Source organism: Enterococcus sp. DJ147D b (assembly GCF_058216655.1).
The window spans coordinates 2,306,858-2,364,528 of the sequence record NZ_CM177104.1; the positions used below are offsets into that span (position 1 = coordinate 2,306,858).

General features: G+C 36.6%; 56 protein-coding genes, 1 other RNA gene, 2 pseudogenes and 1 other annotated feature (2 of these 60 running past the window's edge). Of the genes and pseudogenes, 15 read left to right on the plus strand and 44 right to left on the minus strand.

The annotated features are described in order from the left end of the window. The 4 genes from recD2 to AC4BD1_RS10895 form a co-directional block, all read right to left on the minus strand. Nucleotides 1-442: the beginning of an SF1B family DNA helicase RecD2 gene (gene recD2, locus AC4BD1_RS10880; RefSeq protein ID WP_490485604.1), read on the minus strand. It extends 2,129 nt beyond the left edge of the window; only the first 442 of its 2,571 coding nucleotides appear in the window; its start codon is at nt 440-442; its stop codon lies off the left edge, out of view. Between the two features lie 18 nt (nt 443-460). Further along, nucleotides 461-1,117 (minus strand): histidine phosphatase family protein, encoded by a 657-nt coding sequence (locus tag AC4BD1_RS10885; RefSeq protein ID WP_490466510.1) that lies wholly within the window; start codon nt 1,115-1,117, stop codon nt 461-463. 57 nt (nt 1,118-1,174) lie between these two features. Beyond that, entirely contained in the window at nt 1,175-1,678 is a 504-nt protein-coding gene (locus AC4BD1_RS10890; RefSeq protein WP_206910259.1) for a tRNA (cytidine(34)-2'-O)-methyltransferase, read from the minus strand. Nucleotides 1,679-1,910: 232 nt separating this feature from the next. After that, nucleotides 1,911-2,768, minus strand: a complete 858-nt coding sequence (locus AC4BD1_RS10895; protein WP_490466511.1) for a methyltransferase domain-containing protein — start codon at nt 2,766-2,768, stop codon at nt 1,911-1,913. 103 nt (nt 2,769-2,871) lie between these two features. Between AC4BD1_RS10895 and AC4BD1_RS10900 the strand changes: the two genes are divergently transcribed. Next, nucleotides 2,872-3,510 (plus strand): copper homeostasis protein CutC, encoded by a 639-nt coding sequence (locus tag AC4BD1_RS10900; RefSeq protein WP_490485605.1) that lies wholly within the window; start codon nt 2,872-2,874, stop codon nt 3,508-3,510. A 99-nt stretch (nt 3,511-3,609) separates the two neighbouring features. On the opposite strand, the gene mgtE is transcribed toward AC4BD1_RS10900, so the two are convergent. From mgtE to yjbM, 4 genes are read right to left on the minus strand one after another with little or no spacing between them, the layout of a single operon-like run. Next, entirely contained in the window at nt 3,610-4,971 is a 1,362-nt protein-coding gene (gene mgtE / locus AC4BD1_RS10905; RefSeq protein WP_206910266.1) for a magnesium transporter, read from the minus strand. Between the two features lie 17 nt (nt 4,972-4,988). Beyond that, nucleotides 4,989-5,888, minus strand: a complete 900-nt coding sequence (locus AC4BD1_RS10910; RefSeq protein ID WP_490485606.1) for an RluA family pseudouridine synthase — start codon at nt 5,886-5,888, stop codon at nt 4,989-4,991. Between the two features lies 1 nt (nt 5,889). Next, nucleotides 5,890-6,687 carry an NAD kinase gene (locus AC4BD1_RS10915; protein WP_206910270.1) on the minus strand — a complete coding sequence of 266 codons (798 nt, stop codon included), beginning with the start codon at nt 6,685-6,687 and terminating at the stop codon, nt 5,890-5,892. Continuing rightward, nucleotides 6,684-7,370: a GTP diphosphokinase gene (gene yjbM / locus AC4BD1_RS10920; protein WP_206897666.1), complete on the minus strand. Its 687-nt coding sequence runs from the start codon at nt 7,368-7,370 to the stop codon at nt 6,684-6,686. The genes AC4BD1_RS10915 and yjbM overlap by 4 nt, the downstream gene beginning before the upstream one ends. A 133-nt stretch (nt 7,371-7,503) precedes the next feature. Between yjbM and AC4BD1_RS10925 the strand changes: the two genes are divergently transcribed. Together AC4BD1_RS10925 and AC4BD1_RS10930 are read left to right on the plus strand one after the other, a co-directional pair. After that, nucleotides 7,504-8,079 carry a CYTH domain-containing protein gene (locus AC4BD1_RS10925; RefSeq protein ID WP_206910272.1) on the plus strand — a complete coding sequence of 192 codons (576 nt, stop codon included), beginning with the start codon at nt 7,504-7,506 and terminating at the stop codon, nt 8,077-8,079. Nucleotides 8,080-8,197: 118 nt separating this feature from the next. After that, complete coding sequence (locus tag AC4BD1_RS10930) at nt 8,198-8,875, plus strand: ClpXP adapter SpxH family protein (RefSeq protein ID WP_206910274.1); 678 nt, start codon at nt 8,198-8,200, stop codon at nt 8,873-8,875. A 204-nt stretch (nt 8,876-9,079) separates the two neighbouring features. Here the strand turns inward: AC4BD1_RS10930 and pepF are convergent, their stop codons facing one another. The 4 genes from pepF to spxA all read right to left on the minus strand — a co-directional run bounded on the left by pepF (nt 9,080) and on the right by spxA (nt 13,477). Continuing rightward, nucleotides 9,080-10,891 carry an oligoendopeptidase F gene (gene pepF, locus AC4BD1_RS10935; RefSeq protein ID WP_206910276.1) on the minus strand — a complete coding sequence of 604 codons (1,812 nt, stop codon included), beginning with the start codon at nt 10,889-10,891 and terminating at the stop codon, nt 9,080-9,082. 109 nt (nt 10,892-11,000) lie between these two features. Beyond that, the gene (locus tag AC4BD1_RS10940) at nt 11,001-12,017 is read right to left on the minus strand and encodes a competence protein CoiA (protein ID WP_490485607.1); all 1,017 of its coding nucleotides are present in this window, start codon (nt 12,015-12,017) and stop codon (nt 11,001-11,003) included. Between the two features lie 113 nt (nt 12,018-12,130). Then, nucleotides 12,131-12,787 carry an adaptor protein MecA gene (locus AC4BD1_RS10945; protein ID WP_490466515.1) on the minus strand — a complete coding sequence of 219 codons (657 nt, stop codon included), beginning with the start codon at nt 12,785-12,787 and terminating at the stop codon, nt 12,131-12,133. Nucleotides 12,788-13,078: 291 nt separating this feature from the next. After that, a complete protein-coding gene (gene spxA / locus AC4BD1_RS10950) occupies nt 13,079-13,477 on the minus strand; it encodes a transcriptional regulator SpxA (RefSeq protein ID WP_067483021.1) in 399 nt (132 codons plus the stop codon). Between the two features lie 766 nt (nt 13,478-14,243). Here spxA and AC4BD1_RS10955 point away from each other — a divergent pair. After that, nucleotides 14,244-14,951 carry an HAD family hydrolase gene (locus AC4BD1_RS10955; protein WP_490485608.1) on the plus strand — a complete coding sequence of 236 codons (708 nt, stop codon included), beginning with the start codon at nt 14,244-14,246 and terminating at the stop codon, nt 14,949-14,951. Nucleotides 14,952-15,054: 103 nt separating this feature from the next. On the opposite strand, the gene AC4BD1_RS10960 is transcribed toward AC4BD1_RS10955, so the two are convergent. The 5 genes and pseudogenes from AC4BD1_RS10960 to AC4BD1_RS10980 form a co-directional block, all read right to left on the minus strand. Continuing rightward, the gene (locus tag AC4BD1_RS10960; protein WP_490485609.1) at nt 15,055-18,249 is read right to left on the minus strand and encodes a DEAD/DEAH box helicase; all 3,195 of its coding nucleotides are present in this window, start codon (nt 18,247-18,249) and stop codon (nt 15,055-15,057) included. A gap of 16 nt (nt 18,250-18,265) precedes the next feature. After that, a pseudogene (locus AC4BD1_RS10965) lies at nt 18,266-18,703 on the minus strand (SbcC/MukB-like Walker B domain-containing protein); the annotation flags it as partial. A 2,000-nt stretch (nt 18,704-20,703) separates the two neighbouring features. Continuing rightward, nucleotides 20,704-21,418 (minus strand): annotated as a pseudogene (locus AC4BD1_RS10970) (AAA family ATPase); the annotation flags it as partial. 6 nt (nt 21,419-21,424) lie between these two features. After that, nucleotides 21,425-22,543, minus strand: a complete 1,119-nt coding sequence (locus tag AC4BD1_RS10975) for an exonuclease SbcCD subunit D (protein WP_490485610.1) — start codon at nt 22,541-22,543, stop codon at nt 21,425-21,427. A 152-nt stretch (nt 22,544-22,695) separates the two neighbouring features. Next, nucleotides 22,696-23,313, minus strand: coding sequence for a lysophospholipid acyltransferase family protein (locus AC4BD1_RS10980; RefSeq protein WP_067483031.1), 618 nt, complete (start codon nt 23,311-23,313; stop codon nt 22,696-22,698). Nucleotides 23,314-23,445: 132 nt separating this feature from the next. On the opposite strand from AC4BD1_RS10980, the gene AC4BD1_RS10985 reads away from it, so the two are divergent. Together AC4BD1_RS10985 and AC4BD1_RS10990 are read left to right on the plus strand one after the other, a co-directional pair. Then, nucleotides 23,446-24,180: a tRNA1(Val) (adenine(37)-N6)-methyltransferase gene (locus AC4BD1_RS10985; protein WP_206910285.1), complete on the plus strand. Its 735-nt coding sequence runs from the start codon at nt 23,446-23,448 to the stop codon at nt 24,178-24,180. Continuing rightward, nucleotides 24,170-24,466, plus strand: coding sequence for a GIY-YIG nuclease family protein (locus AC4BD1_RS10990; RefSeq protein WP_206910286.1), 297 nt, complete (start codon nt 24,170-24,172; stop codon nt 24,464-24,466). The genes AC4BD1_RS10985 and AC4BD1_RS10990 overlap by 11 nt, the downstream gene beginning before the upstream one ends. Before the next feature lie 58 nt (nt 24,467-24,524). Here the strand turns inward: AC4BD1_RS10990 and AC4BD1_RS10995 are convergent, their stop codons facing one another. The 4 genes from AC4BD1_RS10995 to hisS all read right to left on the minus strand — a co-directional run bounded on the left by AC4BD1_RS10995 (nt 24,525) and on the right by hisS (nt 30,887). Then, entirely contained in the window at nt 24,525-26,504 is a 1,980-nt protein-coding gene (locus AC4BD1_RS10995; RefSeq protein WP_490485611.1) for an acyltransferase family protein, read from the minus strand. Between the two features lie 298 nt (nt 26,505-26,802). After that, nucleotides 26,803-27,678 (minus strand): YitT family protein, encoded by an 876-nt coding sequence (locus tag AC4BD1_RS11000; protein ID WP_206897679.1) that lies wholly within the window; start codon nt 27,676-27,678, stop codon nt 26,803-26,805. A gap of 125 nt (nt 27,679-27,803) precedes the next feature. Next, entirely contained in the window at nt 27,804-29,573 is a 1,770-nt protein-coding gene (gene aspS / locus AC4BD1_RS11005; RefSeq protein ID WP_490485612.1) for an aspartate--tRNA ligase, read from the minus strand. 15 nt (nt 29,574-29,588) lie between these two features. Next, nucleotides 29,589-30,887, minus strand: a complete 1,299-nt coding sequence (hisS, locus tag AC4BD1_RS11010) for a histidine--tRNA ligase (protein ID WP_206910291.1) — start codon at nt 30,885-30,887, stop codon at nt 29,589-29,591. A 61-nt stretch (nt 30,888-30,948) separates the two neighbouring features. After that, nucleotides 30,949-31,159 (minus strand) — a binding site (T-box leader). Between the two features lie 146 nt (nt 31,160-31,305). Here hisS and AC4BD1_RS11015 point away from each other — a divergent pair. Continuing rightward, the gene (locus tag AC4BD1_RS11015; protein ID WP_490485613.1) at nt 31,306-32,253 is read left to right on the plus strand and encodes an aldo/keto reductase; all 948 of its coding nucleotides are present in this window, start codon (nt 31,306-31,308) and stop codon (nt 32,251-32,253) included. Between the two features lie 181 nt (nt 32,254-32,434). Here the strand turns inward: AC4BD1_RS11015 and AC4BD1_RS11020 are convergent, their stop codons facing one another. The 7 genes from AC4BD1_RS11020 to AC4BD1_RS11050 form a co-directional block, all read right to left on the minus strand. Next, entirely contained in the window at nt 32,435-32,605 is a 171-nt protein-coding gene (locus tag AC4BD1_RS11020) for a hypothetical protein (RefSeq protein ID WP_206910295.1), read from the minus strand. A gap of 398 nt (nt 32,606-33,003) precedes the next feature. After that, entirely contained in the window at nt 33,004-33,450 is a 447-nt protein-coding gene (dtd, locus tag AC4BD1_RS11025) for a D-aminoacyl-tRNA deacylase (protein ID WP_490485614.1), read from the minus strand. A gap of 22 nt (nt 33,451-33,472) precedes the next feature. Continuing rightward, nucleotides 33,473-35,686 carry a RelA/SpoT family protein gene (locus AC4BD1_RS11030; protein ID WP_206910299.1) on the minus strand — a complete coding sequence of 738 codons (2,214 nt, stop codon included), beginning with the start codon at nt 35,684-35,686 and terminating at the stop codon, nt 33,473-33,475. A gap of 429 nt (nt 35,687-36,115) precedes the next feature. After that, nucleotides 36,116-36,877 (minus strand): 16S rRNA (uracil(1498)-N(3))-methyltransferase, encoded by a 762-nt coding sequence (locus tag AC4BD1_RS11035; protein ID WP_490466523.1) that lies wholly within the window; start codon nt 36,875-36,877, stop codon nt 36,116-36,118. Beyond that, nucleotides 36,878-37,825, minus strand: coding sequence for a 50S ribosomal protein L11 methyltransferase (prmA, locus tag AC4BD1_RS11040; protein ID WP_490466524.1), 948 nt, complete (start codon nt 37,823-37,825; stop codon nt 36,878-36,880). 13 nt (nt 37,826-37,838) lie between these two features. Next, nucleotides 37,839-38,330: a DUF3013 family protein gene (locus AC4BD1_RS11045; RefSeq protein ID WP_490485615.1), complete on the minus strand. Its 492-nt coding sequence runs from the start codon at nt 38,328-38,330 to the stop codon at nt 37,839-37,841. Further along, nucleotides 38,317-38,976, minus strand: coding sequence for a DNA-3-methyladenine glycosylase (locus tag AC4BD1_RS11050; protein WP_490466525.1), 660 nt, complete (start codon nt 38,974-38,976; stop codon nt 38,317-38,319). Before AC4BD1_RS11050 ends, AC4BD1_RS11045 begins: the two co-directional genes overlap by 14 nt. 138 nt (nt 38,977-39,114) lie before the next feature. On the opposite strand from AC4BD1_RS11050, the gene AC4BD1_RS11055 reads away from it, so the two are divergent. The 4 genes from AC4BD1_RS11055 to AC4BD1_RS11070 all read left to right on the plus strand — a co-directional run bounded on the left by AC4BD1_RS11055 (nt 39,115) and on the right by AC4BD1_RS11070 (nt 41,579). Beyond that, a complete protein-coding gene (locus AC4BD1_RS11055) occupies nt 39,115-40,401 on the plus strand; it encodes a replication-associated recombination protein A (RefSeq protein ID WP_490485616.1) in 1,287 nt (428 codons plus the stop codon). A 64-nt stretch (nt 40,402-40,465) separates the two neighbouring features. Beyond that, nucleotides 40,466-40,660: non-coding RNA, 6S RNA (gene ssrS / locus AC4BD1_RS11060), on the plus strand. A gap of 81 nt (nt 40,661-40,741) precedes the next feature. Next, the gene (locus AC4BD1_RS11065) at nt 40,742-41,026 is read left to right on the plus strand and encodes a hypothetical protein (RefSeq protein ID WP_206910309.1); all 285 of its coding nucleotides are present in this window, start codon (nt 40,742-40,744) and stop codon (nt 41,024-41,026) included. Between the two features lie 76 nt (nt 41,027-41,102). Continuing rightward, a complete protein-coding gene (locus AC4BD1_RS11070; RefSeq protein ID WP_206910310.1) occupies nt 41,103-41,579 on the plus strand; it encodes a universal stress protein in 477 nt (158 codons plus the stop codon). 134 nt (nt 41,580-41,713) lie between these two features. On the opposite strand, the gene AC4BD1_RS11075 is transcribed toward AC4BD1_RS11070, so the two are convergent. The 10 genes from AC4BD1_RS11075 to comGA all read right to left on the minus strand — a co-directional run bounded on the left by AC4BD1_RS11075 (nt 41,714) and on the right by comGA (nt 48,714). Beyond that, on the minus strand, nt 41,714-42,355 hold the full coding sequence (locus AC4BD1_RS11075) for a uridine kinase family protein (RefSeq protein WP_206910311.1): 642 nt from the start codon (nt 42,353-42,355) through the stop codon (nt 41,714-41,716). Nucleotides 42,356-42,532: 177 nt separating this feature from the next. After that, a complete protein-coding gene (locus tag AC4BD1_RS11080; RefSeq protein ID WP_206910312.1) occupies nt 42,533-43,717 on the minus strand; it encodes an acetate/propionate family kinase in 1,185 nt (394 codons plus the stop codon). 25 nt (nt 43,718-43,742) lie between these two features. Continuing rightward, nucleotides 43,743-44,750 (minus strand): class I SAM-dependent methyltransferase, encoded by a 1,008-nt coding sequence (locus tag AC4BD1_RS11085; RefSeq protein WP_206910313.1) that lies wholly within the window; start codon nt 44,748-44,750, stop codon nt 43,743-43,745. A gap of 171 nt (nt 44,751-44,921) precedes the next feature. Next, nucleotides 44,922-45,290: a competence type IV pilus minor pilin ComGG gene (gene comGG / locus AC4BD1_RS11090; RefSeq protein WP_206910314.1), complete on the minus strand. Its 369-nt coding sequence runs from the start codon at nt 45,288-45,290 to the stop codon at nt 44,922-44,924. Beyond that, on the minus strand, nt 45,268-45,618 hold the full coding sequence (gene comGF, locus AC4BD1_RS11095; protein WP_490466527.1) for a competence type IV pilus minor pilin ComGF: 351 nt from the start codon (nt 45,616-45,618) through the stop codon (nt 45,268-45,270). Before comGF ends, comGG begins: the two co-directional genes overlap by 23 nt. A 31-nt stretch (nt 45,619-45,649) precedes the next feature. Next, nucleotides 45,650-45,952 (minus strand): hypothetical protein, encoded by a 303-nt coding sequence (locus tag AC4BD1_RS11100; protein WP_490466528.1) that lies wholly within the window; start codon nt 45,950-45,952, stop codon nt 45,650-45,652. A gap of 25 nt (nt 45,953-45,977) precedes the next feature. Further along, nucleotides 45,978-46,430 (minus strand): competence type IV pilus minor pilin ComGD, encoded by a 453-nt coding sequence (gene comGD / locus AC4BD1_RS11105; protein WP_490485617.1) that lies wholly within the window; start codon nt 46,428-46,430, stop codon nt 45,978-45,980. Beyond that, nucleotides 46,411-46,719 carry a competence type IV pilus major pilin ComGC gene (gene comGC, locus AC4BD1_RS11110; protein WP_206910343.1) on the minus strand — a complete coding sequence of 103 codons (309 nt, stop codon included), beginning with the start codon at nt 46,717-46,719 and terminating at the stop codon, nt 46,411-46,413. The genes comGD and comGC overlap by 20 nt, the downstream gene beginning before the upstream one ends. Next, entirely contained in the window at nt 46,719-47,768 is a 1,050-nt protein-coding gene (comGB, locus tag AC4BD1_RS11115; RefSeq protein WP_490467316.1) for a competence type IV pilus assembly protein ComGB, read from the minus strand. The genes comGC and comGB overlap by 1 nt, the downstream gene beginning before the upstream one ends. Further along, nucleotides 47,713-48,714 carry a competence type IV pilus ATPase ComGA gene (gene comGA / locus AC4BD1_RS11120; protein ID WP_490466530.1) on the minus strand — a complete coding sequence of 334 codons (1,002 nt, stop codon included), beginning with the start codon at nt 48,712-48,714 and terminating at the stop codon, nt 47,713-47,715. The genes comGB and comGA overlap by 56 nt, the downstream gene beginning before the upstream one ends. Nucleotides 48,715-48,845: 131 nt before the next feature. Here comGA and ade point away from each other — a divergent pair, with 131 nt between their 5' ends. Then, nucleotides 48,846-50,573 (plus strand): adenine deaminase, encoded by a 1,728-nt coding sequence (ade, locus tag AC4BD1_RS11125; RefSeq protein WP_206910322.1) that lies wholly within the window; start codon nt 48,846-48,848, stop codon nt 50,571-50,573. A gap of 124 nt (nt 50,574-50,697) precedes the next feature. Here ade and trmB read toward each other — a convergent pair whose 3' ends face one another. From trmB to AC4BD1_RS11145, 4 genes are all read right to left on the minus strand, one after another. Beyond that, nucleotides 50,698-51,348 carry a tRNA (guanosine(46)-N7)-methyltransferase TrmB gene (gene trmB / locus AC4BD1_RS11130; protein WP_490466531.1) on the minus strand — a complete coding sequence of 217 codons (651 nt, stop codon included), beginning with the start codon at nt 51,346-51,348 and terminating at the stop codon, nt 50,698-50,700. Nucleotides 51,349-51,412: 64 nt separating this feature from the next. Continuing rightward, nucleotides 51,413-52,195, minus strand: a complete 783-nt coding sequence (locus AC4BD1_RS11135; RefSeq protein WP_490486033.1) for a phosphotransferase family protein — start codon at nt 52,193-52,195, stop codon at nt 51,413-51,415. 185 nt (nt 52,196-52,380) lie between these two features. Next, a complete protein-coding gene (locus tag AC4BD1_RS11140) occupies nt 52,381-53,592 on the minus strand; it encodes an ABC transporter permease (RefSeq protein ID WP_206910325.1) in 1,212 nt (403 codons plus the stop codon). Further along, a complete protein-coding gene (locus tag AC4BD1_RS11145) occupies nt 53,585-54,322 on the minus strand; it encodes an ABC transporter ATP-binding protein (RefSeq protein ID WP_206910327.1) in 738 nt (245 codons plus the stop codon). Before AC4BD1_RS11145 ends, AC4BD1_RS11140 begins: the two co-directional genes overlap by 8 nt. Nucleotides 54,323-54,467: 145 nt before the next feature. Between AC4BD1_RS11145 and AC4BD1_RS11150 the strand changes: the two genes are divergently transcribed. From AC4BD1_RS11150 to AC4BD1_RS11160, 3 genes are all read left to right on the plus strand, one after another. Continuing rightward, nucleotides 54,468-54,902: an HIT family protein gene (locus AC4BD1_RS11150; RefSeq protein WP_206910329.1), complete on the plus strand. Its 435-nt coding sequence runs from the start codon at nt 54,468-54,470 to the stop codon at nt 54,900-54,902. After that, the gene (locus AC4BD1_RS11155) at nt 54,895-55,245 is read left to right on the plus strand and encodes a YtxH domain-containing protein (RefSeq protein WP_206910331.1); all 351 of its coding nucleotides are present in this window, start codon (nt 54,895-54,897) and stop codon (nt 55,243-55,245) included. The genes AC4BD1_RS11150 and AC4BD1_RS11155 overlap by 8 nt, the downstream gene beginning before the upstream one ends. A gap of 184 nt (nt 55,246-55,429) precedes the next feature. Continuing rightward, nucleotides 55,430-56,440, plus strand: coding sequence for a peptidylprolyl isomerase (locus AC4BD1_RS11160; RefSeq protein ID WP_206910333.1), 1,011 nt, complete (start codon nt 55,430-55,432; stop codon nt 56,438-56,440). Between the two features lie 81 nt (nt 56,441-56,521). Here AC4BD1_RS11160 and AC4BD1_RS11165 read toward each other — a convergent pair whose 3' ends face one another. Beyond that, the gene (locus tag AC4BD1_RS11165; protein WP_206910336.1) at nt 56,522-57,466 is read right to left on the minus strand and encodes a 3'-5' exoribonuclease YhaM family protein; all 945 of its coding nucleotides are present in this window, start codon (nt 57,464-57,466) and stop codon (nt 56,522-56,524) included. A gap of 1 nt (nt 57,467) precedes the next feature. Continuing rightward, nucleotides 57,468-57,671, minus strand: the 3' portion of a protein-coding gene (locus tag AC4BD1_RS11170; RefSeq protein WP_490485618.1) for an ATP-binding protein. The gene runs 2,490 nt beyond the window's last position; 204 of the gene's 2,694 nt are visible here — the last part of the coding sequence; its start codon lies beyond the right edge, outside the window; the stop codon is at nt 57,468-57,470.

Below are 57,671 nucleotides of genomic sequence, written 5' to 3' on the forward strand. Positions count from 1 at the left end.
TCGTTTCAGCAATCATGTCACGCTTTGGTTTCGTTAAACCAGAGATTTGTCGTAAAAGCGAAGGATCTTCGATGATTTTTTCAATCGCATCTTCTCCCAGCGTCTCAACGATTTTTTCAGCTGTTTTTTTACCAATCCCCGGAAATTTTTCGCTTGAAAGATACGAAACGATTCCATTAGCTGTTGTTGGTTTTTCTTGCTCATAACGTTCAACCTTCAACTGGCGGCCATATTTAGGATGATCCACTAGTTCGCCGTAGAAACGATACGTTTCATTTTCTTGGATTTCACCGAAACTCCCCGTAACAACGATTTCTTTTTCTCGATAGTCTGCACTCGTTTCATTCACATGGACTAAGAGAACTTTATAAAAATTACTTGGGTTTTGAAAAAAAATCGCGGCAACTGTCCCAACGAAATATGGCATTTCTTCTGGCTGCATCGAAGCCGCCTCCTTCTTCTATAGTAACGGTTCTGGTTTATTATCCAATCCTAAAAAATCTACTTCATTCCAAACTTTTAGTCGATAAGGTAATAAGTTATTTGGCTCTTCGGTTTCTAGTATAGTCAAACTACTATTAAATAAGCCACCCATTTCACGTAATTGGCTCAACTCTTTTCCCGTCATCCACTGAATTGCGGCCGTCAACGACGCTCCGTGTCCCACGAATAAAATGGGGCCATCATGTTGTGCCACTGCATCTGCTACAATAGTTTCGATTCGCGTAATCGCGGCTGCAATCGATTCACCATGAAACGGTGTTGGATCATATTTATCTAAATGATTACGTAAATTAGGTAGATTTTTGGGGAATTTTTCATACATCTCTTCGATTTTTTGACCTTCCAGCAGGCCTAGCCCCAACTCGCGAAGCTTATCCGTAAAAATAATTTCAACTGGGTGTGTCAACATGCGGTTGATTCCTTCAGCTGTATCACGTGCTCTCTTCGCCGTACTTGCATAGATAACTTCAAAAGGAACGTTCTTCACTTTTTCCCCTAGTGCTTTGATTTCTTCATAACTTTGTGGGAGTAAAGGTGAATCTCCATTACTTCCTTGGAAGCGACGTTCTTGATTCCATTCTGTTTTGCCATGTCGGGTAAAATATAAATCCATTCTTCCTCACACCTCACTCATTTGTCTAGCATTCTTTTTACACTTCTTTATCAAAGATTAATCAAGTTTATCATGTTCATAGTGGTGTGTTAACTCTAACGCAGGAAACCCCTGTTGGCGCAACGCTTCATAAACGATCATAGCTGCCGTGTTTGACAAATTCAGTGAACGCACATGTTCATCGTTCATTGGAATACGTAAGCATTTCTCTTCATTACTACGCATGAATTCTTCAGGTAATCCGGTAGTTTCTTTACCAAATAAAAAGAAATGATCTTCGCCATCTGCAAAATTTTCATCACTATAGATTTTATTGGCAAATTTTGAAATCAAATGTAGTTTTCGATTTCCCAAAAAGTCTAAAAAGGCTTCGAGATTTGGATAATACTTGATATTTACATCGTTCCAGTAGTCCAACCCAGCACGTTTTAAGTGTTTATCATCGGTGGAAAAGCCTAAAGGTTCGATCAAATGTAAGGGTGTATTCGTTGCGGCACATGTTCGTGCAATATTTCCAGTATTTGCTGGAATCAAAGGTTCAAATAAAACGATATGATTCATCTGTTGCTCATCCTCTCATGGTAATGTTTCATTTTTATTAATAAATACAATTGAATTTTGGCATAAAAAAAAACGTATCAACTCGGTGTTAGTCACTGCGAGTCGTTACGTTAGTGAAGCTCTTCTCACTATCTTTTATCAGAACAGGAACCTGATAAAAACCAATGAAAAAACAACTTGTTGCTACTATATCACCATTAAATTATTTTTGCAACCACTTGTTAATAAAAACTCAATGTAAACGGTTTTTCTTAGTTCCTTTTAATAATTCAACATCGATTGTAATTTTTTCTAGCGGATGCTTATACAAATTCTCTTTTATTTCAGACGCAACTTGCCATTCCAAAGGTGACATCGCCAAGAGATCTCGTTGATTTTTTTCTGGGATTTCAAATTCATATGTGACACGCTGACGTTCAATCAAGTCTAGTGATTCAGCAAACTTTGTGACAACTCGCTCATTTGAATAATTTTGTTTTTCTGGTTGATCTGGATAAAAAGCTTGTCGTAATTCTTTCAAATAGTTTTCTTGAGGTACAATTTTTAAAACCTCGCCATCGTCTGTTAACACCCGTTGAAATTCTTGATAGTGTGAAGGTGAAAAAATATTTAAAATCGATGAAAACTGTTGTGATGCAAAGGGTAAGTTTGTTAAATCTGCTACACACCAAAAGGCTTGAACTTCTTGTTCCGTTGCAGCATATACACCTTCTTTAGAAATATCAAAACCAACTGCTGTTTTTATTTTTTGCAACTCATTGATTTCATTTAAGAAGCTACCTTCCCCACAACCAACATCTAAAACAGTCGCCTCTGTTGGTAGATGTTTGGCAATCAATTCGATTACCGGTTGGTACATTCCTGAACGTATCATTCGTCGCCTAGGCGCAAACATTTCTTGATCATAGTCCGTTTTGACTGCATGCGATAAAAAATAAAGTGTTCCCTTTTTAGATAAATCAAAACGATGACTGTTTTCACAAACTAAACCTTGTTCTGTTGCAACAATCGCTCCATGGCAAACTGGACAACAAAACAACTGCTGATGTTTCAATAAAAACTGGCGTCCACGGTCAATTTTTTTTAGCATATACTTCCCTCATTTCATTTTTATCTTACCTGTTGCCGAAAACTTTAGCAACCGGAAAAAATGTGTTACAATGCCCAAGAAGAAACGCAAAGGAGTGCAGTTTATGATTAGAGAATTTTGTGCCGAAAATTACACCTCGATCCCTTTAGCGATTTCCCGCGGCGCGAACCGGATCGAGTTATGCGACAATCTTGCTGTGGGGGGAACCACACCAAGCACTGGCGTAATTGAAGAAGCTTTAAGCTACGCTGGCGAAAAAGAAATCCCCGTGATGACGATCATTCGTCCACGTGGAGGCGACTTTGTTTACAACGATATTGAATTAAAAATCATGCATACTGATTTGATTGAAGCAAAAAAACTAGGAACAGATGGTGTTGTTATTGGCTGTCTCACTCCTTCTGGTTGGTTAGATGAAGAAGCCTTAGAGTTGTTGATTGAAACAGCAGAAGGATTACAGATCACTTTCCATATGGCATTTGATAGCATCCCTAAAGAACGTCAATTTGAAGCAATCGATTGGCTAGTTGAACATGGCGTTGAACGAATTTTAACCCATGGCGGTATAGCCGGTACACCAATTGAGAATAACTTTGTGCATTTGAAAGAATTAATAGCGTATGCAGATAATCGTTTGATTATTTTACCCGGCGGTGGTGTATCTGATAAAAACGCAGAACAAGTTGCAAAAGAATTGGGTGTTGCTGAGGTACATGGGACAAAAATTGTTTCACTGGATTAATCCCAAAAAAAGAGTGTGGCCTGATGAGGTCACACTCTTTTTTATAGTATAAATGATTGCTCGCTAATTTATTGGAGCTGAACGCTTTGAGCCACAACCTTACATAAAATACCCCATAAATAAAGAAGCAATATTAAAATAAATCAATACACTTGTCAGATCACTTAAAGTGGTAATAAATGGCCCACTCGCAACTGCCGGATCAAACCCCAAACGATCCATCAACATTGGAATCAAACTTCCTGCTAGATTAGCAACTGTAATTGCAAACAACATTGCCATTCCAATAACAAATCCTAGAATAAAATTATTCTTCCAAAAACCAACGATCAAGAAAATAGTCAGACCTGTCACTGCTCCAGTAACTAAACCTGTGAAAACTTCTGCTAGAATCAATCGTGTAAAACTATTTTCCTTTTCATCGGAGATAGCTAGTCGTCGCACAGCAACCGCCAATGACTGCGTCCCCGCATTCCCAGCTGTCCCTGTAATTAGTGAAATAAACACCGCCAAAATACTTGCTTCACTCACGAGGTCTTCATAATGACTAATCAATGACGCTGTTGACATACCTAAAAATAATAGCGTAATCAACCACGGTAGTCGCCTGGATGCGGCCTTGATCGGATTTTCATTGACTTCTTCTACATTGACCCCGGCCAAACCAGAGTAATCACTTGCTGCTTCATCATCAATAACATCAATAATGTCATCAACCGTTACGATCCCTAACAAGTGATCATCGTAATCAGTAACTGGCAATGCTAGAAAGTCATAGTCTCGGAATGTTTGCGCCACATCTTCTTGGTCATCACCCACATGCACTGAGATGATTCGCTCACTCATCAAGTCAGCGATCATCGTATCGTCATCATTGACAATCAAATCACGCAAAGAAATAACACCAACTAGTTTTCCTTCTTGATTGACCACATAAATGTAATAAATCGTTTCAGCTACATCCGCCTCATTTTTCAACACATACATCGCTGAACGAACAGTTTGATTGGCAACGATCGAAACAAACTCCGTTGTCATGATGGCACCGGCTGTCTCATCTTCATAGTGTAACAATTCTTTGATTTCACTAGCATCTTCAGTGGACATCAAGCTTAAATATTTAGCTGTTTGTCTTTTATCTAATGTGTTTAACAAATCGACTGCGTTATCGGTATACATTTCTGCTAACATATCCGCAGCATAGCTTGGTCGCATTTCCGCCAAATATTCCTTCATATGTTCATTATCTTCTTCAATCACATCGAACATATCAGCTAATTCTTTCGGCGAAAGATACGTATAGATCAATTGACGATCATCTTCAGGGAGTGACTGGTAGAACTGCCCCTGCTCATAAATGTGCATCTCCAAGAAATCATTTCTAAATTCTTGAATATTATTTTTCTTCAAATCCTGAGCCAACTGGGCAAATCTTTCCTCTAATTCTTGATTTTCGTCCAAACCAATCTCACCTCACCTTAATCTTTAAAACATTTGATCACTGCAGCCATATCTTCTGCTAATGGCTGCTTAAATTCCAATAATTCTTGAGTAAACGGATGATAAAATCGTAAATCATAACAATGGAGCGCCTGCCTTTGGATGCCCAAATCCATACGTCCTTCATACATATCATCACCTAACAAAGGACAACCTATTGCAGCAAAATGGACTCTAATTTGATGCGTACGTCCTGTATGAAGCTGGATATCAACCAATGCTGCATCTAAAAAAGCTTGGTCCAGCCAATACTCTGTTTCCGCTGCTCGACCTTCTGGAGAAATCGTTCGTTTCAGTAACGAAGTATAATCCCTCGCAATCGGCAATTCAATACTTCCATGTTTTTGCAGTTCATCGATTTTCCCGCTAACTAACGCTTGATATTTTTTCGTAAATTTCTTTTTTCGAAGTTGTGTATCCAACTTTGCGTGAGCAAAACCGTGTTTGGCAAATAGCATCAGTCCAGATGTATCTCGATCCAATCTGGTTACTACATGTATCACTTGATTTTCATACCCTTGTTTTTTGTAATACGCTTTGACTCGATTCGCCATCGTACCATTGGGATGGTATTGTGCCGGAATCGAAGAAACACCTGCTGGTTTATTGACGACTAAAACATGTTCATCTTCAAAAACAATATCGATTGGCGTCTCATCTAAAAGAACTGTTTCATGCTCTCCCTCAGCAGGAATCACAATGGTTACCTTATCATTGTCCGTCAGAGAAAACAAGACATTTTCGACTTGGTCGTTGACTTTGATCTCGCCACCTTGAAATTTTATTTTTGCTAATAAACCTTTAGAAATTCCCTGTTCTTTCAAGAAATATTTTACTTGTTGCGGATGTTCCTTTTGGTATATCCATGTAAACTGCATACTATCCCTCACCAATAAAGGCATCCTTCACACGATGCCAAAAATGCATATGTCGATAAGAAGCAAAATGGATGCGTTCTTTCGCAATTCGGTAATAAATTGAATGAATGTGTCCTTTTGCCACGTCTAATTGATCGACTGTCACCAAATAATCTTCTGTATTTTCTAATTTGATTTCAACCCACTCATCTTGCCCAATAACGATGGGCGAACCTAACGTCCGAAAGACACGATTATTTAAAGAGGCTATTTCTGCTAATTGAAAAGCATTGATACTTGGATGAATCACTGCCCCTCCAATACTTTTATTGTACGCAGTGGAACCGGTCGGCGTTGAAATAGCCAAGCCATCACCTCGAAAACTTTCAAACAATTCATCTTTGATATACACGTCCGCAACCATTGTCCGGTTCGCTCGTTTGATTGTCGATTCATTCAATGCAAAAAAATGTTTGTCCGGTTGATTATTGGTGTAACTGATCCGCACATCTAGTAAAGGGTAACTAACACTTTGTTCACGCGTTGTCAGCAAGCTATCCACTAACTCTTCTAGTTCGTAATCGCGCCAGTCTGTATAAAAACCAAGATGTCCAGTATGCACACCTAAAAAGCGAACTTCATTTAACCGATGATTAAACCGATGAAAAGCCGAAAGTAACGTTCCGTCCCCTCCAACTGAAATTACCAGTTCCGGATTTTTTTCATTGATTTTGATACCAGCTTTCGTTAAAAGAGCAACCAACCGTTCGGTAACTTCTAATGTTTTTGCTTCATTATTATGAACAATGGCTACTTTCATTCGTTGCCTCCTTGCTTCTCATCTTCTTTATCTAGCAACGTTCGATAATAAACATCATCTGATTTTCCTCGACCATGAGAAAATAGGCGCTGTGCTTCTTGGATTTCTTCACGAATATTAGACATTTCTTCATCTAATTGATACGCGGCTTCTGCGGCGCGTTGTAATCGCTCGCTCATTTCTTCTGGAAAAACACCTTGATATTTATAATTTAGCGAATGTTCGATTGTCGCCCAAAAATTCATCGCTAATGTTCGAATTTGGATTTCAGCCAAGATTTTTTTTTCACCGTTAATCAGTTGAACAGGATACTCGATTACTAAATGATAGGAACGATACCCGCTCGCTTTTTTGTTCGTAATGTAGTCTCTTTCTTGAATTACCTTCATGTCTTTACGGTTACGAATCACCTCTACAACTTGGTGAATATCTTCGACAAACTGGCACATAATACGTAATCCCGCAATATCAGACATTTCTTCTTCTAGCCGTCCCATTGGAATATGTCGTAACTGAGATTTTGTTACAATGCTATCGACTGGTTTCACACGACCAGTTACAAATTCAATCGGCACATGTTGATTTTGTTCACGAAATTGTTTACGAATCCCGCGTAACTTAACTTTCAATTCTGATACAGTTTGTTCATATGGTGCTAAAAATGTTTCCCAATCTCGTTCCATAACTCATACCTCTACTTTGCACTGACATTCATTGCCTATTTTACCATATAACCAATAGTTTCCGTAATCGTTCACCCTTTCATTGACCAGAAAAGAAAATTTAGGCAAAATAAAGAAAAAAGGAGCGAATAACATGGCAGAAAATTTAGAAATCGAATTTAAAACAATGCTTTCTCAAACAGAATATCAACAATTGATTGCTCATTATCAATTGACAGCGAACGATTTTAAAACTCAAATAAATAGCTATTTTGATACACCTGATTTTCAATTAAAAGCAAAAAATTGTGGATTACGCATTAGAAGATATGAAGAACTGGCAGAATATACACTAAAAACTCCGGTTGCATCGGGTCTATTAGAAACAACTGATACACTAACTCGAGCGTGTGCTGATGACATTCTCCAATCAAATGTGCTACCAGTCACAGGTCACGTCTTTGAAAAATTAATTGAGCTTGGAATTCACTCCTCTCAACTAATCAAAACTGGAGAGCTAACGACTGAACGTGCAGAATTTCACATAAAGGAAGGTCTCTTAGCCATTGACCAAAGTTGGGCAGAGAATTTACATGACTATGAATTAGAGCTCGAAGTGCAAGATACAAACACAACCAGTGCTGATTTTTTGCAGTTTCTAGATTCGTTCCATCTTCCTTATCGTCCAGCAAAAAATAAAATCTATCGAATGATCGAAGCAAAAAATTAGATTTCTTTCATTTTCACAAGGCGCATGAGTTCATTTTTTGTGCTTTTTCTGTTAAGTTATAGTCTGTGGATGAAAGAATTCACTAATTATATAGAATCTATTTTTGGGGGAGATTCGTATGATCGAAATTTATCTTTTCGTGAACCCTTTGGGGAAATACTGTTTTAATATGGAACGGCAGCTGTTACAGTTCATCGAAGAAGAATATGGGACGACAAATCTAAAAAACAAAAAAGTTCAATTTCGTTTTTTACCTTTAGTTAACTTGCAGACAATTGGGGATGTCATGCAAACACGAGGTATTGATCGTCAAAATTTAGAAGAACGTAACAATTTATTTTCAACAATCTACTCTGCATCACTTGATTGTAAAGCTGCACAGTTTCAAGGAAAGAAAAAAGGACGTCAGTTTTTGATTAAATTGCAAGAAGCTGTAGGCTGTAATGATATTCCTTATTCACAAGCTTTATCTGAGGAACTTTTTGCGTCTATTGGTGGAGATCTAGCAATGTTCAAAGAAGACCGTCAATCTGAATTTGTAAAGGAAGCTTTTTTCTCTGACCAGAAAATCGCTCGAGAGATGGGAATTACTAAGCATCCTTCCGCTGTTGTTTATAATTACGCATATGATTGTGATTTCGGCGTTTTAGTCGAAGGCACAAATACTGTTCACCGTATTCAAGAACTTTGTAAAGTAACTGATGAATCCTACCAAATTTTTACTGGTCAGCAATTACATACAACTGGTTCAAAGTTTACAACTGGCGCAAGCCACTTATCCTTACTTTCAAATTAATTTTATTCAAAATAAATATGATCTATTTGACCTCCAAGACTGCTTGAACACTCTGTCTTGGAGGCTTTTCTTTCATTAAAAAAAGAGCCTCGACAAAAGTCGAGACTCTTTTTTTAGGTGGACAACAAGAAGACAACTCGTCTCCTGTATCCCCACATGAAAGATTCGTTTTCTCAGCAGAAACCTTCTTTTCTTTCTTGCTTTTTATAACTCACCGATCAACGCTTCTAATTCGTCCAAACGTTTTTCAAACATGGCCATTGCATCTTCAATATAAGCTGCTTGCGTCATATCAACACCCGCTTTTTTCATTACTTCCACTGGATAATCACTGTTACCTGCTTTTAAATAAGCTAGGTAATTATCCAATGCATTTGGTTCTTTCGTCCAAATCTTCTTCGCTAATGCAGAGGCTGCAGAAAATCCTGTTGCATATTGGAAAACATAATAATTGTAGTAGAAATGCGGAATACGTGACCATTCATATTTGATTTCTGGATCTTCTTCCACTGCTGGTCCGTAATATTTTGTATTTAATTTGCCATAGCTTTCACTTAAATATTCACTCGTTAACGGCACACCTTTTGCATCTTCAACATACATAAAATGTTCAAATTCAGCAAATTGTGTTTGACGGAAAATTGTTCCCTTAAAACCGTCTAAATAATGATTTAATACGTATGCACGCACACGAGGATCTGTTTCTGTTTCCAATAAATACTCAGTCAAAATATTCTCATTCGTCGTCGAAGCAATCTCCGCCAAGAAAATTGAATAATCCCCATAAACATACGGTTGGTTTGAACGAGTAAAGAAACTATGCACGCTATGACCCATTTCGTGAACTAAGGTAAATAATTGATCTAATGTATCATGCCAATTCAACAAAATATATGGCTTTGTATCATAGCTTCCTGAAGAATACGCCCCACTACGTTTCCCTTTGTTTTCAACAACATCGATCCAACGATCAGCAAATGCTTCTTCAACAACTGCCATGTACTCTTCACCCATTGGCTGTAAAGCTTCCAAGGCTTTTGCTCTTGCATCTTCATAAGAGAACTTGATTGGCGCTTCACCCAATACTGGCGTATACAAATCATACATGTGTAGTTCTTCCACATTTAATAAACGTTTACGTAACTCCATATAACGATGTAACAATGGCAAGTGCTTATTCACTACTTCAACCAATGTATCATACACACTTTCGGGAACGTGATTATTGCTTAAAGAAGCTTCACGAGCAGAACCATAATGACGTGCTTTCGCTTTAAAATTGTATCCCTTGATATGCGCACTTAAAGTCGAAGCAAAAGTATTTTTAAATTGTTCATACACTTCATATAATCCCTTAAATGCCGCTTCGCGTACAGAACGGTCTGTACTTTCTAACAATTGACCATAGACCCCATGAGAAAGTTGGATTTTTTCACCATTTTCCCCTGTGATTGTTGGAAAAACTAAATCAGCATTGTTCAACACTGAAAACGTACTACTTGATGCGCCAAAAATCTCGCCAGCCCCAGCTAAAAGTGCTTCCTGATCAGCGGATAAGACATGTGCGCGATTATCAACCATTTGTTGAACGAAATGGCGATAAATTTCTAATTTTGGTTCTTCTTCAAAGTAACTCCAAATCGTTTCATCGGACAATTGTAGAACTTCTGGTTCTAACCATGAAACAGATTCCCCTACTTTTGCCATTAAGCTGCCAGCACGAGAATGCAAAGCTTGATATGTCGTATTTGCAGTGTCTTGGTCATTCTTCAAATGAGCGTAAACATACAATACTTCAATTTTACGATAAACATCTAAAACAAACTCAAGCGCATTCAAAAATGCGGTGGCGCCGTTAGCCAATGTTCCTTTATATGTTTCTGCTTGCGTCAGTTCTTCAGATAGTTCTTGATATTTTTCGTCAAATTCTTGATCATTTGCAAAAATTTTCGTCAAATCCCAAGTTAATTTTTCGGATAATTCTTCACGATTCGGTAATTGGGTTGTTTCACTCATGAAATCGACTCCTTTTTCTTAATCTTTCTTCATCTTATCACAAATTTTCTCAGACAAAAGCTTCTTGCTTAAATTAGTCTAAATATTCTAACAAAAGTTTTTCAACTTTTTAGTTATCTTCTTCCTTTTTCCATAAATCACAACACTCTTTAAAAAATCGCCAATACGTTTGTTCTTTCGATATCAGTGGAAATAACCACTCTGACACAATTTTTTCAAGTTTTTCCCGCCAGAAAAGATAATGAAGCAATCGATTTTCTTGCACTGTTTCCTCAAAAAGGACTCGATACACAACTACACTTGTACCAAAGAAAAAGAAAAATTCACTTTGCTGGTAAATCCATGATGAAAGATAAAGAAGATGCTTTCCTCTCATATAACAAAACTCTTGCACTTTTAACAGAGAACCTTGTTTCCGACGTAATTCCCGATCGAGTTCCTGATAAATACCTTTTTTAGCTCGATTAGCAATCATTTGTGTCCTGCTACACCACTTCTTTGTCAAAATCTCAGTTAAAGAGCAAGTATAAAACGGCCATTCCATCACTTGATAACTGATTTTCCGAGTAATCGACAGCGTTAATCGATAATAGAGATACAACTTTCCTACTTGTCTGTCCACTGCCCAAAAATGAACATTTTGTTGTTCATCATAGCGGCAACTTCCTTTCACCAATTGAGATAATTTTTGTTCCGACAATAGCTTCTTGTTAATCAAACCACTACCAAGAATCCACCAAACGGTGAACTGTTTACGCTTATAATTCATTGTCCGTTCAATAAATCGTGAATATATTAATGGCGAGCATTGGATCTCAAACGCAAGATTCTCACTAAGCAAATCGGGTCTTTGAGCTAATTCGGGTAAATAAGGTTCTATTTCTACCTCTTCATTGAATTTTTTTAACCATTGATAAAAGACTTCTTTCAGGAATATATGCTCCTCTGATTCTGCTTCACTAAACATTTGACATAAATTACTTTTTTTATGCGCAAAATGCGGCCGAACTTGCTTCCCTTGTTTTAAAATCACCGGTAAACGACAACCTGGACAAAAATAATTTTCTTGTTTTTCAGCATTATCCGCGCGATATCTTTCTCCCCATCGATTGATTGCATACAACATCGTATTCACCCTTTTTCATTTGTCAAAAGAAGTTACGCGATTTCTAATGAATTTTTTGCAAAAAAAAGTCATTGTTGATAAACAATCAACAATGACTTTTTCGATATCGCTATTTAGTTGAAATAAAATCTAGTACGTTCAATCGCATTTCGCTCCATTAAACATGTTCCATGTTCGCTTAATGCATCTGCAGTGCGGTCACTTTTCTTAGAAAATTCAAGAATTCTCGCAACTTGATTTTCTACATCCACTTGGTTAAGATTTTCAAGCCAAAAATGTACTGATAAATAGTATTTTCCTTCAAACAAATATAAATCCGTCCAAGCAGACTCCAACTGTACATCTTGAGCTAACTGAATCATTTGTTCAAAGTCATCAAATACAAAAATTGCACGACTCTCATCCATTTTTACAGAGTCATCTTCCCCATCTTTGGTCTCATCGTAATCATCAATGACTTGTTGACGCAAAAACTCACTAACATCATTTGAATCAATCGGACCATCGTGCGCTTGGATCATTTCTTCATCAGGCAAATTCTTACTAATAAATAATTCTAGTCCATCACCTTTTGGCAAAACTTGGAAAGTCACAGCTTCGCTTCCACGAAATTCTTCTTCGATGTCGACTTCTTCTAAAATACTATAAAAGAAATTCTCAATCTCTTTATGATTGCCCAATAAATCTAAAAAAGAGACACCTCGTTCTTCTAAATCTTCATGACCAATCAACACGCGGATGGTATTTTCATTTATATGTTCCATTTCCATTTCGCAACACCTCACTTTGCCACAACGGTTAATATAGCTTCATTGTAGCGAAAACCAATTAAATGTAAAGGAAAACCTTACTTTACCAATAGAAAGTTAAAAAATCTTTCTTTATTGAAGCAGCTACTGAAACAATCAACTGATGCTCTTTTTTATAATTGTGTAATGATTTTTTATCTAACCAAAAATAAATAATCATGATCCTTGAACTAAAAATAGCATCCAAGTTTTTTATTATAACAAAAAACTTGGAAGACTATCTACAGACAGTCTTCCAAGTTCGATACTCTTTTATAAACCAGCCATCAACTGGGCTTGACGTAACTCTAATTGACGAACATCACGCGGTAAGAAACGGCGAATTTCATCTTCATTAAAACCAACTTGCAAACGTTTATCGTCAATCATGATCGGACGACGAAGCAATCCAGGATTTTTTTGAACTAAGTCTAGTAACTCTGGCAATGGTAGCTCATCTAAATCCATATTCAACTTTTGAAATACCTTTGATCGTGTTGAAATAATTTCTTCTGTACCATCTTCTGTCATTTGTAAAATAGCTTTTAATTCTGCACTATTCAACGGTTCAGAGAAAATATTACGCTCAACAAAGGGGATTTGATGCTCTTGCAGCCACGCGCGAGCCTTTCTACAGGATGTACAACTTGGGGAAGTATATAGTGTTAACAACGTGCACCACTCCTTTTCGTGAAAATCATCACATTTTTGTAACAGAAGACTCATTTCATCTTCCATCTGTTTCTATTATACCTAATCGCAAATTAAATAGCTACCTTTTTTTTTATATTTTTTTTTAAAAATGAATGTTATCTAAGGTTTATTTACAGTAAAAGCAAGGTTTTTCATTTTAATACACATTTTAAAATGAGAAAATTCCAATCGTTTTCCAATTTTTCTGCAAAATTAAACAGCTAAAAAAACTGTACCACTTTAAAATCGTTAAAGTCAAAAGAAACCGGATACATTCTCTTAGATATGTTTTTTATTCCCACAAGATCAATTATACCTTCTTACTGTTCTCTAAAAATGTTTAACATAACGCCTATTTCATCTGTACTAAATAACAGCCACTATTAACATAAAAAACAATCAATTAAAATAATTCTAAATTAAAAAGAAAAATAATGTTATTTAAAGTTTTCTACGAAATTTTGATGCTGTATCAAAATTCGATTTCTAAAACTTTTCTTTAGATTTAAAAGCAAAAGCACACAACAATATAATCTCAAAAAAGCCTAATTAAGTGTCTTGATTGTTCTTTTCTTTTTTGTCTCATTTTTGGTGAAAAAAACTGAAATTTAAAAACGTTGTTACAACAACGACTAGAAAATACAGTAATAAAAACCTTTATTATCAACGTTTATCGAGATTTTTTTCTGATACAATGATGAAGGATTTGTGAAAAAACAAATGAAAATCGAAAGGCGTGTAAGATTTGATTAAAGCTGTTGTATTTGATGTTGACGATACAATGTATGACCAACAACAACCATTTAAAAATGCGGTGAATAAAGTGGTTCCGCTGGTTTCAGATGAAGATATGCATCCATTATATATTCGTTTCCGTCATCATAGTGATGAAAACTTCCCAAAAGTGATGGCTGGGGAATGGACATTAGAATATATGCGGGCACATCGGATTAGCCAGTCGCTAAAAGATTTAGATTATCCACATATTACTGAAGAAGATGGTTTGTTTTTCCAACAAGTATACGAAGATGAATTAAACAATATTTGTCTACATGATGAGGTTCGCAAAACACTCGACTTTCTAAAAGAAAAAAACGTACCTATGGGCATTATTACGAATGGCCCAACAGATCACCAATCAAAAAAATTAAACCAGCTCCAATTAGCTAAATGGATTCCAACTAAAAATATGATTGTTTCTCAAGCAACTGGGTTTCAAAAACCTGAAAAAGAAATTTTCCAATTAGCAGCCGAAACCTTTTCAATGAACCCAGCAGAAACACTGTATGTTGGTGACAACTATGACAATGATGTTCTGGGCGCACATCGTGCAGAATGGCATTCACTTTGGTTTAATCATCGTGGAAGAACGATTGATACAACTCCTGTTTCAGATATCGAAATTAGTTCGTTTGATCAATTACTTGAAACAATGGAGTCTGTATTTACCTAACAAAAATCAAAAAAGCTTCTGGACAATTATTTGGTCCGGAAGCTTTTTCCTATTTAGCGATAATATTAGGTAACCTTTTTCAAAAACATTCCTTTTTTTCAAGCTATTCTTCCAATTCACCCACACTTAAGATCATGCGAATATCGTCTTCTGTCAGCTTCGTTAATTGTTCTTCGTTTCCTTGAATTACTTTTTGGAACAACTCTCGTTTTTCTTTTTGTAAAGAGTTCATTCGTTCTTCAATCGTTCCTTCGGCAATCATTCGCCAAACTTCTACCACATTTTTTTGGCCAATTCGGTGCGCACGTCCGGCAGCTTGTTCTTCAATTGCGGGATTCCACCACAAATCATACAAGATAACCGTGTCTGCTCCCGTTAGATTTAATCCCGTTCCACCAGCTTTCAATGAGATCAAAAAGACATCTCGTTCTCCTTCATTAAAAGCATCTACCATTGTCAAACGATCTTGTGGTTTTGTACTTCCGCGTAAGTAGAAGGTTGTCATCCCTAGTTCTGCCAGCTCTTCTTCCAGAATACTTAGCATTCCAGTAAATTGCGAGAAGAGTAACACACGTCGGTTGTTTTCTTTTGCAGCAACTAACAGATCCTTCACTTGTTCTAGTTTTCCTGAGCCCCCTTGATAATCCTCAATAAATAAGCGCGGGTCACAACAAATTTGACGTAAGCGTGTCAAACCAGCTAAAATTCCGATTCGATTTTTCTTAAATGCTTCTGCATCCATTGAGGCTACTTCCTCCCGCATTTGCCGCAAATAAGCAAGATAAACTGTTTTCTGTTCTTCCGTCAAAGCAGAATATAAATTCATTTCTGTTTTTTCTGGCAAATCTTGAAGAACCGTTTGCTTGTCTCTTCTCAGAACAAACGGGCGAATCATCTGTGCAATCTCTTCTGTCGAAAGTTCCCTGAACTTTGTTCGATTCGGAAAGAAACCAGGCATGATTGTCGCAAACAATGACCAGAGTTCTTCTAAATTATTTTCAATTGGTGTTCCACTCAGCGCAAATCGTTGTGGAACTTGTAGTTCTCTTAAGGCTTGCGCCGTTTTCGTACTACTATTTTTTACCATTTGTGCCTCATCTAAAACCAAATATTGAATTGGCATCTCTTGATAATCAATAACGTCTTGTCGCAAACTAGCATAAGAGGTTACACGAATATCAACATCATTTTTAAGAAGTGTTTCCCGTTCTTTTTTATTTCCATTTACCACTTGGACACTTAACGAAGGTGCAAATTTTTTGATTTCTGCTTGCCAGTTATAAATCAGACTTGCAGGCGCAACAATCAGTGCAGATAGCTCATTTTTTTCTTCTTTTTCTGAAAGTAAAAAAGCAATTGTTTGCAGGGTCTTCCCTAATCCCATCTCATCCGCCAAAATTCCACCAAATTGATAATGACCAAGCATCTTCAGCCACTGAAATCCTTGCCTTTGATAATCACGTAGTTCGGCATGCAATCCTTCAGGTAACGTTACTTCATAGTTTTCTGGTTGGATCAGATCCTGCACCATTTTTTTGAAAGAGTCACTAAAGGTTGCTCGACTTCCTGATAATTGGCTTTGAACAATCAAACCTTGGTTTTTGGGCACATGGATCGTTCCTGACTCCGAGCGAATCGATTCTCTCAATTGACGCAAAACTTCACTTGTTTGTTGAAATTCTTCTGAGTCAAAGGATAATACTTGACCATTTTCCAGTGTATAGAACGCATCATTGCGCAACAAGCTTTGTAATACATGATCGATTTCTTTTTCTTGGATGCCTGTCACATCAAACCGTATATCTAACCATGAACCTGTTTCAGTCACTTCAATTTGTGGTTGATGCTTTTGCGCATCCAAATACAGCTCACGTAATTTTTTACCAATGCGAACTTCGCCAAATTGACGAAAAACAGCTAATTCTGTTCTAAAAAAAGCGTATAATTCTTCTCCTGTAGGCAACACACGCTCATAGCCAGTTTCGTTTGCTTGATAGTGATACATCTTGAATAAGTCAATCACTCGTTGTTCTTGTGCTTGATCTCGTAAAATTTCACGAGAAGAGTCTGATTGTACTTCATGCTTCTTATCAGTTGAATAAATGACATCTTCATAAATGAAATCAATTCGTGCTTGAATTTTTCCTTTAGACTTTCTGAAGAAAAACACAAATTCAACAGGGATGTCTACAACTTCTGACTCTACATCCTCCGTTACTTCAACCTCTGCAATCTGAGACAACAAAGGTAGCAACTCTTTAAAAAGTGAAGAAAGCTGTTTCTTTTCAAATTTGACTTGCGGCGTTTCAAAACGCTTCATTAGTTGTTCCCAAGTAAGATAGATCGTTTGCTGTTGTTTCGTCAAAGAATAGAAAGTTCCTTGTATCATTCCCCATTGATAGTGGGTAAAAAATAAATCAAATGTCTTTTCAGCACGTAATAGATACGCATCATCTTCTTTAACTACTTTAAAATGCAGTGGCTTTTCTTGTTCTGAAAATTCAATTCCTTGATAGGTTTGTTGATCCACCATCACTTGCAAACGAGTGGTTTGGTTCATCTGCTCCAATAAATATTTTGCTTGCTCTACTGGTAACATCAAATATCGTTTGTCTAATTTTCCTTTGACTTGTAGCCCACTGACACCGAGTAGTTGTTGTGTTTGTGCCGTTCCAGCGAATAAGCTCAAAATCGTTTGATCTTCTCCTTGAAACGCGCGTCTATCCAATTCAAATTGATATTGTTTATTTACAGTGTACGATTCATTTTCTGTATAAGCTTGCAAAAAGTCATAGATATTTTTGACAATATAGGTTTTCTTAGGTGCTTTTAAATAGCCGATTCTCAAAGAAACTGCTAGTAACGCTAATTCTGGATGGTATTGATTGGTTTCAATTGCTTCGACTTGGTACTCAACAATTAGCGGCTGGATGGCACGCGTTGTTTGTTTCGTCTGTAAACGTGCAAACCCTTTGCTTAAAATATCACCTTCACTAACTGTTCGAACTGGTTCAAGCATCTGCTGATCTTTACTCATTACTCGAGAAACATTTTTGGAACGAAGATATAATTCAACAGCCACCGTATGTTTACAATAATGATGCTCTTCCCAATAAGGACACTGGCAATAATCAACTTCCTTTGCTGTACCATCTAAATCAATCATGTATAATTCGCTACCTAATACTTCAGCATGCCATACGTTATTTTCTTGATCAGGAACAACCGATAACACTCGACCTTCTTGCAAGTATTTGCGTCCGCGTTCAATCACTTTTTCCGGAATACTCCATTTCATCGTTATCAATCTCCCTTTATCCAAGATGATAGCGAACGGTACTTTGTCCACTACCTTTTGCATCGATTCTTATTTGTTGTAACACTCGTTCTTTTAACTCTCTTACGTGACTGATGATTCCTATCATCCTTCCTTCACTTTCAATTGTTTCTAAAGCTTCCATTGCCATCTCTAGAGCTTCTTCATCTAGAGAACCAAACCCTTCATCAATAAATAGTGCTTCAACAGTAATTCCGCCTGACTGTGCCTGAATAACTTCTGCCAATGCTAACGCTAACGAGAGGGCAGCAATGAAACTTTCTCCCCCAGACAAGGTATGTGCACTTCGTGTCATACCTGCTTCGTCATCATACACATTGATTTCCAATCCAGTTTTTCCACGATAGCTCCCAACTGAATCTGCTAACTCAAACTGATACCGATTTTTCGTTAGACGTTGTAAATGGTTGTTAGCTACTTGGAGCACTTCTTGTAAATACACTTGAAGGACATATCTTTCTAAACTGATTTTTTTCACATTTTCACCGTTAATTGTTTGTGAAAGTTGTTGTAACTGTGCCAACTCATCCAATTGCTCTTGACTTGTTTGATAAAGTGCTAAAAATTCTGTCACAATGGCTTGATTGTTTTCTTGTTGTTCTTGAATTTTATAGAGTGCTGTTTGTTGTTCTTCAATCAATTGTTTCCCTTGTGCAATCTGTTCAGCTAAATGTGCATCCTCTGGCATTTCAGCTGACAAATCCACGGATTCTAGTTGAGCCAGTTTCGCCTTAGTAATCAATTGTTCTTCTTGATATGTCGTAACAATTGTTTTGTACTCCTCATATTCAACTTGTTGCTGCGCAAAAGCTACTCCTGCATCTGCTGAGTCAAAATACTCTTGTTCAGCTAACAAATCTTGAATTTTTGTTTGTGTTTTCATTTGTTTGGCAACTAATTTTTCTAATTGTTCCATTAGTTGGCTGAGTTGTGCTTGCGTTAACGCAATGGATTGATCGATTTTTTCTCCAGCTACTTTTTCTTGAGCTAATTGTTCACTTTGCTCTTCTATTTGTTGAGCCAGCCGTTGTACGGTTTCTTCCAGTGTATCGATGTCAACTGTCGCTAATTGCTGCTTTAATGTTTCCAATTGTCCACTGCTATGCTGATGTTTCGCCAATAATTCCGTCTGAATCTCTTGTTGTTCTTCGACCGCTTGGCTATTTTTTTCAAGTTTTGCTTGCAAGGCTCCTTGCTCCGTCTTTGCTTCTCCTAATAATTGCTCTTCTTGAATTATTTTTTGCTCAATCTCACTAAACAAACCTGAAACTTTTTCATTGGTAACTGTTATTTTTGATGAATCCTCAATCAAAGGAAAGTCTTGTAATGATTCATTCAATGTTTGTTTGCAGTTTGCTTCTTTTATCAGTGAGTTAGCTAATTCTTTTTCTTCTTTTACTAATTGTTGTTCAAGCTTAGCTAAGTATGCTTCTTTTTGACCAAGAAGTAGGTTTAACGATTCTGCATGTGCTTCCGCATCTGCTAATTCTTTTTCCAGTTGCTTCACAGTTTGTTTCTCAGGTGCTTCATGACTGATATTTTCTAGTGGATGCTCGACAGAACCACAGACTGGACAAGGTTCCCCTGGCAAAAGCAATAATTGTAGTCGAGCAATTTGTTGTTTTGCCCACTGACTTTTAAGCCGAGCAATCTTTTCTTGATGTCTTGTTCGTTCTTCTTGAATTTCTTCGACTTCACTAGTTAACTGAACTAATTGCTGCTGACTCTGCATTTTTTGTTGGTCAAGTTTTTGTGTTTCTTGTTGTGCACTTTCCCACTCTCTTTTTTGTTGCTGTAAGTTTGCAAATGTCAGTTGTTCTTTTGCTAATTCTTCTTGTGTTGTTAGGAGGTGTGTTATTTCTTGTTGACGTTTATTTAATACGCTTTGTTGCTCTTGCAAGTCTGCCAACTTTTGCGTTCCATCAGTTAATTCCGCAGTGATCACTTGAAGTGACTCGTCTTGCTCCTTGTATTCTTTGACACGAGGAAGCAGTGTTTTCTTTTCTTGATAGTCATCATTTAACCGATCAACTGCTTCTTGCAAGTTTTGTCGTTCTTTTTCTTTTTCTTTCCACTGCGTAAATTTTTCTTGCAGCTCGTTCAACAAAAGGCGCTGCTTTGCCTCCTCTTCAAGAAGTGATTGTCGTTCATTTTCATACTCTTTGTTATGTGATACTGGGTCAATCAAACGTTGCCCAAACTCATAATAACAAATCCATTGTTGTTTTTCTGTTATTTCATCTTGCATTTCAAGCAAGTTTTCTAGTTTTTCAAGTAACGTTTGCTTCTCTGCTCTTTGTCTTTGTACAGATTGAATTTGATAATACTCTTTTTCTAGCTTTTCTTGAGCATCTTGTTCTTTTTTCAATTGTTGTTGAACGAGTTGGATTTTCTCTGCTAACACTTGTTGTTCTTTTGTCCAACACTGCATCACTTCTTCAAAGCTCAGTTCAGAAAAGTCTCGTGCTTCTAAAGAAACAAAGCGTTTTTGCAAAAGCAACAATTCCTGTTCTAAGTAATCAAGTTTTTTTTGTTGCTTTTTAGCTTTTTCTTTTAAAATTTCATTGAACTGTTGGAAAATCTGCGTACCAAATAAATTACGGAGCACCACTTCCTTTTCACTACTAGATGAAATCAAGAAATTACGGAATTCCCCTTGTGGCAGTAATACGATTTGTGAAAATTGCTTAGCATCTAAGTGTAAGAGTTCTTTAATCAGTTCATCGACTTCCCCGCGTTTCGTTAATTGACGTGCTTCTTTTCCTGATTCATCGAAAATCGTCAAGGAAACTTTCGCTGCTTGCTTACGATTCCCGTCACCTTTTAGCTTAGCCAATATCTGCTCAGGTTTACGCGTGACTTCATAAGTAAGTTTTTGATGTTCAAACGAAAAAGTGACACTGGTTTCTTCCGCCGGTGTCGCAAATAACGAACGCATCTCTTTTCCCGAGCGTAGTCTCCCTGAGGTTTCTCCAAACAAAGCATAAGTCATCCCATCAAAGATTGTCGTCTTGCCTGCACCTGTTTTCCCGCTAATCAAAAATAGAGGTGCTTCAGTCAAAAGTGAAAAATCAATGATTTCATCAATAAAGGGACCAAAGTTTTTTAATCGTAATTTTTGTGGTTTCATCACTGATCATTCCATTTCCATGAGTTCTTGTAGAGTTTCTGTGAGCCACTTTTCTTGATCATTGGTCAGTGGTTCATTTGTTATTTCTTTAAAGAAATGCATCGCCATTGATTTTGGATCCTTCATTTCTACTGTTTGTTTTTTTGTTATTGTTTCTAAACGACCATTTACTCGCTCCACACCTAAGATTCTTGGATAGATTTTCCGCAACTGATTCATCATATTAGGAATGATCGTTCGATCCATCAAGTAGATTTGTGTGTAATTTTCTCGATTAACAGTTTGATAAAATGTTGGACTCAAGAGTTCTTTAAAATTGGCTTGTAATTCTTGGATATCATGTAGGGGTGTCAGCTCATGAAACGTCAATTGTAGCTTATCATTTAAATCAACAATCCAAACACCCTTTTTTTGATTGATTTCTGATAAAGAAAACTTCAATGGCGAGCCGCTATAGCGTGCATTTGCTTGGTGCAAAGCCGCTTGGTTATGCAAATGGCCCAATGCCACATAGTCAAAATCACTCAATAAGTCGCCAGATACTGCATCTAACCCGCCAACTTCAATTTTTGTTTCTGAGTCAGACTTTGAGCTTCCCGTTACAAAAAAGTGACTTACTAATACGTGTTTTTTATTTGGTTCAAATAGCGTCTGCATTTTTTCGACGACTAAAGCCATCGCTTGTTGAATTGTACGAATTTCATCGTCTTCAAAATATAAACGAGCGGCAATTGGTTCAAAGTAAGGTAACAAAAAGAATTGTGTATCACCAAATGTAATTGGTTGAAACGCTTCAGCAAACTGAGTGCGTAAGAAAAAATTAGATTGGCTAAACCAAGGTGTCCCTGTCGACAATCGAATACTACTATCGTGATTGCCAGAAATTGCGAAAATTGGAAATTTTTCTTCTAAATTCCAATCAATCATCAATTGATTAAACAATTGCACTGCTTCCGTCGCTGGCACGCTTCGATCATATAAATCGCCTGCAATAATGATTGCATCCACTTGTTCTTCTTTTGCTACCTTCAAAATATCTGAAATAACTTGCTTTTGTTCCTCAAGTAAATCATAGCCTTGTAATTTTTTACCAATATGCCAATCGGCCGTGTGCAAGAAACGCATATACTCACCTCAAAAAAATGTCCTTCTAATGATTATAACACTTCCCAGAAGGTCATAACAGAAATGTTTCACATCTCCTATATCTATAAAAAAACAGAGAACAAACAAAAAGCTACGAAAAAATCAAAATTGATTTTCTCGCAGCTCCCTACTTATTTTATTTCATATTTAAAATCAGGATTTACTTCTTTGTCTAATTGATCAAACGCACCTTGTGTTCGCCGCTCAACTTCTTCCAAACCTTCCTTATCCATCTTTTTAATGTCAGATAAGTCGATGGGTTCTCCGAAGCGAACCGTTACACGTTTTCGCTTGAACAAATCGCCAAGTGTTAATGGTCCTTGATATACAGCTGGAACGATTTTCACTTTTGCCATTTTAGCAATCAGTGCCATTCCACCTTTTAACTCTGTCGCATGGCGCGTGCCACTTGGAAACATGATTAGTCCTAAGTCTGTTGATTTCAAGATTTTTACAGGCGTTTTGATTGCACTTGGCCCTGGCTTATCACGTTTGACAGGAAAAGCATTCGCATGTGTCAAAATAAATCGTAAAATTGAATTTTTGAACAACTCTTCTTTTGCCATAAAGCTAAATTTCTTTGGTGCTGCTCCAACTGCTAGATACAATGGGTCCCACCAAGTACGATGGGGCGCAACTAATATGTAATTCTCATCTTTAGGCAATAATTCTTTATTTTCATAGTGGGCATTGCCGTTGACTATTGCTAAGACAACTCGAACAACCCCGCGCATAAAACGATAAAACATAGACTCTTCCTTTCTCTTTGCTGAACATAGATAGTATGCCTAAAAAAATCTTCCTTGGCAAGCAAACTTGGTTCTTTTTGACAAACATAGTATAATACAAACGATTATTTTATTCACTTTGGAGGGAAACCCATGCTTCACGAAGACGAACGAATTGACCAATTATACGCAGAAGATATTAAAATTATCCAAAGTGCGCAAGTTTTTTCTTTTTCACTTGATGCTGTTTTACTCGCAAATTTTGCGCGTGTGCCAAAAAGAGGACAAATCGTTGACCTATGCGCTGGAAACGGTGCGGTCGGCTTATTTTTAAGTAAAAAAACCAATGCACAAATTGATTCGATCGAACTACAGCCTCGTTTAGCCGATATGGCGAAACGAAGCGTTGTGCTTAACCATTTAGAAGACCAAATCACTGTTCACACGACTGATTTAAAAAATAGTTTAGCAGTTGTTCGTCATAATTCTTGTGATCTCGTTGTCTGTAACCCACCTTATTTCAAAGGGCTACCTACGAACAAAAAAAATCCCAATGAACACTTAGCCATTGCTAGGCATGAGATTTATACAACACTCAACGATGTTATTCAAATCTCCAGCAAACTCTTAAAAACAAATGGCCGTTTTGCAATGGTACATCGTCCTGAACGTTTTTTAGAAATTTTGGATGTCATGCGTGAACATCAGATCATTCCAAAACGGATCCGTTTTGTCTATCCAAAAGTTGGAAAAGATGCGAATATTTTATTAGTCGAAGGCATAAAAGAAGGAAAATTAGATGGTTTCAAGGTTTCTTCACCACTTATCACTTATGATGAAGAAGGCCAATATACTCCAGAATTACGTGGTATGCTTTATGGAGACTAAGCATTACTTTTACGTACTCGCTTGTAAAGACAATACTTTTTATGGCGGATATACAACCAATCTTGAAAGGAGACTTGCCGAACACAATAACGGCACAGGTGCTAAGTACACTCGCTTACGTAAACGTCGGCCGCTACAAATGATTCACGCAGAATGTTTTGAAACTAGAAGCGAAGCAACCAAAGCAGAAGCAGCCTTTAAAAAATTAACTCGAAAGCAAAAAGAACTTTATTTAACTACGCATCTTTCGGTTATTCTTCCCAAAGATCTAACACACAAAACTTAACCTTGTTCCTTTTAGGACAAAAAAAGAATTGAGATGAATCTTCATCTCAATTCTTTTTTTATTGTTCTGTATCTAGCTCTTCTGATGTGCTTGAGGTTGAGGAAGAAGCTGCACCGTTACTTAAGGTTTCACTGCCTTGACTCGTTGCCTCATCAGTTACTTCTGAATCTTTTGTTGACTCACTATCTGTACTTTTGCCACCTAATAATGCTTGGCTAACAAAGTGTGCATAATGGATCATTCCTTCAGGGTTTGGATGAACTTGATCATCGTAGAACCATTCGTTATGGTCTTTGCTATAGTCGTACCAATCAATTAGAGTCATGTTATCATATTTTTTCGCCATTTGAGCTAGCATATCATTTACATCATTTTGCCAGCGTTTAGTTGGTACTCGAACATTCACCCAGTAAACTTTGCGATCGCCTATCGCATCCATTACACTATCAAATTGCGTTTCTGAAAATGCACCGTTAGTTCCCAGTCCAACCAACACAGTATCTTTCAAGAGTTTTTGTTTTTTCAGTTCTTCAAGATAAGGTTCACTCGTATAAAGTTGACGCCCGACATCGCCATCCACAACTACTTTAGGATAAATTTCTTTTAAGTCCGTAGCTGCATCAAGCATGACTGAATCCCCAAAAGCTGTAAGTTCTAGTTTTTGTGCTTTCTTCCCTTGTGCTTTGGTCAAATCGTATTTATCCAAAATACTCTGATCCAATGCTCCAGAAGCTTTGCCATCTTCTTCTTTACTTTTTTCTGCTAATTTTTTGTTTGCTGCAATTTTTTCTTGTAATTGTTTTTGATCCGCTGTCACAGCATTCTTTGGTGCAATCGCAAAACCAACTAATGCGATCATGAAAACTAATAATCCGGGAATCAGCCATGGCTTTTCAAGACTGAGAATGGGTTTTTGGAACCACCCCTTAACAACTGAAAATGTTTTTCCATAATCAAAACGTGCCAACGGTCGTTCGATATAGCGGTAAGATAATTCACTAATCAGCAGGATCAAAGTTACTTCAATTATGGTGTGCATGAAAACGTGATCCCCAATATTAGAAACCTTTGCCTCATAAAAAATCATTACAGGAAATTGATAGAGATAAATGCCGTAACTTCTTTTCCCAATCCAAGTAAAGACTGGATTAGTTAGCCATTTATTCCAACTTGCACCAGGATGAGCTGTCACAGCAACTAATACAACACACAACAAGCTAACTAACAACATCCCACCGTAGTAAACAAAATCCATATGGTCATTGAAGAAAAAGAAAGCCGCAACCAATGAGACAAACGAAATCAACCCTGCAATATTCAATGTCTTCTTCGCTTGTTTAGGAATCTCTTTTTTCAAACGTGTACTTGGCCAAACAAAAGCCAACGCACAACCAAGCCAAATTGAAAATAGTCGTGTATCTGTCCCATAATAAACACGAGTTGGATCTGCGCCAGGCGAATACAAAATCATCATCAAAATAGCTGAAATTCCTGACATTCCCAGCACAGTGTAAAAGATCCATTTTTTCTTTCGGACTAAAGTCATCAGTAAAACAAATATAATTGGCCAAAATAGATAATTTTGTCCTTCAACTGCCAAAGACCAGATGTGTGTGAATGGTGACTCATTGGCAAACCGATCAAAATAAGATAATCCATTATTGATCTGCCACCAATTGTTCACATAGAATAAACTGCTGATGACAGTCCCTCGCAAGTTATTTAACAAACCTCGCTGAAACAAAGTAATATACGCTGAAGCAGTAACTAATAAAAAGACTAAGCCCGGGTAAAGCCGCTTCATCCTTCGAACATAAAACTGCCAAATATTTATTTTTCCATTTTGTTCCCATTCTTGTCGCAATAAATCGGTAATCAAATAACCAGATACCACAAAAAATATCGGTACGCCCAAATAACCACCTGTCATTGTTCTTGGTAACAAATGATAGAGAATAACACCCATTACGGCTAAAGAACGAATACCATCAAAGCCTGTGATATAGCGACTCTTTTTCAATCTTTTTTGTTTTTCCATTCAATCTTCCAACTTTTCATAAACTTTTTTCATTTGTAATATACGTGCATTATAAGAAAATAGCAAGACTTATTTAAACTTCTTACTATCTTTTCTATCATCCCACAAAATTTGGCAAAAGAACAATGATTTCATCGACTTTAAGAAATTTTCAAAAGAAATAGCGCATTACCTCCTTTTTGCTTCAAACTAAGATTTGATGAAACAATTTATTTTTTGTGGTCACGAATAAACGGGTAAAAAAACAGGATAAAACGAACAATCGTTTTATCCTATCCGATTCTTTTTTATTTTCTCTTTAAACGCCATCTTCATAGAAACGGCCTAAAATTTGAACATTTTCTGCAATACTTACGAAAGCGTCCGGATCAGAGGCTTTCATTGCCTCTCTTAATAGTGGGAGTTCATAACGAGTCACAATCGTCATCAAAACTGTTTGCTTATCATGTTTGTATGCACCTTCTGCTTCATTGATGATCGTGATCCCTCGACGCATACATTTTTGAATTTCATTCACGACTTTTTCAGGGTGTTTTGTGACAATCATAACCTGCATTTTCTTCTGTTTCGTGTAAAAAACATCTGTCACTTTTCCGCTAACAAAAATCGACAACGTGCTATAAAACATGTATTGCCAACCAAACAAGATTCCTGCAACAAAAACAATCAACGCATTGAAATAAATCGAAATAGATCCAATTGATTTCCCTGTTTTCTTTCGTATCGTAATACTGACGATATCTAGTCCGCCCGAAGATAAACCATTTCTAAGTACTAAACCTATCCCCGCCCCCATCACTGCTCCACCAAATAATGCACAGATGATTGGATCAGTTGATAACACTGTTTCGGGAACGATGTGGATGAATAGCGAGGTCAACGTGACCGTAATAAACGTGAAAATTGTAAATTTCTTACCGATTTTAAACCAAGCTAAGAAAAACAACGGAACATTCAATAGGTAAAGAGTTGTTGATACAGGTACTTCAAAACCAATCAGTGATTTGGATAAGGTGGTTAAAATTTGTGCCAGACCAGTAATACCACTTGAATAAATATGACCTGGTTGATAAAAAAGATTTAACGCAATTGACGCAATTAACGCATAAACAATAGATACCGAAAGCTTGGTCGTATAATCGTGATAGGCCCAATTTTCGAACGTTTTTTTCATGAAAAAGCCTCGCTTTACATAATTATGGCTCTATTATAAGGTTTTTTCGTATAAAAAAAAAGAGGAGATGGCAAAAGCTTAAGACTTTTACCATCCTCTCAGAAACATTTCTTTTTTAACTCATTTTATTCTTCAATCTCTGTAACATCAATACTCAATTCTGCTAACTGGAATGGCGAAACTAAACTTGGTGCTTCACTCATGACATCAGCAGCTTTTCCGTTTTTAGGGAAAGCAATCACTTCGCGGATATTTTCTTCACCTGCAAGTAGCATAGCAAAACGATCTAAGCCTAAAGCAATTCCGCCATGTGGAGGGAAACCATAGTCCAATGCAGTTAATAAGAAGCCAAATTGTTCTTCCATTTGTTCTTTCGTGAAGCCAAGTGTTTCAAGAACTTTTTCTTGTAACTTACGCGTATGGATACGAATTGAACCCCCACCAAGTTCATAACCGTTTAAAACGATATCGTAAGCTTCCGCATAGACTTTCGCTGGATCTGTACCCAACAACTCAACATCTTTGGCTTTTGGCATCGTAAATGGATGATGTGCAGAAACATAGCGACCTTCTTCTTCTGAATATTCAAATTGTGGCCAATCAGTTACCCATAAGAAATTGAATTTTTCTTCATCAATCAATCCTAGCTCTTTTGCCAAACGCGTACGAAGAGCACCTAATGATGCTGCGACAACTTCTGCTTTGTCTGCACAGAATAACAATAAATCACCAACTTGGGCATCTGTTGCTTGAATGATTTCTTCGCCAGCTTCACCCATAAATTTTGCGATTGGTCCTTTCAAACCTTCTTCTTCCACTTTCAGCCATGCAAGTCCTTTTGCTCCAAATTGACCAACATATTGACCTAAATGATCTAAATCTTTTCGAGAATAATTGCCAGCAGCACCTTTTACATTCAAAGCTTTAACTACTCCACCATTTTCTAAAGCCATTTGGAATACTTTAAACTCGATGGATTTCACCGTTTCACTTAAATCGATCAGTTCCATTTCAAAACGTGTATCAGGTTTGTCACTGCCGTAGCGACTCATTGCATCATCATAAGTCATTCTTGGGAATGGCAATGTTACATCTAATCCACGAACATCTTTCATGACTTTCGCAATTAAACCTTCTGTATAGGTTTGAATTTCTTCAGAAGTTAAAAAAGTTGTTTCAATATCAACTTGGGTAAATTCCGGTTGACGATCGCCACGTAGGTCTTCATCTCTGAAACAACGTACGATCTGATAATAACGATCAAATCCTGCATTCATCAATAATTGTTTAAATAATTGTGGTGACTGAGGCAATGCGTAGAAATGACCTGCATGGACACGCGAAGGAACTAAATAATCACGTGCGCCTTCGGGTGTTGATTTACCTAAGTAAGGTGTTTCAATGTCTAGGAAATCATTATCATCCAAATAGTGACGAATGGCTTTAGTTGTTTCGTGACGCATTTTAATATTCTTTGTCATTTTCGGACGGCGCAAATCTAAATAGCGATATTTCAAACGAACTTCATCACTGATTGTTTGATCATCTTCAATCGAGAAAGGGGGTGTTTTTGCTTGGTTTAAAATTGTCATTTCATTGGCAATCATTTCGACTTCGCCCGTTGCCATTTTCGTATTGATTGCATTCTCAGCACGACGTTTGATCACACCAGTTACTTCAATTACATATTCACTTCGGCATTTATCTGCTACTTCCCAAGCTTCTTTCGAAATTTCTGGGTTGAAGACTACTTGCACAATTCCTTCACGGTCACGTAAGTCAATGAAAATCAATCCACCTAAATCACGACGTTTTTGTACCCATCCCTTAAGTGTAATTGTTTGATCTAATTGTTTCTGGGAAACAAACCCACAATAAATTGTCCTTTTTGCCATCTTTCTCTCTCCTTCTTACTCAAATAATGTCGTTGTCATTTCGTCGTACACTTCATCAAAGCGTTGATAGATTTCTTGTAATGAAAAGCTTTTTTCTTTACGATCTGCCATTGACTTCACATTAATTGTCTGGTTCTTTAGTTCATCTTCTCCAAGTACTAGCACTAATTTGGCATTTGCTTTGTCAGCTGTTTTGAACTGGGCTTTTGCTTTACGATTCATGACATCACGATCCGCAGAAAAGCCAAAGTTACGAATCGCTTGGACTACTTTTAATGCTTCAAGATTTGTGACTTCACCAATTCCAACCACGTAAGCATCTAATTCATTTAAGGCTGGAATAACTACTTCTTCTGCTTCCATGGTTAACAAGATACGTTCGATGCCCATTGCGAAACCGAATGCTGGTGTTTCTGGTCCACCAAGCTCTTCTACTAATCGATCATAGCGACCACCAGCACAAATTGTTGCTTGAGCACCCATTTTTGGAGCATCACTCATAATTTCAAAGATAGTATGTGTATAGTAATCCAGACCACGAACCATATTGCTATCAATTTCATAAGGGATTTCTAATGCATCTAACATAGCTGTCACAGTTTCAAAATGGTTCTTAGCTGATTCACTTAAGTAATCCAAAATCGAAGGTGCATCTGCAACAAATTTTTGGTCTCGTTTATCTTTACTGTCAAGGACACGCAAAGGATTTTGATGTAACCGTCGTTTTGAGTCTTCACTTAATTCATTTTCAACTGGTTCTAAATAGTCAATCAATGCTTGACGATAAGCCTGTCGTGTTTCTTGATCACCTAGAGAATTGATGACCAAACGAATTTGTGTGATGCCTAACTGTTTGAAAAAGTCTAACGCCATTGCCATACTTTCAACGTCTGTTGCTGGGTTATCAGAACCAAATGCCTCAACACCAATTTGATGGAATTGACGCAAACGACCTTTTTGCGGACGTTCATAACGGAACATTGGCCCCATGTAAAAAGTTTTATAAGGTTTAGCAAACTCTGGTCCGAATAATTTGTGTTCTACAAATGAGCGAACAATTGGAGCCGTTCCTTCTGGACGTAAAGTTACGTGACGGTCACCTTTGTCATAAAAATCATACATTTCTTTTGAAACGATATCAGTCGTGTCTCCTACACTGCGTGAGATAACTTCATAATGTTCAAAAATCGGCGTGCGAATTTCATTGTATTGATAGTCTCTAAATAATAAACGTGCTGTTTCTTCAATAAATTGCCATTTTTCTGATTCACCTGGCAAAATATCATTCGTTCCTTTTGGTCGTTGAAAGTTCATACATCTCTCTCCTTTTTATGTAACTAAGTGAAAATAAAAAAATTCACCCCTGTTCACAATGAACAAGGGCGAATGAAAGTCATACACGGTACCACCTAATTTTGAAAGATTGCTCTTTCCTCTCACGAATAACGCTCGTACACGGGACGGCTTTGCACGCGTCCATCTCCAGAGTGTCTTTTCGGTAACCAACTCTTGAATCATTTTCAGCCTCGATGATTCTCTCTATCTAAAAAGTATAGGTTACTTACTCGCTCTTTCAGTGATTTTTTATATTATCTACAACTTACTAAAAACACTTCACAAAGTCAAGAATATTTGCCCTAAAAGTTAAACAAGCCTCTTTCATTTTTCAAAAGACAATTTATTTTTGCATTTCTTCAGTTTGTTTTAAACTGAAACAAAGGAGGAATTCAACATGGCAGAAGTAAGAATCGGACATTCTCAAGTATATGCAGAACAACTTGGCTTAGGAACAAATGCTGTTGGTGGACACAATTTATTCCCTCATTTAGAGGACGAAGTGGGGAAACAAATCATTCGAACAGCACTTGATAATGGCATCAATCTTCTTGATACGGCTTACGCCTATGGTTTTGGTCGCTCAGAAGAATTGATTGGTGAAGTCTTGAAAGAAAAAGAATATGACCGTTCACGTATCGTCATTGCAACTAAAGCAGCTCATGACCCAAACAATTCTGGAAAATTTAATAATACACCTGAATTTTTGACTCAAGCTGTTGAAGATGCTCTAAAAAGACTACAAACAGATTATATTGATATTTTTTATATTCATTTTCCAGACGAAAAAACGCCAAAAAACGAAGCAATAGCTACTTTGCATCAATTAAAAGAAGCTGGAAAAATACGAGCAATCGGTGTTTCAAATTTTTCTTTAGCCCAATTAAAAGAAGCTAACCAAGAAGGATACGTAGATATCGTTGAAGACCATTACAGCTTGATCCAACGAAAGGCGGAGACAGAACTTTTTCCTTACATCAAAAAACATAAGATTAGTTTTGTCCCTTATTTTCCACTAGCTTCAGGTCTTTTGACTGGGAAATATCAGCTTGGACAACCACTTTCATTTTCTAAAGGTGATCTTCGATTAAAGCAGCCAAATTTTCAAGGTGAACGTTTTGAAAAAATTATTCATACTGTTGAGCAACTTCGTCCACTCACAGCGAACTATCAAACAAACATTGCTCAATTAGTATTAGCATGGTATATGAAAAATCCAGCTGTCTCTGTCGTAATTCCTGGTGCAAAAAAACCTGAACAAGTCTCAAGTAATGCTCAGGCTTTAGATATCCATTTAACAAATGCCGATTACCAACTAATCGATCAGCTATTTGCAGAATTTTAATCTAAAATAGAAGTTCTTGTTCGACTAAGCCGTAGTTTTTATATACTAAAATCTACGGCTTTCTACGTCATCTTTAAGCTAAAAAAAGATTTGTTATAGGAAAATGCAACCAATGGCTAGGCGATTGATGGTAGTTATTGCATTTTTCTATCGTCAATTCAATACTAGAAAAAGATACTACTTATTTTCCGTCATACTTTCCATCTTTGCTAAATAAAAAATAAACTAATATCCCAAAACCTACTAATGCAACAATACTTCCGACAATGGGAACCCAGTTAGCATACTCACTTGCTAACATAAGTATCGCTCCTCCAACAAATAGAAAACCACCTGCTAATAAATTTTCCATCAAACCCCTCCTTTTTGTATATTTATACACCAGTATAACATAGAAATATAAAAAGCTTTATCATACTGCATCATAAAGCTTGGGACAAAAATACCATACAAGTAAATTAATCATAGGATACATAAATTGACATAGAATTGATTTCTATGACGAAGAACTGTGTTAATTTAATGTCCCCAGATCGATTGCAAAACCTGACAAATCTCTCCTATTTTTTAGTCGATATTCCAATAAATGACAGAAAAGCACATTCATCAATAATTTTATCAATGTATTGTACAAACTTATTTTCGAATTTAAAGTACAAATAAAAAATAAAAGCCAACATTAGCATGTACCTGCCATGTCGACTTTTATCTTAACTATTTTAGTAATTAAGAGAGCTCTTACTTCTGTTTTTATTTATTTTGTGAGTCGATTACAATGGTTACGGGACCGTCATTTACTAAAGAAACATCCATATCTTCGCCAAATTTACCAGTTGAAACTGGAATACCACGTTGTTTCAAACCAGTATTAAAAGCTTCGTATAATGGAATAGCCGTTTCTGGACGTGCAGCGGCAATAAAACTTGGTCGATTGCCTTTTTTAGTATCCGCAAACAGCGTAAATTGTGAAATACTTAAAATTTGACCACCAATGTCTTCAATACTTGTATTCATCTTGCCTTGTTCATCTTCAAAAATACGCATTTGCGCGATTTTTTTAACCAAATAGTCTACATCATTTTGAGTATCTGCTTCATGAATACCTAATAAAATTAATAACCCCTGCTTAATCTTACCGATTTCTTGACCATTGATCGTAACTGCCGCTCGGCTCACTCGTTGAATGACTGCTCGCATCAAATTTTCCCTCTCTTCACATTTATCCGTTCATCCGCCGTACACTATAGACATCTGGAACAGACTTGATTTTATCTACAATACTTTTTAGGTGTGTTAAGTTCTGGATTCCTACCGTTAAATGGATTGTTGCCATCTTATCTTTATTCGTACGCGCTTCCACACTATTAAGATTTTTTGTCATAGAATTAACAGTTTGCAAAACATCATTTAATAGACCTGAACGATTATAGCCATAAATTTCTAGGTCAGCATCATATTCTTTTTTAGAATTTGAAGTATCTTCCCATTCTACTTCAATTAATCGTTCTGCAACATTTGGTTTATCCGGCTGAACATTTGGACAATCACGACGATGAATGGAAATTCCTCGTCCTTTGGTAATATAACCAACAATATCGTCTCCCGGAACCGGATTACAACAACGACTAATACGAATAAGCAAGTTTTCAACACCTTGAATCACCACGCCACCTTCATGACGAACCTTCATTTTTTCTGGTTCTTTTTTCGGTTGGTTCATCAATTCGTCGGCTTCTTGTTTTTGTTGCTCGATTTTTTGTTCACGACGTTCTTTTTCAGTCAATCGATTTGCCATTGTTAACGGGCTGATTTCACCATACCCCACGGCCGCATAAATATCATCTTCATTATTGTAATTGAATCGATCCAAGACTTCTTGCAGTTTTTCTTTGGTCAAAATATCTTTTGGCAAGAAACCAAGATCAGAAATACACTTGGTAACTGATTCATGACCTTTGGTAATATTTTCTTCACGATCTTGTGCCTTGAAGAAACGTTTAATTTTATTTTTTGCTTTGCTCGTTGCAACAATTTTTAACCAATCACGGCTCGGACCAAACGAATTAGGTGAAGTTAAGATTTCAATGATATCACCATTTTTCAATTTATAATCCAATTGAACCATTTTGCCATTCACTTTTGCGCCAGTTGTCTTGTTCCCAATATCAGTATGGATGCTATAAGCAAAATCCAATGGTCCAGATCCTTTAGGAAGCTCGGTTACATCTCCCTTTGGTGTAAAGACATAGACTTTATCACTGAAGATATCACCCTTAACGCCTTCCATAAAGTCAGATGCATCATAACTTTCGTCTTGCAATTCAATAATTTCATGGAACCAACTTAATTGCTTCGTCATTCCGTCAGGTTCTACTTTATCATTTTTTCCTTCTTTGTAAGCCCAGTGTGCTGCAACCCCAAATTCTGCGATTTCATGCATTTCTTGCGTACGAATTTGAATTTCAACAGGATTTCCCGCTGGACCAATCACTGTCGTATGCAAAGATTGATACATGTTCGCCTTTGGCATAGCAATATAATCTTTGAATCTTCCTGGCATTGGTTTCCACTTCGTATGGATCGCACCTAAGACTGCATAACAATCTTTGATAGACTCGACAATTACTCGGATAGCCAGTAAATCATAGATTTCACTAAATTGTTTCTTCTGATCTTTCATTTTTCGATAAATCGAATAAATATGCTTTGGGCGACCATAGATTTCTGCATAGATGTCTAGTTCTTCTGTCGCTACTCGAATATCTTCTACAGTTGCATTCACATACTGCTCGCGTTCTTCACGTTTTGTTCGCATCAAATGAACGATTCGATAATATTGTTTTGGATTAAGATAGCGTAAAGCAGTATCTTCTAATTCCCATTTGATTCGACTAATCCCTAAACGATGTGCTAACGGTGCATAGATTTCTAATGTTTCTTGTGCAATTCGACGTTGCTTATCTTCCCGTAAATGTTTTAGTGTACGCATGTTATGAAGACGATCGGCCAATTTCACCATGATTACGCGTAAATCTTGTGCCATTGCTAGCAACATTTTACGATGGTTTTCTGCTAATTGTTCTTCATGAGATTTATATTTTATTTTTCCCAATTTAGTAACGCCGTCAACCAGCATGGCTACATCGTCACCAAATTCTTCTCGTAAATCATCCAAAGTTACTTCTGTATCTTCAACTACATCATGTAAAAATCCTGTTGCTACAGTGTGCGGATCCATTTTCAACTCAGCTAAGATCCCAGCAACTTGGATCGGATGAATAATATAAGGCTCTCCAGATTTTCTAAATTGTCCATCATGCGCTGCTGTTGCATAATCACATGCTTTTTGTACAAATGCAACATGATCCGGTCCCATATATTTACTAACAAGCGCAATAACGCCAGGACCTGTTAAAATTTCTTCTTTTGACATACAAACCGATCCCCCTTTCGTTTCGATAGCAAAACAGGAGAGGCATCTGAAATCACAATTTCTAAATTTCAGCTAACTGGTATAAAGAATTCGTTTTTCCACGAATGGTATTAAAAATAACTCCGAAAAAACAACGCATCATCACACAAAAACCTAAAAATGATTTCTGGTGCCTTTTGTCAATTTCATCGGAGCTAGTTAATTTGACCCAACCTCTTTTTATTTTTTATCGGACTCTTGAACGGTTATTGTTACCATTATACAAATTGTCGTTTCTTTTTTCAATTCTATCATGTTCAAATTTATTAAGAAAAGTTCCGATGACTTATGGCGATTCTTGTAAGCCCATTTGCAACTAAATGGTACACCGTCTCTTTTAGTAAGTCATCACTTATTTGATGATCCAATAATCGTACACGAATGGACTCCCTATTCCTGTTCACCTAGTAATTCCCATTGATAGCTCGCGGCACTCAATAGATATAATGGTGCTGTTTCTGTTCGCAAAATTCTTGGACCTAAGCCACAAAGGATTGCGCCTTCTGCAGATAGTTTTGCTACTTCATCTGGCGTCAACCCACCTTCTGGTCCAAAAATTGCCAAAATACGTTGTCCTGAACCCGATTTTTGTAAGGCTTGTGCTAAGTTTGCTAATTCGCCTTGCTTAGCTGACTCTTCGTAGGCAACTAGCACATGATCATAAGTAGAAATTTTTTGATAGAACTCATTGACTGTACTTAACAATTCTACTTGTGGCACTACTTGACGATGTGATTGCTCTGCAGCTTCTTGAGCAATTTTTGTTAAACGTTGTTGCCGTTTATTCCGTTTTTTTTCATCCCATTTAACAACCGACGTCTTTGCCGGAAACCCAAGAAATGCGTGTGCTCCAAGTTCCGTTCCTTTTTGCACAATCCAGTCTAATTTTTCACCTTTTGGATACCCACTTGCAATGGTAATCATACTTGGCAACTCTTTTTGCCCTTGTTCTTTCATTACCTCTTTTAATTCAACCTCATTTTCTGTAATAGCAATAATTTCAGCAATGATAGCCACTTGGTCACTAAAAGCTAAGTAAACGCGGTCTTCTAGCGTCATACGCATAACTCGAGTTATATGATGATACGGCTCTCCGGTTAATACAAAACGATCTTTTTGCTGATATGGTTCCTCCAAAAAATAACGTTGCATTTAGTCCACCTCAGGTTTTTTCAAAATAATTGCATACCAATCTTTTTGTTGGAAAATTTGATCAACTACAAATCCTTGTGCCTCCATGGCATCAATAACCATTTGCTTTTTATCTTCAATAATTCCAGAGACAACCAACGTTCCTGTTTGCTTTAATAAACGCCATGCATCAGGAATCATCAATAAAATAATATCAGCTAAAATGTTGGCAACAATTACATCACTTTCGATCTCTATCCCATTCAATAGATCATTTGCAGAAACATGGACATCTTTAGCAATTTCATTCATATCCATATTTTCTTTTGCTGAACGGACAGCTACTTCATCAAGATCGTATGCATAAACATCTTTTGCACCTAAATATTTGGCAGCAATACTTAACACGCCTGAACCTGTACCAACATCTAGTACCGTCTCACCACCACGCAGAACAGATTCTAATGCTTCCAAAGTCAGTAATGTTGTTGGATGTGTTCCTGTTCCAAAAGCCATACCTGGATCTAAGGTAATAATTTTTTCCATTGGATCTTGTGTCGTATAATTTTCCCAGCTTGGAGCAACCGTCAACATTCTCGTAATGCGAACAGGATGATAGTATTTTTTCCAAGCCGTTGCCCAGTTACTCTCCTCTACTTCACTAGCCGTTACAATATTTTTCCCAATGGCCAAGCCAAACTCAGGTAATTGTGTCACACGGTCTTTGATAAAAGGTAAGATTTCTGGTAAGAAAATTGTTTCTGGAAAATATGCCATAACCAATGCGCCTTCAGTTAATGAAGTAAAATCAGCCTTATCTAAGATTTCACCATATTGGTCTGATTTAAAATTCTCAACGTCAAGCGCATCTTCGATAGCCACGCCGCTGGCTCCTGCTTCCATTAAAATATTGGCAACAGCTTCAACTGCTTCACTTGCTGTCTCTACTTTTACTTCGTTCCATTTCATCGCTATCGACTCCTTAATAACTTGGATATGGTAAATAAGTTGTTGTATTTTGTTCTTGCTGTTTCTTTTCAACGAACTGTGCGAACTGTTGATTGTCCCAATGTAATTCAAAAATCGTATCTTCATCGTCTGCATCTAAAAAGTCCAACAAATCGCTTTGTCCTTGATCCAATACATCCTTCAAATAATCAATCATTGCATCTACAACTGCTTTTTCCAACCCTTTTTTACCTTCATAAGGAATAACTGCTAAATAGTCCTCTTCATCAAATGAAGATTTTTGTGGATTAAATAGTAAAATACCGTCCTCAAATTCAATGATTTTTTCTTCAGAAACAACACCTTTTGCATCATCGATTTCTAAATGTGCTTTGTTTTCCGCAAACAAGCGCACAACTATTTCAATCGTATGGTTCTTTGTATCCCAATCTAATGCGACGTCATAAGTAGCAATGTTTTTTTCAATGGACTCATCCAAATAACTTAATAAATTATTTTTTTTCATCTTCGTTCCTCCATCCCCAATCTTCTTGATCGATCAGGCGCTTTTTTTGTAAAGAAATATATGGATTGCCTGAAACAATGTAGCGCAACGGCATATCCGTCCACTCTCCCTTATTTGGAATACCAATTCGTGGCAGAGCAATAATTTTTTTTGGTTCCTTACGTTTTTCAAAGTCTAGCCGTAGTGTACTTTCGCTATCCATAATTGATTGACCATAAAGTTCTGGACCAATTGCTAATGCTTTTACTAACTTACCTGGGCCGTTACTGATTTCTGGCCCCACTTTTCCTCCACGATTCTGGCTCATTTGTTCAATACCAGCAGCTGGTTGAACAGCTCGAATCATCACACCTTGAGGGACGCCTTCTGGTTGAGTAATAATGTTTAATATCCGATGTGTATGCATCGTATAGAGATAGATTGTTCCAGCCTTTTGATACATCGCACGCACCCTTGGCGTATCTCGCATTCCATAACTGTGGGCAGCTTGGTCATCTGGTCCAAGATAAGCTTCAGCGTCAACAATATAACCAGCTAATTTCCCTAGCGGCGTTACATGTTCTAAATACATTCCTAATAAATTTTTCGCAATTTCTGGCGTTGTTTTATTTTCAAAAAAATTTTCGATTTTCTTTTTCTCTGTCATTTTTTCCACCTACTTTATCATACACAATATTTCCGTTACATGCCATGAAAACAAAACGTTTCTTCTATGTTCTTTCCGCCAGTTTTTTACAAACTATGCTATAATAAACGAACGAAAAATTGAAAGGGAGGTCACTTCATGCAACAACCTTTAGCTTATCGAATGCGTCCTCGCACAATCGATGAAGTCGTTGGACAACAGCAACTAGTCGGTGAAGGAAAAATCATTCGCCGAATGGTTGACGCGCGAATGTTGTCATCAATGATTCTATATGGACCACCTGGCACCGGAAAAACCAGTATTGCTAGTGCCATTGCTGGTTCTACAAACTATGCCTTTCGTACGTTGAACGCCGCAACTGATTCAAAAAAAGATTTACAAGTTGTAGCTGAAGAAGCCAAAATGAGCGGGACAGTCATTTTGTTACTTGATGAAGTTCATCGACTAGATAAAACAAAACAAGATTTTCTTTTGCCTCATCTTGAAAGTGGACGTATCATTTTAATTGGCGCAACGACTGAAAATCCTTATATCACCATTAATCCTGCGATTCGTAGTCGAACACAAATTTTTGAAGTCAAACCCTTAAATGAGACAGATATACAATCAGCAATTCAAACAGCTTTACTTGATAAAGAACGTGGACTTGGAGAATTACCGATTCAACTTGATGAAGACGCCTTGCTTCATTTATCACGAGCAACAAATGGAGACTTGCGAAGTGCGTTAAACGGCCTTGAACTAGCAGCACGATCAACTAAACCGATAGAAGATGGGCTTATCCACCTCACCTTAGCAATCATTGAAGAATGTGTACAAAGAAAAGCATTAACTCATGATAAAAATGGAGACGCTCATTACGACGTCATCTCTGCTTTCCAAAAATCGATTCGTGGCAGCGATGTGGACGCAGCCCTGCACTATCTAGCACGTTTAGTGGAAGCTGGTGATCTTGCAAGTATTTGTCGACGTCTAATGGTCATTGGCTACGAGGACATCGGTCTAGGAAATCCCGCAGCAGCAGCCCGCACTGTTAACGCTGTTCTTGCAGCAGAACGTCTAGGATTACCCGAAGCACGAATTCCTTTAGCAGATGTTGTGGTTGATCTTTGTTTGTCCCCTAAATCTAATTCTGCTTATACTGCACTAGATGCTGCCATTGCAGATATCCGAGCAGGCAAAGCCGGTGAGGTCCCAGATCATTTGCGTGACAGCCATTACCAAGGTGCGAAAAAATTAAAACGCGGACTTGATTATCAGTATCCCCACAACTTTGAACACGCTTGGGTCAATCAACAATATTTACCAGACAAATTAAAAAATGAAAACTATTATCAACCAAAAGAAACTGGAAAATATGAACAAGCCTTAAAGCAACAATATGAACGAATTCAAAATTGGAAAAAGCATTCCCCTCAAAAATAAAACGGTTTCTTTCCAAGGAGCACTCCCGTTGCTCTTTTTAAATTCCTATGCTACTATAGAGATGGGAAATCTGTGATGTTCGAATTGTCCTCTTTGTGTGTTGACCGAACATTTTTATTGATATCTTGGGACCTGTCTTGTGTCACTGCTGGTAACATGCCTTATCATTTGGTAGTTCAAAGCTTCGACCGTGGGACCCACCTGCTAGAATTTGCGGGATCAATACTACAGGACAAACAACGGCATTAACGGAGATTACCTTTTGTTTAAGAATGAAGCAATTTGCTTTTAGCAAATTGCTTTTTCTATTTTTATTCTGATTTTTTTGGGGGAACGCTTCATGATTCGTGTGTTGATATCTATTGCAACCATACTACTGGTCTTTGTTAGCTATTATTTATTCAAGAAACAATCTATTTTCTTCGTTTTAATTGAACCATCTGAAAAGAACCAAGCCTTTTTGCAGTTTTCAGGTGTTGTCTATGCCTTTCTTGCTGCATTAGGTTTACTCGTCATCTTTTTTAATCAAAGAATGCTTGCCTTTTTATTCTTAATAGTTGTTATTCTAGCTTCAACTATTTTCAGTATTTCATTTGCTAAAAAAATATCGTCCACTAAGCAGTAAAATAATTTTCTTTTTTTGCAAAGTGCTTTACAATAAGGATAGGAAAAGAACTGATCTTTGAAGGGAGCGAACACTTATGTTACAACAATATAAAAAAATCATGGTTGCCGTCGACGGCTCTGCCGAAGCGGAATTAGCTTTTAAAAAAGCGGTCAACGTTGCAAAACGTAATAACGGAGAACTTTTACTAGCACATGTTATTGATACTCGTGCATTTCAAACTGTTTCTTCATTTGATGGAATGTTAGCTGAACAAGCAACAGAGATGGCTAAACAAACACTAGCTGACTACGAAAAGAGTGCAAAAGAAGCTGGGCTAGAAAAAGTTTCGACTATTGTGGAATATGGTTCACCAAAACCAATCATTGCCAAAGAAATTCCTGATGACAATGATATTGATTTGATTTTATTAGGTGCAACTGGGCTAAACGCTGTAGAACGTTTATTCATTGGTTCAGTTTCTGAGTATGTGATTCGTAATGCAAATTGCGACGTCCTTGTCGTACGTACAGATTTAGAAAACCAACTACCAACAGGTGACGACGAAGAGTAATTTAATTAAAAATCCCCGCCAATCATCATGTATGATTGGCGGGGATTTTTTTTTAAGTTTTAAAATACCTATTACAAGATGCATTGGACAAAACAAGCTTATTTTTCATTATAAGAACCCTTATAATAAGTAAACTACTTTATACTAGGATGATTATAATCGTTATTATCGATAATCAAATCAGCGGTTTCTTTTACATGATTTTGTTCAAGGTGTCGTTGGTAAACTGGAATATAACGTGTACGATATTTGTCCATAATCCATTCGCCGACTTTCGGTACATCCCTTTCTCTTCCCCTTCGCATAACTTCTTCCAGTGACACCTCTAAAAAGATTTTGTAGTCAATAAATGGAAGTAACTTCTCTCTAAATAAAAGCGATCCTTCTAAAAGCACAATTGTATGCTCATCAATATTAATCGGCAAATCATCAACATAGGTAGCTAATACCCAATCAAGACCTTTGATTGTCTTGTTAAATACACCTTCTTGCTTCAAAGGAATCAAAAGTTCATTCAAAAGTTTTTGACTATTGAAAGCATGATAAAAGGCATCCACTTCACTACTTTTTTCTTCAGACCATTTGATCAAGGGAAGCGGTTTATGAAAGCTATCATAATGAATGACTTGTACATCATAACCATTATTTTTAAGATAAGTGGCTAATTGTGTTGTAAAGTTCGTTTTTCCTGAAGCATAACTGCCATCGATTCCTATGACACTTGGTTTCTTTAACTTTTGGATTTCTTCTTCAATCACATCATAAATCGGATACAATCGGTTCGCTCCCTCCCTGCTTTATTCGTTTTAACTATATTGAATGACGGACAACAATTGACTTGTAGATAGTTGCTTCCATGCCTATTAGCTTCCATCTTTGGGATAAACATTTTGTATTTCAGAATTATGTAAAAAGAATGCCAAACTTAAGTTTGGCATTCTTTTAAAATTTTATTATCCGCGTAAACGTTCCACATCGCGAGCAATCATTAATTCTTCATCCGTTGGAATAACCAGTAGTTTTACTTTAGATTCTGGTGTTGAAATTTCCACTTCTTCACCACGAATGCTATTCAATTCGGGATCTACTTCACACCCAAACCAAGTCATTCCTTTAATAATCTCACTGCGTACGTGCGCATCATTTTCACCAATTCCAGCGGTAAACACAATTGCATCGACGCCATTCATAGTAGTTACATAACCACCAATGTATTTACGAATACGATCAACAAAAATATCATAAGCTAACCGGATATGCTCTTTTTCATAATTTTTCTCAAGATCACGCATATCGCTTGATAAGCCTGTTAAGCCTAATAAACCAGATTCTTTGTTTAAAACTGTAATCATTTCATCAATTGTCAGATCCAATTTATCCATTAAGTATGGTAAAACAGCTGGATCTAAATCACCTGAACGAGTCCCCATCGTTACTCCTGCTAACGGTGTGAATCCCATTGACGTATCTACTGATTTTCCACCATCAACAGCGGTGATTGAAACACCATTACCCAAATGACAAGTAATGATCTTTAAGTCTTCAATTGGTTTGTTTAATAAACTAGCTGCACGTTCTGAAACATATCGATGACTTGTACCATGAAAACCATATTTTCTTACTTTAAAGTCCTCATAGTAAGAAGTTGGTAGACTATACAAGTAGTTATGTTTTGGCATAGTTGCATGGAAAGATGTGTCAAATACTGCAACACTGATGATATCAGGCAAGATTTTTTTGAATGCCTTGATTCCCATCAAGTTTGCTGGGTTGTGTAATGGGGCAAATTCTGCCAATTCTGCAATTCGTTCCATTACCTCGTCCGTCACGACAACAGAGTCACTATACGTTTCTCCACCATGAACAACACGATGTCCAACACCTGTGATTTCGTCATAAGAACTCAAGATTGTTAATTCAATCAATTGGTCTAATAACATTCTAACAGCTATGTCGTGGTCAGCGATATCCAAAATTTGTTCGAACTTTTGATTGTCACCGTATTTAATTGTAAAAATAGAGTCGCTTAAGCCGATACGCTCAACGATTCCCTTGGCGATAACTGTTTCTTCAGGCATTTGATATAATTGCCATTTTAAACTTGAACTTCCAGCATTGATTGCAATTGTTTTAGACATAGTACTCTCCTTCTATTTTGAATGATTACAGAGCAGATGATTTCCAATCTTCAAATTCTTTAAAGAATTCTGTCACCTTCTCTGGTTCTTTAAGTGAAGCAAGTTTAACAAGTAATACTTCTTTGACTTGTTTTGCTTGCGGACCTTTTTTCTGTAAAATTAAAATACTTTTTTGTGATTCTTTTTTGCGGAATAATTCATCTGGCAACTGAACCATTCCTTGAAGATAGCCTTCTTCTTTAAACCATTTTTTGATCATTTCACTTTGATCAGTTTCTAGGAAATTACTTGGAATCAAGAACAATCCGAAGCCATCTGGTTTTACATACTTCATTGATTGTTCTAACAATAAATGATGTGCATAACTATGACCTTCATCTGCACTTGTCAAAAATTCGCTGGCTTTCTGATCATTCGGATAGTAACCAATGGGTAAATCACTGATAGCAAAATCTACAGGATCAACCAGTAAATCTTGTAACCCATCTTGATGAAAGTACTGAACGTTTGCTTGTGTCAATTCACTTGTCGATGCAGCCACAGACAACAATGTATCATCAATATCGACACCAAATCCTTCAACTTGATAGTTAGCAATTTTCAAATTTAAAAGAACTGTTAGTAGTAGATTACCCATTCCAGCCGAAATATCTAAAATTTTAACCGGTTCTTTTTTATTTGTGAACAACTGTTCAATCAAGAAAACAAATAAATATCCAATGCTATCTGGCGTAAGCTGATGATTAGCTTGCAACCGTTCTGTTTGACTACCTTTTAATAAAAGTAGTTGTGATAGACGACGCCATTCCTCTGGTTCAAAAGACAACTTTTTCAACTCTTTATAAATCGTCTCAATTTGTTGGACAACTTCTGGCGTTGGCACGCCATCGACTACCCGAACTTGATAATCGTCATTTAAATTTTCAGCATTCTCGACATAAGCCTCTAAAAAGGAAGTTCCCAATGCATTTTGAAGCAATTGAATTGCTTCAAGGTTTTGATTAAACCCTTGCTCCATTTTTTCTGGTAACATGGTGCACCTCATTTCTAGATATATTATAACAATTTTTTCACCTGTTTAATTCTATCGGACAATCACAAAAATTTCAATCGTTTTCACTGTTTTTTTGTTTGTGAAACGACAAACATTCTTCTGCTAAAACAGTGATATAACAGAAAAGAGGACGTTTTCATGATTATACCTTTATTCTGTACTACTAACTGTATCATTCTGTATCGTTTCTGTAAAATAAAAGTCAAATACATCAACCGAAATTTCAAATTTCATCTTCTGATTTTCAATCGCATATTTAACTACTCCCGTATTATAGATACATTTTCCGTTCTGTGCTATGTTTTCCTCTTGCACAAATTCCGATAGGCAAAGTTCCTTCATAGTTTGTGCTATGTAAAAGAACTTTGTCCGCTGATTAAAGTCAACTGTTAATCGATAGGTATCAACCACTGTTGCTAATAAAAAGCTACACAACAAGAATAATAATAAAGTAGAAAATAAAATATTTCCCTTAAAGCCTGTTTTCATTTGTTGGTCACGGCTTTGCCCATTTACCATACCCACGTTCTCCATTTTCAAATTTAACTTCAAGTATGACTTCATTGTCCCTCTCCTCAAAACTAAACTCGTCAACATTCATTAGCATTGGTTGATGTCCACCAGCAGTTTGTCTTTTTCGAACAATTGATTGATACTGCTCAATAATATACGTTTTATTTTCTATAACATAGCGAAATTGTTTTCTTTGTATATCCGACAATGTGCTACCTGCAACTTCATTTTCAAATTGTGTCAAAAAAATCAACCATTCTTTCTGATCCTTCCTTTGTAAATACTGATCTAACTGATCTGCACGTCGAATAATCAAAGTAACTGTTAGTATCACCCCACTAAAAACAAGAAAGGATATCAAGCACTCAATCAGAGTAAAGCTTGGATACTTCTGGTTTTTTTTCAATTTCCAATACGCCCTTTCGCTTAACTTCTATTCGAATTTTTTGAATGGCACGCTGATTTGTTTGAAGAACAACTTTACTTTTTATTGGTTGGTCCCGAGCAACTTGTTTCAATCCTTCATGTAGTCGGTATTTTCGTGCTTCTTCATAAATGATACGTGCCAGCTGGACTTCTTGATTGCTCTTTTTTTCTTGCTCTAATAAAAATGTCTGATGTGCACTGACACCATAGACGATTATTAAGACCAACCCCAGTGCTGTCATTGTTTCTAATAATATGTAACCAGACTTATTCGATTTTTTTAGTATAATGACCACTTCCCAACTGGAATTGATATGTAATTTTTTGTTTTTTCTTTGGCCAGTAAAACTGATAAGTTTTTAGTGAACTGTCATTTACCGTTCGACCAGCAAAAATCACTGTTCCATAACGTTGTATTTTTAAATTTTCTGGAATTTTTAGATACGTCCAATCAAATTTAGTGTATTTAGGTACACCAAAGTAAACTTTTTGCTGATCATCAGTTAAATGTATTCGAGTCGCTTGCTGACTGACAATTGCAATCTTCTGCGCTGCATAAATTCGTTTTTCAAATTGACTGAAAAATTGATGTATTGCTATATCTTTTTGTAAATGTTCAAACGAAAAAATAGGAACTGTCACGAAGAACAACGTAATTAAAAAAACGAATAAGGTTTCCACTAAAGTAAACCCTGAATATTTATTTTTTATTATAGACATCTGCGTGTTCTTGTTTGATATAGCCTTCTGCAAGCAGCTCATCAATAGTCGGGACTTTCCCATTATTTTGTAAAGCGTACAATTCTTTTTGCGTATCAACTAACTGGATCACCGCTGCTTGACTTTCTTCATCTACATGATTTTTATATTTTGAAAGATTTGGTACAAATAATAAAATTAACACACTGATAATCAATAAAACAATCAACATTTCAATCAAAGTAAAAGCTTGTACTTTTCTCAAGGGTTTTCCCTTAATTTGTTCATTCTTACTAATATTTTCTATCATCATGAAATAACCTCCTCAAGATTTCCATAAATGGGTAACAAAACCGCTGCATAAATCATAAGTATCAAGCAAGCAATCACTAAAAAAAGCACCGGCTGAATCCAATTTAACCATCGATTTAACCGTTCAAAAAAAAGTTGGCGTGTGTAATTACTATAAAATAATAATTCTTTCCCTAAATTTCCCTTTAACTCTCCTTGCTGAATGATTGTGCTAAACTCTTCCGTTAAAAAAGAGTATTTTTCAAATTGACTTGCTAATGCACTTCCTTTTTCTAATTCATCTGCCATTTGTAAAGCTAATTGTTGCATCAAACTACCTGTTTTTGTTTCTTTCAGACACAAAACTACTTGTTTCAGCTCAAGTCCTTCGCTAAAAAGTTTCCCTAATTCCAACGAAAAATAAGCAGACTGATACAACGCATAAACTGGTCCTAAAATTTTCAATTGACTAATCCACTGACTTCGCCGTAATGAATTTCCCTTCCGATCAAAAAAACGAATAGCTCCATATAAGACGCTTAGCAACAATAAGATGCCTAACACATACCAGTGAAATGTTTGAATTAACTGAATTCCCCAATGATTTTGTGGAACCATTTCTGAGATTAACAATTGTGGCAAAACAATTTGGCGCATACTAAACAAAATACCAATCAAAAATAGCGAAAGTAACAAGGGATAGCTTAGCAATTTTTGCAACTCTTTTTGAAATGCACCCATTCGTTGAAACTGACCGGCTATGTTTTCCAATGTAGCTATTAAGTTCCCATGTGTTTCAGCCAATTCAATCTGTACAAGATAAGTTTTGTTAAACCCACAGTAAGCTAGTATCTTTGTAAATGAGCCACCAGCACTCACTATTTTTTGGACTTCTTCTAGTAGTTCAATTGGAAATAACTTCAACTTAATTACTAACTGCAATGCTTCTTGTAAACTGAAACCATTGCTCAGTAAATCAGCAATAATTTGAATAAACTGTTGTTGTTGTTTTTTATTCAATTTCTTCAAATGGATAAGACCTCCAATCGTTTCTTTCGGCTTGAAGATAACTCGTTTGCCAGCACTTTTCTCGGACTACTTTAAGTTTAGCTTCTTTATCGCTCCATTTAGCTGATTCTTCCCGTATTTTTTCAAAAAACTGATAACTCCATAACACAGCAGAAGATTGTTCTTTATCTGGTAATATTTCTTGATAAACAATCCCTTTTAAACAGTCTGACAATGCTTGGTGGTGACCAATCAATTCTTCTATTCTTGGCAAAATACCTGCTAACTCTCTGGCATGAATAGTGGCAAATACTCGATGCCCAGTCAATGCCGCACGTAAAGTCATTTGAGCAGTTAGCGCATCTCTTATCTCTCCAACAATCAATAAGTCTGGCCGATGACGTAAAGAGAGCTTTAATAGTTCTTCATAATTTTGGTGGATTTTCTCGTTGACTTGTAGCTGTAAAAACGTTGATTCTTCCAATTCCACAGGATCTTCCACAGTAATGATTTGTTCTGAGTTTTTCTGAGCCAAACGATACATCAAAGAGGTTTTTCCTGATCCAACTGGTCCACTAAATAGATATAAGCCACGTGTCCCAGTATGCCGATGTAATTCTCCTAGATCGTCTAAAGAAAAACAGCGGAAATGCTGATCACCAAGCGGATAAAGCAACCGTATCACCAAAGTTTCTCGCTGCTGATAGTCCCCTACAGATGAAAGTCTTAGACGAATCTCTTCTTCGACACTTGAATTTCCGCACCTATAAGTCAATGCGCCAGATTGTACTTTTCTTTTTTCCCCAATATCCATTTGCCCTAAGTATTTGAATCTGGAAATCAATTGTTGACCTATCTCTTTTGAAAAATTCCGTCTTAATGTTCGGTTTTTACCTTTACGCTCAAGAAGCTGATAACCTTCTTTTTTTGGTAAAATATAAACATCTTCTATTCTTCTTTTGTAGGCTTCTGTAATGATTTCATCTGAAATTTTCTTAATATCCATTATCCTCCCCTCCAACAAAAACATACGCGTTTATCAATTTTTTATCGTGGATTTTGATAATTTCATAAAAAATGTTGGCTAAATCCGAATTTGTGTTATACTATTAAAAATTTATCTTAGGAGGCGCCACTTTGGAATCATTGCTAAAAAAACATCTTTTAGTTGCGAGCAAACAACAACCAGCAGATTTAGTTATCAAGAATGCTAAAATCGTCAATGTCTTCACCAGAAAAATCATGTCAAATACTCTTGCTATCTGTGATGGAAAAGTCGTCGGGATCGGCGAATATGAAGGAAAACAAACGTACGATGCAAATAATCAGTACTTAGTGCCAGGGTTTATTGATGGACATGTTCATATCGAAAGCTCTCTGCTTTGTCCACAAGAATTTGCTAAAATTTCTGTATTACATGGTGTAACAACAGTTGTAACAGATCCTCATGAGATTGGAAATGTTGCTGGTAGTACGGGTTTAAAGTTTATGCTGGAAGATGCTCAAAATGCACCTATGAATATTTTTTTCATGCTTCCTTCATGTGTACCCGTTACACCTTTTGAAACAAATGGCGCTATCCTAGATGCCAAAACACTAGCTCCTTTTTTAGAAATGCCCGAAGTTCTTGGTCTTGCTGAAGTAATGAACTACCAAGCAGTCGCAAATGCTGAAACAGAAATTTTAGATAAACTTCAATTAATGATTGATCATCACAAAAAAATTGATGGACACGCAGCTGGAATTACTGGTGAGGGGTTAAATGTCTATCCTGTTGCTGGAATTCGTACCGATCACGAAGCCACAACTGCAAAAGAAGCGAGAGAAAGACTTGATTTGGGTATGTATTTGATGATTCGTGAAGGAACTGTTGCAAAAGATTTAGCCGCTCTCTTTCCAGCTATTACTCCAGAAAATTCTCGGCGTTGCTTCTTTGTCACAGATGATAAATTAATTGACGACTTAGTGAGTGAGGGTTCGATTGATTATATCGTCCGTAAGGTGATTGAATTAGGTATGGATCCATTACAAGCAATCCAAATGGCATCTCTAAATGCAGCGGAATGTTTCGGTCTATCCACGCTTGGAGCAATTGCGCCAGGTTATCAAGCTGACTTTTTCTTAACAGATGATCTTGAAACCTTACCAATTCGAGAAGTGTTTCATAATGGTGAACAACTCGTAACGAACGGAAAACTCATCGATACAACCAGTGAACTACCAAAAAATTCTCTGATGGAAGACTTACCGGACATGACAGTGGCATCTTTGACAAATGATTCTTTAAAGCTGTCTTTAAGTTCAAATAAAGCGCATATCATCGAGATTATCCCTAACAGCTTAATTACTAATGACTTATTCTCAGAAGTCACCGTTCAATCCGGGTTCTTTGTTCCTTCTATTGAAAAAGATTATTTGAAAATTGCTGTTATTGAACGACATAAAGGAACTGGAAATATTGGTCTTGGCATCGTCAAAGGGTTCAAACTAAAAGAAGGAGCCTTAGCAACTACGATTTCGCATGATTCTCATAATATTGTTGTCGTCGGAACAAACGATAAAGATATGCTTTTTGCTATAGAACAGTTAATCAAAAAAGGGGGTGGCATGATTGCTGTCAATCGTCAACAGGAACTGGCTAGTCTTCCCCTTAAAATTGGTGGATTGATGTCTCAAAAACCTTTTCTAGAGGTAAATCAAGAATTAACTAGCTTAACAACTGCCGCTCGTCAAATTGGTGCTAGTCAGCTATTTGATCCCTTTCTGACCTTGTCATTTTTGACTTTATCTGTTATTCCTGAACTAAAAATCACGGATATGGGACTCTTTTCATTTTCAAAATTCCAACTTATTCCACCATGCTAAGTAAAAGGAAGCTATGATAGAATTGTCCATCTTTAAATAATAAGATTATGAAAGAAGTACTACTTGGAAAATGTTTATTCAGAAAAAGGAGGTGTGACAAAATATTTGTCACACCTCCTTTTGATTATTGTGTTTTATCTTTAAATTGTGCTTCTACTCGATAGATACGTTGACCACGAGAAGAAAACTTTTCTTCATACTCAGTCATGATATTTCCTTCGAATGTACTCTCATGCAAATCAAGCCAGACTTGTTTGATTATCATGCCATATTGAGAAAAACTTGCCAAAGAATACTCAAATAATCCTTGATTATCTGTTTTAAAATGAATCTCACCCTCTGGTCGCAAGATCTGTTCATCCACCGCTAAAAAAGTTTTAAACGTCAAACGACGTTTCTCATGACGCTTTTTTGGCCATGGATCAGAAAAGTTCAAATAAATCTGATCGACTTCACTATCCGCAAAATACTCTGTCAGCGCTGAACCATCAACATGAAGTAATTTCAAATTAGGTAGCGGTTCTTCAATTAACTTATCTAGCGCCAGAGAAATAACACTGACTTGCATCTCCACACCAATGTAATTGATTTCTGGATGTGCCTTTGCCATTCCATTGATGAATTGACCTTTTCCCATTCCAATCTCTATATGGATTGGATGATCGTTACCAAAGAGCTCAGTCCATTGTCCTTTCCATTCAGTTGGATTACTAATAACAAACTCTGGATGCGCAGCTAACAATTCTGTTGCACCAGGACGATTTCTAACACGCATAATTCATAATTCCTTTCTCAAATAAAAAAGGTTGGCCAAATCTCTAAAGAGTTTGGGCTCAACCTCAGCCACTAAAAATTCGTTTTAATTGTAAAATTTCCTCATTCATTCGTCGGTCATCCCCTCGAAGGCAATAACGAGTGATTTCTTGCAATAAATTCATCACTGCATACCAGTGAAGCTTCTCAAGAACTTCATCAGTTGGGCGAATACCATAACTAATCAACCATTGATTCCAGTTTGAAAGCGGAACATAATTACCTAAAATCGTTCCAATATCAACTGCTGGATCAGCAAACATGATTGAGTCCCAATCAACTAAATATAAATAATTTTTACAAACTAACCAATTACGATGATTCACGTCTCCATGAACAACAGCAAACTCTTTTTTATCTGTATGAGGTACTTGCTGACTCAAAAATTGATGGACAAGTTGGATAAACTGATTTTTTTTTAATATTTCTGGGAGTTCTTGGTTGTATTTTTTCAACATCGTCTCAGGCGTAACGACACGACCACCTATTCGATTCAACATTGTTTTTAATGAGTCAGAATGATGCAAATGATATAGGACATCAATAACATCATTTCTTTGCCCAATTTCTGTAGTAGTCAATAAGCGACCATCCAGCCATTCTTGAGCTGTTAACGTATCTCCATTACCTGTTCTTTTTGTCCAAACAAGTTTAGGAGTAATTCCTTCTCGAGATAACGCAGCAAGCATGGGGGTTGTATTACGTTTGATGAAGACTTTATCTTCGTCACGCATGCCTATGTATGTTTTTCCTGTATCCCCTTTGATGGGCCGTAACCGCCACTCTTGGTCTAACTGAAACTCCATCATGCTTTCTCCCATCCTCTTAAACTCTTTCATTTGCAGTAATTATTATTCTAGTCGCCCCGACACATAACGTCAAGCACATATACGTTCTTTTTCAGCATTTTTTCATTCAAAAAACCAACTTTTCTAAAAAAGAAAAAAGAGAAAGATCAACGATATGACCTTTCTCACTTTAACTTGGACAATTATTAGTCTGACAGCTTCTTCAGACGTGTGGGAACGTACATTTTTACAAAAAGAAAAACAAAAACCAAATAAACCAGAATAGGAATCCAGCGTTCTACCCCAGACAAAACAAAAGCTGCAATCACTCCAAAAATAAGAGCTGCTAAACCTAATATGCCCAACAACAATTGCTGAATAGCTGTTTTTTTCTGTGTTTCTTTTATGGGATACAGTTGCACTAATACCATATAGCGAAACTGGCTATATAGCGGCAACAACTGGAAACCAATCAAATATAAAAACAATGAGCCAATAATCAAACTAAATGTTAAATCTGTTACACCTATAATCAGCAAACAACCAATCAACAGTAGTCTCAGATACAGACCACTAAAATCAGACCCACGAACAAATCGTCTAGTATATAAATAAAGATATGTTTGACTTTGGTTCCTTTTGATTTTATTCAATAGCGGGTCTAAGTAACGTCGGCGTTTTACCTTTGCTGAAATTTCTGGTACATCAGTAAACAAATTGATAAACTGATAAATTTGATGAAGACGATTTTCTTCCACTTGGATCATTTTTTCCCAGTCAATCTGTACCTCATTTTTTCGCCATAAATACCAATAATAAATACCAGCTTGTACTAATGCGGCCACTAAACCTAACCAAATGGACACATAGAACGTAAGTAGTAAAATGACAAAAGCTGAGACATACCATCCACTTTTAAACCAACGTAAAGCTTGATTAGAAAATCGAAAAAGTTCCGCTCGCTTTACTTGTAGATGACCCATTTTTAGGCAGACAAGCAAGATCAAATAGATCAAATACATTGAAAATGGCTGTCCGGTACTCACTACCACTAACGGCATTGCAAATCCACTAGCCAAAAATAAAACAAGGAATGGAAATAAACAAGAATATCGGAAAGCTTTGCTTAAATATACTCGCATTTCCTTTTCTTGTGGCAATAAAAAAACAATATCTGCTGCCTCGGCAAAAGTTGCAATTTTTCCTACTGCCAAGCTAAGTAACCAAAAAACTGAAACAATCAGTCCACCAAACTCAAAAGAAGGAGCTAAGCTTTTCAGCCAACTAGAATAATAAAAACCAATTCCTCCCACCAAAAAAAGACAAACTAACACAAAATGATCATTGAAAACATAGCGCATATACTTTAGCATTTTTTTTTGGTGTCTAGCTAAACGTTTTCGAAAAAAATCATTCATGTCCCTGCTCCTTCGTTAATGCGACATAAATCTCATCCAAGGATGAATCTGGAAGGTTAAATGATTCTCTTAACTCTTCCAGCGTGCCTTGTGCTCGAACCTCACCATTATGTAAAACCACAAAGCGATCACAGTATTTTTCAGCAGTCGCCAAAATATGAGTTGACATCAAAATCGCAGAACCACTTTTCTTCATTTCAACCATCAATTCTAACAACGCATTGATTGCTAAAGGATCAAGACCCAAAAAAGGTTCATCAATGATATATAGCGAGGGTTCAATTAAAAAAGCACATAAAATCATGACTTTTTGTTTCATTCCTTTTGAAAAGTTAGCAGGAAACCAGTCTAAACGTTTTTCTAATCGAAACGTCTCCAACAATTTTTCTGCTCGCTTCATCGCTACTTCTAGGGGGATACCGTAAGCCATAGCTGTCACTTCAATATGTTCTCGTAAAGTCAGCTCTTCATATAATGAAGGTGTTTCTGGAATGTATCCAATTTGTTTTCGATACTTTTCAATATCACTTTTCAATGTTAAACCATCGATTTCGATTTTCCCTTTAGTTGCTTCTAGCAACCCAATGATGTGTTTAATCGTTGTACTTTTACCTGCACCATTTAATCCAATCAAGCCCACCATTTCGCCTGAATGTACTTCAAAACTTATATCTTTTAACACAGGAAGATGTCCATATCCTCCCGTCACGTGTTCAATCGTTAAACTCATTTCTTTTCCTCCATTGATCTTGTTTACTCGCTTCTTTATTATACCATGAAGAAAATGTTGACAATTTGTTTTTTTCCTTACAACAATCAGAACTTATGGTAAAGTTAACTTAGCCAAAATATTCTTAGCAGAAAGGATGTCTCGTATGGAAAACTGTATTTTTTGCAAAATTATCAACCAAGAAATTCCTAGCTATAAAATTTATGAGGATGACAAAGTGTATGCGTTTTTGGATTTGTCACAAGCAACTAAAGGTCATACCTTAGTTGTACCAAAACGGCACGTTTCTGATATATTTGATTATGACCAAGAATTAGCTGGTGCCGTCTTTTCGCGCGTGCCAAAAATTGCTCGTGGTCTAGAAAAAGCATTTCCTGATATGAAAGGTTTAAATATTTTGAATAACAATCGTGAGTTAGCATACCAATCTGTCTTTCACTCACATATTCATCTGGTACCGCGTTACGCAACAACAGATGATTTTTCAATCCACTTTGGTAATCATCAAGCAGATTACTCAGCAAGTGAACTGGCAACCATCCAAGAAACCATTGAAACGCAGGTGAATGACATTGATTAAACAATTTCTGAAAGGTCTCGTATTTGGTTCAGCTGTAGGCGCTGTAGGTGGACTTCTTTTTGCTCCAAGAAGTGGTAATGATACTCGAAAAAAATTGATTGACGAATTAGATGAAGCTGCTGATTTAACGCTAGATCTAAATAATAGTCTCAACCACTTTAAAGAGGCCTTAGCCGAAACAAAAGAAACTGCAGCTACACTCATTCCGGAGTTCCAAGACTCTATTCAAAAAGATGTACAGGAGTTTAAATTTCAAGCAGAACCAAGAATTACTCAGATTCAAGAACAAGTAGAAAAAATTTCTACCAACTTACCTGAACTTCCTGAAGAAAATCTTCACTAATTGAGTTAAAACACGACGATTATGCATTTTAACCCGTTTTTTTGTCATATTCTCGTAATGAATATGATTAAAACATGAATTTTCTTTGAAACTATTCATTAGAAGCTTTTTTTTAGGAATTAGAATATGGTATAGTTGTAGATGTGAACAACTAAATATAAAAAAACAGGAGTGCAAAACTAAAATGAAAAGAAAAAAAATAATTTTAGCAGCGACTAGTGCTTTAGCTGTCTTAACGCTAGCTGCTTGTTCTAATGGTACAAACAAAGATATCGCTACAATGAAGGGTGGAACTATCACTGTTTCTGACTTCTATGATGAAGCAAAATTAGAATCATCTAACCAAACTTTGGTTCAAAGAATGATTATTTACAAAGTATTTAATAACAAATATGGCGATAAAGTAACAGATAAAAAAGTTGACGCTGAATACAAAAAACAAGCAGAATCATTAGGTGACGGGTTTGAATCTCAATTGAAAGCTGCCGGTTATACAGAAGATTCTTACAAAGACTATATCCGCAATAACCTAGCACTTGAAGCTGGTTTAAAAGCACATGTTGATATTACAAATGATGACTTAAAAACTGCTTGGGCTTCTTTCCATCCAGAAGTAGAAGCACAAATCATCAAACTTTCAAGTGAAGACGATGCGAAAAGCGTGAAAGAAAAAGCTGATAAAGGTGATGACTTCACTAAATTAGCAAAAGATAACTCAACTGATACAACAACTAAAGATGACGGTGGAAAAATCAAATTTGATTCTGAAACAACAACTGTCCCTAACGAAGTAAAAGAAGCCGCTTTTAAATTGAAAAATGGCGAAATTTCTGACGTGATTTCCGCTACTAATGCTTCAACTTATGCAACTGATTATTACGTTGTAAAAATGGTTAAGACTTCTTCTAAAGGCGATGACATGGATAAATACAAAGATGAATTAAAAGAAATCGCTACTCAAACAAAATTGAACGATAGTGCATTTACAACAAAAGTTATCGGTGAAGTCTTAAAAGATGCTAATGTGAAAATCAAAGATGATGCTTTTGAAAGTGTCTTGAGTGCATTCACTACATCTTCTTCAGGTTCAGAAGCAACATCTGATTCTGAAAAATCAACTAACTCTTCAGCTACAGAAAAATCAACTGAAGCAACTGATAGTTCAGAAACAGCGACTACAGACTCTTCAAAATAAATTTTATGACTAAAAAGAAGTAAAGCAGACTCCTCTTCATGAGTCGCTTTACTTCTTTTTTAGTTTATTTAAACACACTAGTCAGATATCTTTTGGTACATAAAAACTGCGATTATCCATACCAAAAATTCGATCTGTATATTTTCCAGGTTCTGTTTGACGAATAGAAGTCAACATCATTTGCATTGACGCATCGATGTTATCGATTTGATGTAAAACCTCAGCTTCCATAATTCTTGGTCGCACTGGTGATCCGTATTCCAAAAGACCATGATGTGCTAGAACCATATGTCTTAACACTAAAACATCTTCATCTTCTTCACTGATTTTCAACGCAATACAAGCTTTAGTAATTTCTTCATCTACGAGAACCAAATGTCCCACTAAATTGCCAGCTAGAGTGTACTCAGTTGACATTGGACCAGATAATTCAATAACTTTACCCAAATCATGTAAAATAATTCCAGCATACAATAATGCGCGATTGATCTCTGGGTATTCATTTGCAATTGCTTTTCCTAAGTGAAGCATCGTCAACGTATGATAAGCTAGTCCACTAGCAAATGCATGATGATTTCTTTTTGCCGCTGGATACTCGAAAAATTGTTTTTGATATTTATTTAATAAATAACGTACAATACGATTCCAATGTGCATTCGTAATCTCAAACAATAATTGATTGATTTCCTCTTCCATTTCTTCTTTTTTTATTGGTGCTCGTTCCATATAAAGACTTGGTTCACTAGGTTCATCAATTTTTGTCAAACGCATGTGGATAATTTTTACTTGAGGATTTCCTTGATATACTTCTCTTTTACCGCTCAAAAAAACAACAGTTCCTGCAGTAAATTTGCTAATTTCCTCCTCGGAAGCGTCCCAATATTTCCCATCAATTGTTCCCGAAGTATCTTGAAAAGTAAATGCAATAAATTTTTTACCATTTTTTGCCATTCTTACGTCAGCATTTTTTATCAAGACAAATAATTCAAACTGTTCATCAATGATTAATTCACGAATTTTTTTCATTCTATGCTCCTTCTAGCCATTTCACAGATTGTTGTAACTCTTGATAATAGCTTAACATTTCTTTGTCAGAAGAAAAACAAATTATCTGATACTTTTTACCAAACTCTGCTAAAAGTTTTGCTAAGTAATACTTTCTGTGCGAATCATAGTGTAACCAACCATCGTCAATAATTACTGGACAAAGCGCTCGATTTGCTTCCAAAGA

Coding starts and splice junctions, on each gene's coding strand:
- AC4BD1_RS10885 (WP_490466510.1), bottom strand. CDS start 1,117: ATGGATTTATATTTTACCCGACATGGCAAAACAGAATGGAATCAAGAA.
- AC4BD1_RS10890 (WP_206910259.1), bottom strand. CDS start 1,678: ATGAATCATATCGTTTTATTTGAACCTTTGATTCCAGCAAATACTGGA.
- AC4BD1_RS10895 (WP_490466511.1), bottom strand. CDS start 2,768: ATGCTAAAAAAAATTGACCGTGGACGCCAGTTTTTATTGAAACATCAG.
- AC4BD1_RS10900 (WP_490485605.1), top strand. CDS start 2,872: ATGATTAGAGAATTTTGTGCCGAAAATTACACCTCGATCCCTTTAGCG.
- AC4BD1_RS10910 (WP_490485606.1), bottom strand. CDS start 5,888: ATGCAGTTTACATGGATATACCAAAAGGAACATCCGCAACAAGTAAAA.
- AC4BD1_RS10915 (WP_206910270.1), bottom strand. CDS start 6,687: ATGAAAGTAGCCATTGTTCATAATAATGAAGCAAAAACATTAGAAGTT.
- yjbM (WP_206897666.1), bottom strand. CDS start 7,370: ATGGAACGAGATTGGGAAACATTTTTAGCACCATATGAACAAACTGTA.
- AC4BD1_RS10925 (WP_206910272.1), top strand. CDS start 7,504: ATGGCAGAAAATTTAGAAATCGAATTTAAAACAATGCTTTCTCAAACA.
- AC4BD1_RS10930 (WP_206910274.1), top strand. CDS start 8,198: ATGATCGAAATTTATCTTTTCGTGAACCCTTTGGGGAAATACTGTTTT.
- pepF (WP_206910276.1), bottom strand. CDS start 10,891: ATGAGTGAAACAACCCAATTACCGAATCGTGAAGAATTATCCGAAAAA.
- AC4BD1_RS10940 (WP_490485607.1), bottom strand. CDS start 12,017: ATGTTGTATGCAATCAATCGATGGGGAGAAAGATATCGCGCGGATAAT.
- AC4BD1_RS10945 (WP_490466515.1), bottom strand. CDS start 12,787: ATGGAAATGGAACATATAAATGAAAATACCATCCGCGTGTTGATTGGT.
- AC4BD1_RS10960 (WP_490485609.1), bottom strand. CDS start 18,249: ATGAAATGGAGTATTCCGGAAAAAGTGATTGAACGCGGACGCAAATAC.
- AC4BD1_RS10975 (WP_490485610.1), bottom strand. CDS start 22,543: ATGCGTTTCTTGCACACGGCCGATTGGCATATTGGTAAAAAATTACAA.
- AC4BD1_RS10980 (WP_067483031.1), bottom strand. CDS start 23,313: ATGTTTTATCGTTTTATGCGCGGGGTTGTTCGAGTTGTCTTAGCAATA.
- AC4BD1_RS10985 (WP_206910285.1), top strand. CDS start 23,446: ATGCTTCACGAAGACGAACGAATTGACCAATTATACGCAGAAGATATT.
- AC4BD1_RS10990 (WP_206910286.1), top strand. CDS start 24,170: ATGGAGACTAAGCATTACTTTTACGTACTCGCTTGTAAAGACAATACT.
- AC4BD1_RS10995 (WP_490485611.1), bottom strand. CDS start 26,504: ATGGAAAAACAAAAAAGATTGAAAAAGAGTCGCTATATCACAGGCTTT.
- AC4BD1_RS11000 (WP_206897679.1), bottom strand. CDS start 27,678: ATGAAAAAAACGTTCGAAAATTGGGCCTATCACGATTATACGACCAAG.
- aspS (WP_490485612.1), bottom strand. CDS start 29,573: ATGGCAAAAAGGACAATTTATTGTGGGTTTGTTTCCCAGAAACAATTA.
- hisS (WP_206910291.1), bottom strand. CDS start 30,887: ATGAACTTTCAACGACCAAAAGGAACGAATGATATTTTGCCAGGTGAA.
- AC4BD1_RS11015 (WP_490485613.1), top strand. CDS start 31,306: ATGGCAGAAGTAAGAATCGGACATTCTCAAGTATATGCAGAACAACTT.
- AC4BD1_RS11020 (WP_206910295.1), bottom strand. CDS start 32,605: ATGGAAAATTTATTAGCAGGTGGTTTTCTATTTGTTGGAGGAGCGATA.
- dtd (WP_490485614.1), bottom strand. CDS start 33,450: ATGCGAGCAGTCATTCAACGAGTGAGCCGAGCGGCAGTTACGATCAAT.
- AC4BD1_RS11030 (WP_206910299.1), bottom strand. CDS start 35,686: ATGTCAAAAGAAGAAATTTTAACAGGTCCTGGCGTTATTGCGCTTGTT.
- AC4BD1_RS11035 (WP_490466523.1), bottom strand. CDS start 36,877: ATGCAACGTTATTTTTTGGAGGAACCATATCAGCAAAAAGATCGTTTT.
- prmA (WP_490466524.1), bottom strand. CDS start 37,825: ATGAAATGGAACGAAGTAAAAGTAGAGACAGCAAGTGAAGCAGTTGAA.
- AC4BD1_RS11045 (WP_490485615.1), bottom strand. CDS start 38,330: ATGAAAAAAAATAATTTATTAAGTTATTTGGATGAGTCCATTGAAAAA.
- AC4BD1_RS11050 (WP_490466525.1), bottom strand. CDS start 38,976: ATGACAGAGAAAAAGAAAATCGAAAATTTTTTTGAAAATAAAACAACG.
- AC4BD1_RS11055 (WP_490485616.1), top strand. CDS start 39,115: ATGCAACAACCTTTAGCTTATCGAATGCGTCCTCGCACAATCGATGAA.
- AC4BD1_RS11065 (WP_206910309.1), top strand. CDS start 40,742: ATGATTCGTGTGTTGATATCTATTGCAACCATACTACTGGTCTTTGTT.
- AC4BD1_RS11070 (WP_206910310.1), top strand. CDS start 41,103: ATGTTACAACAATATAAAAAAATCATGGTTGCCGTCGACGGCTCTGCC.
- AC4BD1_RS11080 (WP_206910312.1), bottom strand. CDS start 43,717: ATGTCTAAAACAATTGCAATCAATGCTGGAAGTTCAAGTTTAAAATGG.
- AC4BD1_RS11085 (WP_206910313.1), bottom strand. CDS start 44,750: ATGTTACCAGAAAAAATGGAGCAAGGGTTTAATCAAAACCTTGAAGCA.
- comGG (WP_206910314.1), bottom strand. CDS start 45,290: ATGGTAAATGGGCAAAGCCGTGACCAACAAATGAAAACAGGCTTTAAG.
- AC4BD1_RS11100 (WP_490466528.1), bottom strand. CDS start 45,952: ATGACAGCACTGGGGTTGGTCTTAATAATCGTCTATGGTGTCAGTGCA.
- comGD (WP_490485617.1), bottom strand. CDS start 46,430: ATGTCTATAATAAAAAATAAATATTCAGGGTTTACTTTAGTGGAAACC.
- comGC (WP_206910343.1), bottom strand. CDS start 46,719: ATGATAGAAAATATTAGTAAGAATGAACAAATTAAGGGAAAACCCTTG.
- comGA (WP_490466530.1), bottom strand. CDS start 48,714: ATGGATATTAAGAAAATTTCAGATGAAATCATTACAGAAGCCTACAAA.
- trmB (WP_490466531.1), bottom strand. CDS start 51,348: ATGCGTGTTAGAAATCGTCCTGGTGCAACAGAATTGTTAGCTGCGCAT.
- AC4BD1_RS11135 (WP_490486033.1), bottom strand. CDS start 52,195: ATGATGGAGTTTCAGTTAGACCAAGAGTGGCGGTTACGGCCCATCAAA.
- AC4BD1_RS11140 (WP_206910325.1), bottom strand. CDS start 53,592: ATGAATGATTTTTTTCGAAAACGTTTAGCTAGACACCAAAAAAAAATG.
- AC4BD1_RS11145 (WP_206910327.1), bottom strand. CDS start 54,322: ATGAGTTTAACGATTGAACACGTGACGGGAGGATATGGACATCTTCCT.
- AC4BD1_RS11150 (WP_206910329.1), top strand. CDS start 54,468: ATGGAAAACTGTATTTTTTGCAAAATTATCAACCAAGAAATTCCTAGC.
- AC4BD1_RS11160 (WP_206910333.1), top strand. CDS start 55,430: ATGAAAAGAAAAAAAATAATTTTAGCAGCGACTAGTGCTTTAGCTGTC.
- AC4BD1_RS11165 (WP_206910336.1), bottom strand. CDS start 57,466: ATGAAAAAAATTCGTGAATTAATCATTGATGAACAGTTTGAATTATTT.